The following is a 57,306-nucleotide window of genomic DNA, read 5'->3' as shown; positions in this document are numbered from 1 at the left end:
TCGACTGCGGACGGTCGGCGGACCGTCGAAGATGCCGGTGCCCGTGGCGGGCATCACCGCGGACGGACCGAACCGGGTGGTGCTCACGGTGCCCGAGCCGAACAGCCAGCTTCCACTGCTGGTCCGGCTGATGACCTTCACCGTCAAGAAGGACACCGCAGACTTCACGACGTTCGTCGGCACCGGACCATTCCAGGTGGAGTCCTACCAGGGCGGCACCGCGCGGCTGGTGCGCAACGAGCAGTGGCACGGTACGCCGGCGCTGCTGGACGCGATCGAAGTCACCATGTTCGAAAGCGTGACGGCACTGGGCAATGCGGTACTCGGCGGCCAGATCGACCTCGCCTCCAACGTCGGCGCCATCGCGGGCCGGACCGCTGAGGGGCGCGGTGACCTGACCGTGGTGCGTCGACCCAACGACACAATGGTCGGTGTCGCCATGCGCACCTCGGACGGACCCTTCGCCGATCCGCGGGTACGCACCGCGCTGCGACTCGGTGTCGACCGCGGGGCCTTGGTCACCCAGGTGCATTCCGGGTACGGCACGATCGCCAACGATATTCTCGGCACCGGCGACCCGCGCTATGACACCACCATCGCGCAACGCACCCGCGAGGTCGACCGCGCGAAAACTCTGCTGCGCGAATCGAACTTCGATACCGGGCGGACCTACCCGCTGGCGACCAAGGCGGAGGCGCCCGGCGAGGTCGAATCGGCGACGGTCATCGCGACCCAGCTCGCCGAGATCGGCCTGCGGCTCGAGGTTCGCGACCAGGAGCCGAACGCCTTCTACGACCAGACCTGGCTGAAGGCTCCGCTCTACACGGTCTCTTGGGGCACCAACGATTCCACGCTGTTCTTCGCGAGCAAGCTGATGACGAGCGGATCCGACCGTAACGAAACCGCGTTCGAGGATGCGGAGTTCGACGCAGAAACAGTGAAAGCACTTGCGGCGCAACGTAATCTGGAGACCGTCCAGGCCTGCCGCGAAGTGCAACGCATCCAGCACGACCGCGGCGGCTACCTGGTCTGGGGCATGGCCGACGGCATCGACGTCGCCGCCACTCGGGTGCGCGACCTGCCCAGGCTCGGCGGATACGCCAGGGTGCAGTTGGAACGGACCTGGTTGACGGAGTGATCTTCTTCGCGAGACTGCTGCTTCGGCGCGCCGCCCTGCTGATAATGCTGCTGGCCGCGGTGTTCGTCGCCGTGGACCTACTGCCGGGCGACACCGCCCGCGCTGTCCTCGGCCGGGAGGCAGCGCCGGAACAGATCGCGGCCAAGGAACATGAGCTCGGTCTGGATCGCGCCCTGCCGATGCGGTTCTGGCGCTGGATAGCCGGTGTCGCCACCGGCGATTTCGGCCGCACCGCGCGCGGACGTCCGGTCGACGAACTGCTGGTCGACAAGTTTCCGCCGACACTGCTGCTCGGCGGCATCGCCCTGGTGCTCACCGTTATCGTGTCGGTGCCGCTCGGCACGTGGTGGGCGGCCCGGCAGGGTGCCGCGTCGACCCGCTTGCTGCAGCCCGCGACGACGATGGCGGTGGCGATCCCGGAATTCGTGCTCGCGACCGTGCTGATCCTGGTTTTCGCGTTGGGGCTCGGCTGGCTGCCCGCGGTCACTATCACCGGCCGGGCCGGATTCCCGACCGGCCCCGACATGCTGGTCCTTCCGGTGCTCGCACTGGCGATGCCGCAGATCGGCTGGAACACGCGGGTCGTGCGGGCCGCGCTGGCCGATGCCGCGCAGGCGCCGCACGTGGAAACCGCAGTACTGGACGGGCTTTCGGCGCGTGTTGTGCTCGCGCGGCACGTCCTGCCGTTCGCGTTGCCGACGATCGTCACCAGCTTCGCCACCACGGTCGGCATGCTGCTCGGTGGTTCCTTGGTGGTGGAGACCGTGTTCAATTACCCGGGCCTCGGTGCGGTGCTGGCCGGTTCCGTCGCCGACCGTGACACATCGGTGGTCGCCGCGGTCGTGACGCTGTCCGGTGTGATCATCCTGGGTATGCTCGCCGTCGCCGACGGCATCCGGGCCTGGTCGCTGCGGGGTCGGCGATGAACAGTTCGCGACTCGTCGTGCCCGCCGTTCGTCGTCGGGGCGATGTGCGTCGCGTGGTCTGTTCTCTTCGGGGGGATGTCGCGGGAAATGGACGGCAACGAAGCGGTGCCCATCGAGTCGCCGGGTGCGGCTGGGGCAGTGATGGCGGGGCGGTGTGCGGCGAAACGCTGGAATCGGAGGCGTTCGTGCCAGTGGCGGTTGGGGAATGATCGGTCGCCGGTCGACCGACATCGCACGCCCGACGACGCGATGGCTCGGCATACCGACCGTCGCGCCCGCGGCGGTGGTCACCGTCATCGCCGTGCTCGGGCCGATGGCGGCGCCGCACGCGGCCGAGACGGCGGTCGGCATCCCGTTCGGCGATCCCGGCGCGGGCTCCCGGCTCGGTACCGACCGGCTCGGCCGGGATGTGCTGAGCCAATTGCTGTCCGGTGGCTGGGGGTTGCTGCTGCTGTCAGCGGTCATCGCGGTACTGGTCACCGCGATGTCGTGTGTGCTCGGCGCGGTCGCCGCGCTGCGTCCGCGCCTCGGTGCGGTGATCGAATCCGGCACCGATTTCGTCATTCTGCTCCCCACCGTGCTCGGGATCCTGCTCGTGCTGACCTGCTGGCCGAGCGCGGGCGTCTACGGACTGATCGGGTCGGCTCTGATGTTCGGAACTCCCTACTGTGCGCGCGTTTTCGTGGCCGCGGCGGCGGACGTCGCCGCCTCCGGGTATGTGGAAAGTGCGCAGGCAGCCGGCGAGTCGCTGCCGTATCTGGTGTTCCGGGAGGTGATCCCGAATCTGCGCGAAGTGCTGACGACTCAGCTCGGGCTGCGCTTCGTGGACGCCGTCTATCTGGTGAGCACCGCCGCATTCCTGCATCTGCCCAGCACACTGGGCCCTAGCAACTGGGCGGTCATGGTGCGCGACAACGCCTCCGGCCTGCTGCTCAATCCGTGGGCGGTTCTGGCGCCGAGCCCGGCGATCGCGACCGTCGCGATCAGCGTGAACCTGGCGGTATCGACCTTCGGGCGGGAACGACGAGGACGGAGAACGCCTTGATCGCTCCTGCGTCCGAGGTCGTTCCGAGGCGGGCGAGTAGGGACCACGCGCTCCGGTGCGGTGGTTCAAGTCCCCCTTCGCCCACAACGCGCCCCGCCTCCGAACCAACGGAGGCGGGGCGGGATTTCGCTGTAGCCGGTTACCGGTCTACTTCTCCAGCTTCTCCAACATCCAAGTGCCGACGGCGTAATTGTCGTCAGCGGGGATGCCGCGCGTGTAGTGCAAGGGTGGGGTTATCCATCGGATCCGACGCCATCCGATGGATGGACGGATCACCCAGCCGCCGTATTCGCGGCGAGAATTCCACTGGAGCTGCTTGGTGTAGCCGGGCTCGTGGGAGGCACGCCGAAACCGGTGGTAGAGGGTGACGCGCAGCCTCCACCATCGGCTCGACCATGTAGCAGGGTCGCTACTGACAAAGACCACATCCATCGAGGTCAACCTAGCATGGGATGATGGCGGCCGCGGTCTCCTTGCGGACCTCGTTTGTCCCGGTGTCCCAGGTGGCTTGCATGAGGATTTTGCCCTGCCACATGCCGGGTACGCAGTCCAGAGCCATCGTGGCGACGTGGAGGCTCGGGTTGGGGATCCGCGTGACAACGGCGGTGTCGCCCTTTGGCCGAGGGTTGCTGGTGCCCGACCGATGCCATAGCTGCAACTCGATGCGGAACCGGAGAGGGGCGGACGTGCATGTCGCTGTTCCGCCTACGACGACGGCCTTGTGCAGCAGGTATGGCTCCTTGTTGAAGGTGAAGGAGCAACCCCGGACACCGGGGTCGGCGTGCGCGACCGGTGCAGTGGTGAGCGTCTGCCCGCTGAGTAGTGCGGCGTTGAGGGCAGCTACCGTCATCAGCTTGCGAATCATGATTCCCCTCCATTACTTCCCCGGCTCCCGTACCCCACGGGAGCGTTGATCGCCGGCACGGACTGACCCTGTGGGTGCGGCGAAATAGACGCCCCGCCGCGATCGGCGGGTGTCTCCTTGTCGGTCTTCTATCTCCGATATCCCGGCTCTTGCCGGGACGTTCTGCGCGGGCCGCAGTCAGGCGGTGGCGGCTTGGTACTTGCGATAGGCGTGTCGCGGCAAGACGGCTGCCGCAGTCGGTGATCCGCCAATAGGTCGGAACCTCACCGGTGGACGCCATCCGTCGCGAGTAAGGGATGCCGCGCGGCGACCCGAGTTGTTTCTGTCGCTATGCCTGTCTGCTCGCTCAGTTGCTGGGTGGTCAGTGGCTCACCTGCGGCGAGTCGCCGAGCACCAGCGCCTGTGATTTAAGCAGCGCCATCGGGTTTCCTCGCCAGCACGCGCAGGGCGTCGCGCACCCGCTCGAGCAGTTCCGGGGAGTTACCGGCGTCGGCGGCCTGGAACAGTTCGGCGGTTTCCTCGGGGGTGAGTGGCCAGCCATCGGCGCCGATGATCGACAGGGTGCCATCGATATGGCTGTGCCTGACACCGATCGGTTCGTCGTCACTCGCCATGGTCGGCCCCGTCCCCGCAGGCAGAGATGTAGGCGGACGCCGATAGGTACTGCAGGCAGTCCGGGCCGTGTCCACCATGTACGCGGGCGACGAAATCGGCTTCGTCCAGCGAACGGTATGCGCCTTCCTGCCAGCACTTCTGGTGGAAGTGACGCCACATCTCGGTATCGGCGAGGGTTGTCAACGAACCCTCGCAGGGACGAAGTGGTTCGCCGCGATCAGAACATCCATGGCGGCGCGCTTGGCCGCACAGCTGTCGGCGTCGCAGTTGATCCGCTCCTGCATCACCTCGTGCGCCTGCTGCAGGCTGTAGATTCCCTCAGGTTCGGGGTGGCAACCGCCATAGCGGTTCAAGACGTATGGCAGGCCAACGAAGATCACCCAGCCGAGGCTGGCTACGGCTGCGACGACAACGGTTGCTGTGGCGAGATCTGCGGGCATTGGGCTACCCCCGGACGTTGTGTTGTGTTGGTGTGATGCCCGATGCCGGCCTGGTCGGGACGTCCCGACATCGGGGGCACTTTCAGCTTCAACGTCAGCAAGGCGGCAGACCACGGTACTTTGCCCATTCGCAGGCTCGAAGTACCGTGAAAATGCCCCGACACCTGCGAGGAGGACGGGGCATGGGGAGCGGATTAGTAGGCCACCTGGATAGCGTCAGCCATTTCCCGCATTTCGGCGGTGAGGGTTCGACGCTTGGAGATGATGCCGCCGAGGATGTCTCGGGCATACCTCTGCTGTTTCAGCCATTGCGGTGCCCGGTCTTGTAGGGCGTGAAGTTCGGCCATTGCTTCCGGGTATTGGCGGAGTTGCGCGTGTGCGTTGGCGACGTCGAGATGGTGTCGCAACCGGCCTGCCGCCATCGGCGCCAGCACCGTCGTGGGAATCGTCTCCGCAATAGCCAGTGTGCGACTGGGCTGCTCGGCGATAACCGCGCACTCCCCAGTGATCTGCGCGACAGTGACAGGGCCGAAGGTTCGGTTCGGGTTCGGGTCATACACCATCTCGTGGCCGATCCTGTCTGCGGCTGCGCGCGCGAGCGACAAGGCATCCTCAGTTTCCCCCGGTGCGTTGTCGCGGACTGCGGCGTTGGCGACGTACAGCCACAATCGCCCCCAGAGAGCAAGTTGCGCGACGGTAGCACGGGAGAAGCGTGGTTCGATGTCGTCGGCCCAGCGGATCGCCAAATCTCGTGCCTTACCGAGTTGGCCCTGTCGGAGGTGTGCCCAGATCAGTAGATTGACCGCTGCGACGGCGCTGCCCTGGTCGATCGCACTGTCTATTGCCCGATCGAGTGTGGCTTCGGCGATGTCGAATTGCCTGTTCTGGATGAGCATCCACCCTGTCGTGGATAGCAGCCGCGCCCGGATGGCACGCCCCTCGACGTCGGTGAGTGTGTCGGCGTCCTGGAGCAGTTGGGGCAGGATTCCAGCGATGTCGGTGTACCTGTGAGCGTCGATCAGCGGCTTCAGCGCCTCGTAAGCGCTGGCCACGCCTTCGTTGGTCGCGGGTTCGTCGGGCTGGTCGGGTTGTGCGGCGAGCGCCCGACGTACTGGGCCCCACAGGTCGTTTGTGTCGCCGTCGGCCTCCTCGGCATCACGGGTGACGCGAAGTGTCGACGTTCGCACCCTCAGTGCCACAGACAGTTTCCGCAGGGTTTCAAGTCGGACGCTCGTGCGCTGCCCTTGCTCGATTTCGCGGATAGTTGATTTGGAGACGCCGGACACGTCGGCGAGATCTTGTTGGGTCATGCCGCGCCGACGGCGCAGCGATTGAAGTTTCGCGCGATCCACACTCATGATTCGAGGGTACGTCCGCCTGTTCTGGCCGGATAGTGTTTAGCCCGGTCGCAACCGAGGTAGAATTTGCGGCGCGCCGCGACCACACTCATACGTCGCAAACGCACAAAAGAGCCGCCTCGGACTCCGGGGCGGCTCTCTTTGCGATCAGGGGTTGCCGATGATGTTTCGGCAGACGCAGTCGTCGGGCCGGGTTGGCGTGTACACGATCTCGCCGCATCCACACGGGTACGTCCGGTGCCGATTGCGCTCGTCGATCCTGCAGGGGATCCACCCCGCCGTGTATCGGCCGCGCGTCAACGGGTGGCCGTTCGGGCACTTCACCGGACGCGGCGCCGCGCGGGTAGGGAAGTAGCTCCGCGGGCTGGGCGGCGCGCCCGTCGGGGCCGACATAGTGCAGTCGGTTCACACGATCGATCGTCGCATGAGATAGCCGCTCTGGGAATCGGGGCGCTTCGGCAAGCTGTGGACGCGGTCCACAATCGGGGCTATTCTTCGCTCTACCAATCCTGACCAATCCCCATGAATCCCAGGGTCGAGTGGTGTGGCGTGGGGCGCTACGGTGGTTAAAGTCCCCCTTCGCCCACAATATCGACGCAGTTCAAGGGCAAATTCAAGGATTATGCCGCTCCTACGTCCACGGTGCGGTCCACAGGGAATCTGAGGGATTCGGCCTGAGTGGAAGGACCATGCCGCATGGTGACTACACCTCGCATCCGCGTTCGCAAAGATGGCTCTACCTACTCGCAGTTCGGGGTAGGAGATCGCCCGTGACGGGTAGCAGGCCGGCGTAGCGGACGCGGAAGAATTACTTGACACCGAACTTGTACCCGCGGCGGCTGGCGCGGGTGCCTCGTCGCTGTTTTTCGCGGTGCCGATCACCCAGAACACTACGAATAGTGCGACGACTGCGCCGCCGGTGATCCAAGCCATTCGGCTGTTGGGTTTCTTGGGCGCCTGGCGAGGCGGTCCAGGCGGCGGCGAATACGGCGGCATGTCGGACGGCGTCGACCGGTCAAGGTTCCCCTGGCGCCGTTGAGTTTTGCCGGGTGATCGCCCGACGCGGCCGACACGTTGACGCAGGCGCAACGAAACGCCCCGCTGACTGGCGGGCCGTTCATCTGTTGGCTTCTCCGGGTCGGCCTGTCCGACGAACAATGCGCCCCGCCTTCGAACCAACGGAGGCGGGGCGGGATTTCGCTGTAGCCGGCTTACCGGTCTACTTCTCCAGCTTCTCCAACATCCAAGTGCCGACGGCGTAATTATCGTCGGCGGGGATGCCGCGCGTGTAGTGCAAGGGTGGGGCTACCGCCGGACGTTGTGTTGTGTTGGTGTGATGCCCGATGCCGGCCTGGTAGGGAAGTCCTGACATCGGGGCTACGCATAGCCTCTCGCCCGGCAGCCGCGCGAAGTGGTGGCGATGTCATACCCCCACAGGTGGTGGAATTCTCCCCACTTCAATCGACGGTGGGATCTCGCCACCTGCAATTATCCTTAAGGAACCTCTTCGCGGAGGATTACCCCCGGCCGACGGGCCGGGGGTTCCGCGAGGGTGGTAATCCCGCGAAGAAGGTGAGGCGCATATGCCGAATCAAGACGAACTCGCTGGTGGATCCATAGGCGAGCGCATCCAAACAATCCGAACTCGCACAGGCAAGTCCCGCTCTGTCGTTGCAGGTCTGGTTGGCCGCTCCGAGGATTGGCTCCGTGACGTCGAGAAAGGGCGCCAGGGGGCACCCGGTCTCGAAATGCTGCTAAAACTCGGCCGCGCGCTGGGTGTTCGAGATCTGACCGAGCTGACCGGAGATCACGAATTGCTTGTCGGATTTTCCGGCCGCGCCGGGCATCCCGTAGTACCCGCAATCCGAGAAGCGATCGAATCTGTCGACCTCGCACCCTCGGCGTCGCCGATTGCCCCTGCAGAGCTCGCTGCTCGCGTCGATCGGGCATGGAGGCTGTGGCACACCTCATCTACGCCGCGCGCTGACGCCGGCGCAATGTTGCCAGCGCTGATCCGTGACGGACGCCGCGCGCTACGCACCCTCGACGGAGAGGAGCGCCGTGTGGCTGCTGCGGCCTTGGCGGGTGCGTACGCGCTGTCCGAGCAGGTACTCGCCTGGGTTGCTGATGCGCCGCTGCTGTGGATGGCCGCCGACCGGTGCTTGGCCGCGGCCGAAATTGCTGATGACCCGGTAACGCTCGCATCGGCGTCGTGGGTGCTCGGAAATGTCTGGCGGTCGACCAGCCGCGAAGAGGATGCGTACCAACTGACGCAGGACGCGGTCGCGCTCCTCCAGCCACGCCTCGATGGCGACCAGCAGGCGCAATCGCTATGGGGCGCATGCCATCTGCACAGCGCAATCACTGCGGCTCGCCTTGGCCGGGAGGGTGATGCGCTACGTGGTGTCGATCAGGCGATGGGGATGGCGCGCGCTCTGCCGTCCGGATCCGCGCACCCGTGGACACTGTTTGGTGTTGCCAACGCGGAGGTGACTGCGGTGTCTGTACAGGTGGACATGCGCCGGTCCGGTGGCGCGCTGGAGGCTGCGTCAGTGGTGGATCCGGATGCCGTGCCGAGCGTAGACCGGCGAGCTCGTCTGTGGCTCGAGCTGTCGCGCGCTTACGGGCAGCAGAAGGATTGGATCAGCACCCTTGGCGCTCTGAAAACCGCGACGGCAGCATCGGAGGAGTCTATGCGGTGTCATCCGCTCTCGCGCAGTCTCGCTGCTGAACTCGTCACCCACGGGGGAAAGATCGTAGAACGTGAGGCGCGGGCGCTTGCCGTGCGCCTCGGTGTCACTGCATAGCCACCAGCACAAAGAAGCCATACCGGAGTCCGGGGTGGCTCTACCCGCAATCAGGGGTTGCCGATGGTGTGCTGGCAGACGCAGTCGTCATCCCACGGCGGCGTGTGGACAGTGGCGCCGCGTTCACACCGGTGGGTGCGATGTCCGGTGCGGTCGGCAGTGCGGCACGGATCCACCCCGCCAATCCAAGGTCGAGTGGTGTGGTGTGGGGCGCTACGGTGCTGGAGATGAGTGAACGCGTTCTGGTGGACGGGTTGACGGTGCTCGGCGCCGACGGGCAGCGGTTGTGCGGTCCTACGACCTTCCGGATACCTGCGGGCACGGTCACCGCACTGACCGGCCCGTCCGGGTCGGGCAAGACCACAGTGATGCGCGCGCTGCTGGGGCACCTGCCGTCCGCCTCGGCCGGTGCGCGAGGTTCGGTCCGGGTCGCCGGGCACGAGGTGTTCGCGCTGGACCGGGTTGCCCTGCGGCAGTTCCGTCGTCAGCATATCGCCTACGTCGCGCAGGATCCCGGATCCGCGCTGAACCCACTACTGCGGGTGCGCGCCCTCCTGCGGGAAGTCGCTCCGCACGCTTCCAGCGCCGCGCTGGCCGAAACGCTGGAGTCGGTCGGCCTGTCGCCGGAGTACCTGCGCCGCCGCCCCGGTGAACTCTCCGGCGGTCAGCAACGCCGCGTCGCCCTGGCCAGGGCGATCATTCGTCGGACCGACGTACTGGTCCTCGACGAACCGCTGGCCGGGTTACACGGCGTGTTGCGTACCGACATCGCCGGGCAGCTCGCCGAACTCGCCCGTCGGTGCGCGGTGGCGATCCTGCTCTCGGGCCACGACACCGCCCTCGTGCACTCCATCGCCGACGATATCGTGGTGCTCGGCCCGGTCACTGCCTCCGCGTCCTTCCCGTCGCTCGCCGAGGTGGATTCCGAATACCGGGCTGCCGACGATCTATCGGAACGAATCGAGCGCGAAAAAGGCACGCCGACACGATCTTCAGGTGCGCACGCGGGATCTGCGGGGTCACCGAGCGCCGCGTCGCCCGACCGTAGCTCTCGGGTCGCAGTGGTGTTCGACCGGGGACACGCCGCCGAGTCGGTGGCGAACAGTGGGCGGTGTACGCCGGACGCCGTCCCGGACAACGGATCGACGGCTGCCGAGTTTGTTCTGCGCGCGAAAGGAATCGGTGCGTCCGTGGACGGGTGCCGAGTGCTCGCCGACATCGACTTGGATCTCGGTGTGGGCGCCGCTGTCGCGGTGCTCGGCGCGTCCGGCGCGGGCAAGACCACGTTGGCTCGCGTCATCGCGGGTCTGCACGGTGGCGCGACGGGATTTCTCGAACTGCGTGGTAAGTCTCTTTCGGCCGGTCGAGAGCGTCGAATCTTCCATGGCGCGGGTGGCATTCAGCTCGTGACGCAGAATCCGCGATCAGCGCTCAACCCGCGCCGCACGGTCGCCCAGACCCTCGGCCGCCCGCTGCGGCGCATCGGTCACGTCCCGAAGCGGGCACTGTCCGCGCGCGTCATCGATCTCCTCGCCTCGGTGGAGCTGTCCGCCGACCTGCTCTCCCACTACCCCCACGAACTCTCCGGCGGCCAACGCCAACGGGTGGCGCTGGCCCGCGCGGTCGCCGCCGAACCCGCCGTCCTGCTCTGCGACGAGATCACCTCCGCTCTCGACCACACCACCGCCGCCTCGATCATGTCCCTGCTCGATCGCATCCGCGCCGACCGCGGGACCGCCCTGGTGGTGATCAGCCATGACCTGCCCCTGGTCGCGGCGCACTGCCCCCAGGTCGTGGTCCTCGACCACGGCCGCATCGTCGAATCGGGCGACACCGCAACCGTTCTCGCCGCACCGGCGCACACCGCCACTCGCGAGCTGCTCTGTTGACCGCACCGCGGAACCGATATCCAGGTCGACACTGTGCAGTGTCGGCGTCGGAGGTCACCGCGATACCCGGCATCATCTGGATGATGGAAGGGTGGTCCTGACAAAGATCGGCGCCTCGGCCGCCGCCGTGGTGGTCCTCGCGCTCGCCGGCTGCGGGTTCGATCGCACCCCGATCCCGGCGGGCATCCCGCCCGGCCCCGGGACGCCGTTGCCCGTGATCGACCTGGACGCGTCCGGCCGCAGTGCGGTCCAGTTGCGTGAATGGGCCGACGAGCAAGCCGACCGGCTGGGTATCCCATCGGTCGCACTGGAGGCATACGGCTACGCGGCGGCAGTGATGACCAGGGCTCGCCCCGACTGCGGCATCGCGTGGACGACGCTCGCGGGCATCGCCAGCGTGGAGAGCAAGCACGGCACTCATCGAGGGGCGCAGGTCGGACCCGACGGCACGATCCATCCGCCGATCATCGGTGTCCCGCTGGACGGCTCGCCCGGCGTGGCACTGATCAAGGACAGCGATGGCGGTGCGCTCGACGGCGACCCCGCGTTCGACCGCGCCGTCGGCCCGCTGCAGTTCATTCCGGAAACCTGGCACCAGTGGGGCGTCGACGCCAACGGCGACGCGGTCGCCGACCCGCAGAATATCGACGACGCGGCGCTCACCGCGGCCCGCTACCTGTGCGCCAGCGGCGGCGATCTCACCTCCGAGCACGGCTGGCAGCAGGCATTGCTCACCTACAACCAGTCGCACCGCTACTTGCGCACGGTGCGCGAGCGCGCCGCGGTCTACAGCATCGGGCGCCGCGTCTGATCTGCCACGCGCCGGAGTGCCGGTTACCCGCCCCAGCGAGAGGACGATAGGCTCGCAGCGCACGGCCATCCCGTGAGACTTACCGTGTCAGCAGCCGAAGGAGTGTCGTTTTCGTGGCCATCATCGAACAGGTCGGAGCTCGCGAGATCCTGGATTCGCGCGGAAACCCCACGGTCGAGGTCGAGATCGCACTCGACGACGGGACCCTGACCCGCGCGGCCGTGCCCTCGGGCGCGTCCACCGGTGAGCACGAGGCCGTCGAGCTGCGTGATGGAGACGAGCGTTACGGCGGCAAGGGTGTGCGCAAGGCCGTCGAGGGTGTGCTCGACGAGATCGCGCCCGCCGTCATCGGTCTGGACGCCGTCGAGCAGCGCACCGTCGACCAGGTCTTGCTGGATCTGGACGGGACTCCGGACAAGTCCCGACTCGGCGCCAACGCCCTGCTCGGCGTTTCGCTGGCCGTGGCCCGGGCGGCCGCCGAGTCCTCCGGCCTGGAGCTGTTCCGCTACCTCGGTGGGCCGAACGCCCATGTGCTGCCCGTGCCGATGATGAACATCCTCAATGGCGGCGCCCATGCCGACACCGGCGTCGACGTCCAGGAGTTCATGGTCGCTCCGATCGGCGCCCCGACCTTCAAGGAATCGCTGCGCTGGGGTGCGGAGGTCTATCACGCGCTCAAATCGGTGCTGAAGTCCAAGGGCCTGGCCACCGGCCTCGGCGACGAGGGCGGCTTCGCTCCGGACGTGGCGGGCACCAGGGAAGCGCTGGACCTGATCAGTTCGGCGATCGCGAAGACCGGCCTGACACTGGGCAGCGACGTGACCCTCGCACTCGATGTCGCGGCCACCGAGTTCTACACCTCGGCCAGCGGCTACAAGTTCGAGGGAAGTGTGCGTTCGGCCGAGGAGATGGCACAGTTCTACGCCGAGCTGCTCACCAGCTACCCGCTGGTGTCCATCGAGGACCCGCTGTCGGAGGACGATTGGGACGGTTGGGTGGCGCTGACCGACCTGATCGGTGACAAGGTTCAGCTCGTCGGCGACGACCTGTTCGTGACCAATCCGGAGCGTCTGGAAGAGGGCATCGCCAAGGGCGCCGCCAACGCGCTGCTGGTGAAGGTGAACCAGATCGGCACGCTCACCGAGACTTTGGACGCAGTGGAACTGGCGCATCGCAACGGCTACAAGACCATGATGTCGCACCGGTCCGGCGAGACCGAAGACACCACCATCGCCGACCTCGCCGTCGCGGTCGGCAGCGGCCAGATCAAGACCGGCGCCCCGGCGCGCAGTGAGCGGGTGGCCAAGTACAACCAGCTGTTGCGCATCGAGGACGCACTCGGTGATTCGGCGCGCTACGCGGGTGACGTCGCGTTCCCCCGATTCGCGTTCGAGGGCTGACACCACGGTGCGAGCGTCGGGGTCCGGAGGCGGTAGCTGGCGTGACCACGGAAGGCCCAGCGAGTACCGCACAGTAGATACCGAGGCGTGACATGACGGAGCGACGTGCGCGTGGGACCAGTCCAGCCGGACGCGGGGACCGCCGCACGTCGCGTGCCGCCAGATCGCGTCCCGCCGACTCCGCGGCCAAGCGCGGCCGCAGGCGGGCCGAGCCTGCGCAGCAGAAGGCGGGATCGCGCCCGCGCGATCCGGGCTCGGGCGACAAACACGACCACACCATCCTCGGTCTGTCCACCGGCAAGGCGGTGATTCTGGCCGTTGTGTTGTGCGGCCTCGCGCTCACGCTCGCCATGCCGACGCGCACCTACTTCACTCAGCGCGCCGAGGGCGCCCAACTGGCGCAGCAGCGCGACGACCTCGAGGCCGATGTCGGTCGTTTGCGTGATCGCCGTGCGCAGCAACGGGATCCCGCATATATCCGCTCGGAGGCACGGGACCGGCTTCGGTTGGTGCTGCCCGGTGAGACGCCTTACATCGTGCAGGTGCCCGGCATCGAGGCGCCCGCACCGCCCGCGGCGCCTACCAAGTCCAGGGAACCCGATCCCTGGTACACCGAACTGTGGCGCAGCATGTCCGAGCCGCAGTCCACGCAGGCGGCCGCACCACCACTGTCAGGACCGGAAGGACCCAGGTGACCGCACCGAACGACCAGGATCTCGCGATCATCGCCGAGCAGTTGGGCCGCGAGCCGCGCGGCGTGCTCGCTGTCGCCTACCGCACCCCGGACGGGATCCCGGCCGTGGTGAAGACCGCGCCTCGGCTGCCGGACGGTACTCCGTTTCCGACCCTCTATTATCTGACCGATCCTCGGCTCACGGCAGAGGCGAGCAGGCAGGAATCCGCCGGTGTCATGCGCGAGATGACCGAACGGCTGGGCGTCGACCGCGAGTTGGCCGCCGGCTATCGTCGCGCACACGAGAGCTACCTGGCCGAGCGTGACGAGATCGAGTCGCTCGGCACCGAGTTCACCGGCGGCGGGATGCCCGAGCGGGTCAAATGCCTGCATGTTCTGATCGCGCATTCGCTGGCGAAGGGACCCGGGGTGAACCCACTCGGTGACGAAGCGGTGGCGCTGGCCGCCGACCACGGCCTGCGCGGCACCGCGATTGCGTCCGACTGGCCGATGTACGAGCCGACCGGTCCGCGAGACGAGGGAGTGCAGCGATGAGTGACCGGGTCGCCGCCGTGGATTGCGGCACCAACTCCATCCGGCTGTTGATCGCCGACGTGCTCGCCGACGGCGGCTTGGCCGACGTGCACCGCGAGATGCGGATCGTCCGCCTCGGCCAAGGCGTTGACGCGACCGGCTCGCTCGCGCCGGAAGCGATCGAACGGACCCGCATCGCCTTGGTCGACTACGCGGCGCTGATGCGCGAGGCCGGCGTCGGTCGGGTGCGGATGGTCGCCACCTCCGCCACCAGGGACGCCGCCAATCGCGAAGAATTCTTCGCCATGGCGCGGGCCGTGCTCGGCACGGTGGTGGCGGGCGCCGAAGCCGAGGTGATCACCGGGGACGAGGAGGCGCGGCTGTCATTCCGTGGCGCCATCGGTGAACTGGCCAGTGCGGCAGGGCCTTTCGTTGTGGTCGACCTGGGCGGCGGCTCGACCGAACTGGTGTTCGGCGACAGTGACGCGGGCGTGCGTGCCGCGTTCTCCGCTGATGTCGGCTGTGTCCGAATCACCGAGCGTTGCCTCGGCGGCAATCCGCCGACCGCCGAACAGGTCACCGCCGCCCGCGCTTTCGCCGCCGAACGGCTGGCCGAAGCGTTCGCACGTGTTCCGGTGGAGCGGGCGCACACCTGGGTCGGCGTGGCGGGCACCATGACCACCCTGGCCGCGGTCGCGCTGAACCTCCCCGAATACGACTCGCGGAAGGTGCATCTCACCCAGCTGACGCTGGACCAGGTCCGCGCCGTCTGTGACCGTCTGATCGCTATGGACCACGATCAGCGCGCGGCCCTCGGTCCGATGCACCCGGGCCGGGTCGATGTGATCGGTGGGGGCGCGGTCATTACCGAGGTGCTCGCGGAGGAATTGTCCCGCCGGGCTGGAATCGCCCACCTGGTCGTCAGCGAGCACGACATCCTCGACGGCATTGCCCTGTCCATCGCGTGAGCGCCGTCGCGGGTCCTGCCGGTCAAGGGTGCTGTTCGCGCTGGATGTAGTTTGCTGCGCTCTGTGATCTGCCGACCGCGAGGTCGGCGAGCCTGGACAGCGATTCCTTGTTGCGCGGCAGCAACAGTACTTCCTGGAACAGGTCGGGGACGAAGATGCCCGGCCCACGCTTGATGTGCTCGTACATGCGGACCTCGGTCTGGTCGAGTGCCGTCTCGGTGAGTTCCAAGCGGATCCATGCCGCGCCGAGTGGCCGGAGTTTGGCCTCCAGCTCCAGCAGATGCGGCGGGTCGACCTCGCTGACCTGCGTGGAGTCGTCGACGGTACACGGCCACATGCCGACGCTGTAGTGCAGCCGACTGCCGACCGCCGGCCAATCCGGGTCGACCGCGCGGATGTGCGAGGCGCCGACCACCCAGGCGGCGAACAGCCAGCCGTCGGACAGGACGGCGAAGATCTGTTCCGCCGATGTCGGCACGGTCATCTCGACGTGGACCATCAACACATCACTTTCTGCGCGGGCCTGCTAGGTCGCGGTGAGTTTGCCTGCTACCGGGTGGATGCCCGACCGCAGCAGGCGCAAACGTTCGGTGCCTCGAGCAGAGACAAGCGGACGCGCTGAACAGAACAAACAGAACAACCGAATGCCTCCGCATGGCTGACCGGCGTGCGATGGTCTGGGCATGGTTGAAGCGGCAACATCGCTGGAATCAGCGCAGACACGGACACTGTTGGGCCACCCGATCGGGCTGGCCAACCTGTTCGGTGTCGAACTCTGGGAGCGTTTCTCGTTCTACGGAATGGTCACCATTCTCGGGTATTACCTGTACTACTCGGCCACCGACGGCGGGATGGGACTGGCCAAGGACACCGCCGTCGGCATCGTCGGCGCATATGGCGGTCTGGTCTACCTGTCCACGGTGCTCGGGGGCTGGATCGCGGACCGGCTGCTCGGCATGGAGCGCACCCTGTTCTGGGGCGGTGTCGTAGTCATGATCGGGCATATCGCACTGGCCGTGCTGCCCGGACTGGCCGGCGTCGGGGCGGGCCTGCTGTTGGTCGCGTTCGGCAGCGGCGGGTTGAAGGCCAATGCCTCGTCGCTGCTGGGCACCCTCTATACGAAAGGGGACGCGCGCGCGCACGGCGGGTTCACATTGTTCTATCTGGGCATCAATCTCGGCGCGTTCACCGGCCCGTTGCTCACCGGGCTGCTGCAGACCCACCTCGGCTTCCATTACGGCTTCGGTGCGGCGGCGATCGGGATGGCGCTGGGTCTCACCCAGTATGTGGTGTTTCGCCGCAACCTCGGCACGCACGGCCGCGAGGTACCGAATCCGATCTCGCGCAGTGCCGTCGGGCCGTTGGTCGCCGCACTGGCCGCGGCGGCGGTGCTCGTCGCCGTGGTGTGCGTGCTCGGCCTGGTCACCTTGGACAACCTTCCCGAGGTGACGACCGGTCTCATTGTCGCCACTTCGGCCGGGTATTTCGCGGTACTGCTCACCAGCGCCAAGGTCACCCCGCTCGAACGCAGCCGGGTGCGCGCGTTCCTTCCGTTGTTTGTCGCCAACGCGGTGTTCTGGTCGCTGTTCAAGCAGATGTTCACGGTGCTGGCGGTCTACTCCGACGAACGGATGAACTGGAACATTTTCGGCTGGACCGCACCGTCGAGCTGGATCGGCGCGGTCGAGCCGACCTGGGTCATCCTGCTGTCACCGGTGTTCGCGGTCCTGTGGACCACACTGGGACAGCGCGCCCCGAGTACACCACGGAAATTCGCGCTCGGCGTGATCGGCATGGGTGTCGCGTTCTGGTTGTTCGTGCCCATGTCCGGCACCGAAGGACATGCCGTGCCGGTCCTGCTCGTGCTGGCGATCATGGCGGTGTTCGCCGTCTCCGAGCTTCTGCTGTCGCCCATCGGTCTCGCGGTGACCACCCAATTGGCGCCGGAAGCGTTCCGCGCCCAAATGATGGCGTTGTATTTTTTCTCGATAGGTATCGGGACGTCGATGTCGGGTACCTTGGCTCGGTTCTATGACCCAGGCCATGAATTCGCCTATTTCGGTATCACCGGAACGGTCGTGGTGTGTGTGGGGCTGATCGTCGCCGCTATCGCACCATGGATCAGCAGGTTCATGGCCGGCGTGCACTGATACGCCGCCGGGGTCCAGAACGAATGCACCACAGTGATGATGAAGGAGAACGCGTGACGAACCCTGGGCCACAGGCCGCGACGACGGGTGATGTCTCGTCTCGATGGGGCGGTCTGTTTCGCACCAAATCCGTCGAGCAGTCGATCCGTGATACCGACGAACCCGACTCGAAACTCCGCAAGGACTTGACCGCCTGGGACCTCACCGTTTTCGGCGTGGCGGTGGTAGTCGGCGCGGGTATCTTCACGCTCACCGCCCGCACGGCGGGCAACGTCGCGGGCCCCTCGGTCTCGCTCGCGTTCGTCTTCGCCGCGATCGCCTGCGGATTGACCGCGCTGTGCTACGCCGAGTTCGCCTCCACCGTTCCGGTGGCGGGTAGCGCGTACACGTTCTCCTACGCCACCTTCGGTGAGCTCGTCGCCTGGATCATCGGCTGGGATCTGATCCTGGAATTCGCGCTCGCCGTGGCAGTGGTGGCCAAGGGCTGGTCGCAGTACCTGGGTGAGGTGCTCGGTACCACGTCGCCGGTCGTCCACTTCGGCTCGGTGTCCTTCGATTGGGGTGCGGTGCTGCTGATCGCGGTGCTCGGTGTGCTCCTCGCGACGGGCACCAAGGTGTCGTCACGGGTATCGGCGGTGGCGGTGGCCATCAAGCTCGGCGTGATCGCGCTCGTTCTGGTCGTCGGAGCGACCTACTTCAAGACGTCCAACCTCACCCCGTACATTCCGCCGTCGCAGGCCGGCGAGGAGGGCGAGGGCCTGCGGCAGTCGCTGCTGTCCTATCTGACCGGCGCCGGGCAGAGCAACTACGGCTGGTACGGCCTGCTCGCAGCGGCCAGTCTGGTGTTCTTCGCGTTCATCGGCTTCGACGTCGTCGCCACCACCGCGGAGGAAACCAAGAACCCGCAGCGCGCGATTCCACGCGGCATTATCGGCTCGCTGCTGATCGTCACCGTCCTATACGTCGCGGTGTCGCTCGTACTCACCGGCATGGTGCCCTACACCGAACTGGCCGGCAAGGACGCCACCTTGGCGACGGCGTTCGCGATCAACGGGGCGACCTGGGTGAAGAACATCATCTCGATCGGGGCGCTCGCGGGCCTCACCACCGTCGTGATGGTGATGTTCCTCGGGCAGACGCGGGTGCTGTTCGCGATGGCCCGCGATGGCCTGGTGCCGCGTGGGCTCGCGCGCACCGGCAAGAACGGCACGCCGGTGCGCATCACCGCTCTGGTCGGCGTGGCGTGCGCGCTGCTCGCCGGGTTCGTGGACTTCGGCACGTTGGAGGAGATGGTCAACATCGGGACGCTCTTCGCGTTCGTGCTGGTCTCGGTCGGTGTGCTCATCCTGCGCCGCACCCGTCCTGAGCTGCCGCGCGGCTTTCGGGTCCCGCTTGTGCCGTACGTACCGGTCCTCGGAGTCCTGGCCTGCCTGTGGCTGATGTTGAATCTGTCGGTGGAGACCTGGCTGCGCTTCGTCGTGTGGATGGCGATCGGGTTCGTCGTCTACTTCGCCTACTCCAGGCGCCACTCAGTCCTGCGCAAAACTCCCATCCAGTAGCCCCCCGCGAGCGCGACATGGTGGGTGGGAATGCCAGCCACCATGTCCCGTTCGGCTCGTCCGGTGACGGCGGTAGCCTGGCGCGGTGTCGCAGCGTGAGTTGGTTGTTCTCGGGACCGCTAGTCAGGTGCCGACGAAACAGCGGAACCACAACGGTTACTTACTTCGGTGGGATGACGAGGAGGTCCTGTTCGACCCTGGCGAGGGGACCCAGCGACAGATGACCTATGCCGGAGTCACCGCCACCGGGCTCACTCGGATCGGCATCACCCACTTCCACGGCGACCACAGTCTCGGCCTCGCCGGAGTCGTGCAGCGGATCAATCTCGACCGCGTGCCGCATCCGGTCGATGTGTGGTTCCCGGCGTCGGGCGCCGCCTACTACGACCGGCTCGTCAACGCGACCTCCTACTATCACCGCGCCGAACTGCGGCCCCGCCCGATCGCGGGCCCCGGCGAAGTGGACCTGCCCGGGGCGCCTTTCACCATCACCGCGGCCCGGCTGTCCCATCCGGTGGATACCTTCGGATACCGACTCAGCGAGCCGCCCGGCCGGCGTATTCTGCCGGACCGTTTGGATGCCCTCGGCCTCCACGGCCCGATCATCTCCGAACTGCAAACGCGGGGCAGCGTCGAACTCGAGGGTCGCACAATCACTCTGGACGAGATCAGCGAACCACGGCCCGGCCAGAACTTCGCCTTCGTCATGGACACCCGGCTGTGCCCAGGCATCCAGGAACTCGCCGCCGACGTCGATATGCTGGTCATCGAGGCCACCTTTCTGGACGTCGACGCGCACTTGGCCACGGAATACGGCCACCTGACCGCGGGTCAAGCCGCCAAGGCCGCCGCCGACGCGGGCGTGCGCACCCTCGTGCTCGCCCATTTCTCCCAGCGCTACCGCGACCTCGACGAGCACCTCGCCGAGGCGGCGAAGTACTTCGACGGCGAAATCCATATTGCGACCGATCTCGACCGAATCGCGCTACCACCACGACGCTGACCACTTGTGCCACCTATTTCTGCCGCGGACGCTAACGCTTGGCCGCCGCCACCGATCTAGTTCTCTGGGACGCCTGCCACCACCGAGCCGAAACGACCACCGCCCCACCGAACCCAGCACCGCCCCGACCACCACCTCGGCAACGGCCACGCCCCGCCACCCGACGAACACTCGGAATTCCGGTACATCCGTACGACTCGGTACGCTGTCCGGGACGCCCCCATAGCCCAATTGGCAGAGGCAGCGGACTTAAAATCCGCAAAGTGTCGGTTCGAATCCGACTGGGGGCACGTACCCAGGTCTGTGCTGGGGCCAAATCGGGTATTCGCGTGGCCACCGTCGGGTCTCCGCGTAGCAGTACAGAGAATTTCTCATCGTGCTATCGCAATCGTTGGTGTGGTCGGCCACGGGAACGGCCCGCGGGGGTTCGCCCGCGCGACCAGAGTGGCCGTCGCCGGGCGAGCGTGGTTCTAGTCGGTGTTCACCGGAGCGGGTATCGCGCGCCGGGCAATACCGAGTTGGCCGCAACAGCGAAACGATCGACGGCTGGACCAAACCGGGGACGGTTGGAGCACGAATCTCCTGCAATGCCGTTCCAGGGCGCCGGCAGTAGCCACAGCATTCTGCACCACCATTTGCGAAAGTGCCGTCAACATGGACGCGAGAGGGCTCCCGACAGTGAAAGCACTGCGATGGACGCGTACGGCAGCACCGCGCTGGGTTTTGGTCGGCGCGCTGGCCGCTGCAAGCCTGGTAGGCGCGATGAGCACCGCCACGGCGGCGCCCGGGACTGCCCGAGTTGTCTCGGCGGAGGACCTGAACAACCGACAGCAAAATGTCCGGGTGTTCTCGCCCGCCATGGACAGAGAGATCTTGGTGCAAGTCATCCGCGCCGCGGATACGACGAAACCGCGGCCCACGATGTACTTGCTCAACGGCTCCGGGGGCGGTCCGAATCAGAGCGGGTGGGACGCACAGACCGATGTCGTGAGTTTCTTGCGCGACAAAGATGTCAACGTCGTAACCCCATTCGGCGGCAGCAACTCCTACTACACCGACTGGGTGCGTGACGACGCCGTCCTGGGACACAACAAGTGGCAGACGTTCATCAACGAGGAACTACCGCCGGTTATCGAGGCGTTTTTGGGTGCCAACGAAAACCGGACGTTGGTGGGCGTGTCGATGAGTGGTACTTCGGTACTGAACTTGGCGATCGCCAAGCCCGGTTTCTGGAAGAGTGTGGCGTCCTACAGCGGTTGCGCGCAGACCTCGGACCCGATCGGGCAGGAGTTCGTCCGGCTGACGGTGGAGAACTGGGGAGGTGGGCAAAGTGTCGAGAATATGTGGGGCCCCCGCAGTGGACCGTTGTGGCGCGCCAACGACCCACTGGTCAATGCGGACCGGCTGCGCGGCACCGCCGTCTATTTGAGTACGGGTAGCGGCATTCCGGCGGCGCCGCACGACACTCCGGCCGATCCGCGGGTGCAGGACGGTCGGGTTCCGCTGCCGGTACAGATCGTATTCGGCGGGCCGATCGAGGCGGCGACCCGTTTCTGCACGGTGAACCTGACGAATCGGTTGCGCGAACTGAATATCCCGGTGACGCTGGATGATCGGCCGGTGGGTACGCATTCCTGGGGCTACTGGGAAGATGACCTGCACCGCTCCTGGCCCTTCCTCGCGGAGTCGATCGGCAGCCGCGTGGAGTGAGTTCGATCAGCGCGAACATCCGGATCTCTGAAGGCCCGCGGAAATACTCGTTCGCATTACCACAGCCGAGCGCGCTGTCAAACGTATCCCTTTCGATGAACTCCGGGTGCGCGGAAGTCGCGATCCCACCATCGTGACTCGCTACCTGGTCGGCGCCCGCGATCCTTCCGGCGCCTTTGATGTATTCTTTGGTCTCCGTGACGTTTCATAATTCGTCCGTGTAACACTCGGAACGGTTTTGGAGGCTCTGCCGAATTTCTACTGCACTGTCGATCGCGTCGCGAGCGATTCGCAGAAACTCGGCAGCGCCTCGGCCACAGTTTTCGATGGTTGGAGTGCTGCCCCTGTATGGGTGACCTGCGGTCGCGCACCGTGATAGTCGACGACCGGCGGTGGGGTCAGTTCGTGCAAGCCTCGTCAGAGGTGCAGTACCGGTCGAATATGACGATCAGTGTGTGGTTTCGGAAGCGGGAGCGTCCGGTCCTCAGCCGGAATACGACTCGTTCAAACTGTCCAGGGACTCGAGGTCGGCGATCGCCTGCATGATCCGTTCCACGTTGGCGAGGCTGATGTCTCGGGGTTGCATGTCCGGTTGCATGCGGCCCTGGCCGAGGGTGCCGACCCAGGCGAACATGCCCTGGAAGGTTTGCTGCCGGTAGTGCAGCCATGCCTCGTTGAACCCGGGGGCGTCGCCGCCCGCGGCCTTGAGCCGATCGAGGTAGAACTCGAGCAGTTCGCGTTCCCATGCTCTGCGGTTCTCGATGGTCAAGTTGGACATCAACGCATAGGCGAAGTCGAGCGCCCAGTTCCCGCGCAAGGTGCACTGCCAGTCGTAGAGGCCCATTCGGCCGTCGGCGGTGCGGTACCAGTTTCCAGCGTGCACATCGGCGTGCACCAGCGTCTGCGGCGTGCTCGAGTGCAGTGCCATCGCGCGGAAAAGAGCAGGCCACAGCTCCTTTCGGCGCTTCAGCAGTTCCGGCGGGATCGCTGCCTCGCCGCGCGCGACGCCGTTGCGGAACATCTTGCCCGTGTTGATCATGTTGTCGATCGTGGTGTGCCAGTTCTCGCCGGTCAGCAGCCAGCCGAAATCGGTGCGCAGCCGCGGGCTGTCCCAGAATGCCCCGTGGTAACAGGCCAACTGACTCACCATGTCTTCGGCCATCGCCCGATCCAGCACCCGGGTCAGCGGATTGCCGAACGTCGCGCCCTTGGTCGTGACGACGTTCTCCAAGAGGAACAGCGACCGGAATGATCGCGGATCGAATTCGGCGTGGTAGCCGACCGGCGCTTCCATGTCGAGTTCGGGTCGAATGCTTGTGTAGAAACCGGACTCGTTCTCCAGCAGATGGCACAGGCCACAGACAATCCGCTGGGTCAGCGCCGTAGTGGATTTGGAGAACAGCTCGGTCGGGAGTCCGGCCGAGCGACCAGCCTCGTTGTACTCCACCGAGATCGCCCGGCGCGACGACGTTCCATCACTTCCGCCGGTGAGCGCGACCGACTCGACCTTCGCATCCGGATGGCCGTCGCACAGCACGGCGGTCAGCCATTCGGGGGTCAGCGATTCCGGCGCGGCGGGTACTTCGCCGAGCCGGGCCGTGGTCGCGGACCGGCTGATTCGCTCGGTCAGATAGTGTCCGGCAATCCGCGCCGTGAATGCTACGGCCCGACTCTTTTCGCGTACCGACACGCCAACCACCTTTGCCCTTCGACAACTGCCCCTACCCGCCAGCAGCCTATAGCGAATCCCGCTGGGCCGCGCGGTGCTTGGCGTCGTGTGCTGCTCCATGACGGCGGCGCAGTACATGCGTTGGCCGGACAGCGGCACGTGTTGGACCTGGCCCGGTAGCGAACGGTCAGCGCGAAAGGCCGTATGCCCGAGCGATGATGCGCTCCAGCACGGTGCGGGGAAGCAGGCGGCGCAGGGCGAACATGGCGGGGGCGTTACTGCCGACGGCATAGAGCGGACGAGGGCGCCGTGCCTCGATCGCTGTCACGATGGTGCCGGCCACCTTCTCCGGCGTAATGCCTCGCGCCTGCTGTTCGTCCAGTTTCGCCAGGAAAGTGGTGAAGTCGGCGGTGTGCGGGGAACCCTCGGCGAGATATTTCGTCCGACGATCCCGTAGCCCGGTGTCGACCTGGCCGGGTTCGACTGCGGTGATCCACACACCGAAGACCGACTCTTCGAATCGGGCGGCCACCGCGAAGCCGCGCAGTGCCGCCTTGGTCGCGACGTAGGACGAGCGATAGGGCATCGGGAAGCTCGCGAGCATCGATCCGACCATCACCACGCGGCCGTAGCCGCGCTGCCGCATCCCTGGCAGCAGCGCCTGGGTCAACGCGACCGGCCCCAGCACGTTCAAGTGGAACAATCGCTCGACCGCTTCGCTCGGCAGCTCGGCCAGCGGTCCGGCCTGGCTTTCGCCCGCGTTGTTGACCAGCACGTCGACCTGGTCGAGTCCGGCGACGAACGCCTCCACCGATGCTTTCTCGGTCAGATCGAGCGCGCGGTACTCGACCCCGGACACTGCCCCCGCGCCGATCGCGTCCGGAGCACGGCTGGTCCCGATCACCCGATATCCCCGCTCGACCAGCGCGACGGCGGTAGCCCTCCCGATCCCGGACGAGGCACCCGTAACGACCGCAACGCGGGACATGCGAATCTCCTTCCGATACGAATCGGCCGACCCTATCGCGACACCGGCGCGACGCGCCCGCGTTCGCCCGACCGCTCCCCACGGGAGTCACCTCGACCGCATCGCCAACTCGGAATATGACACGGTGGAGCACCTGCTCGAGCCGCCAAGTCCGACAACTGATCCGGGCCGCTGCTCGGTTGTGGTCCAGCGGCTCTCTTCGCGAGCCGTTTCGATGGCGGTGATCCGGGCATTCCCTGCGCATCGGATACCGGATCAGCGGCTGGAGGCAGCGCGATGACAGCGGATGACAAGCCGTGGGAAATACCCCCGCTCGACGACGCACCGGATATCGCTCGCGTCGCCGAACAGCAACCGGGGCAGACTTTGGCCGACGCCAAGAATTGGCCAGGGTACGGGCTGCTCCTGGTCGCGGCCGTCGTCGCTGTCGCCGCCGCGGCGATCGCGGGCTGGGGGTTCGCTCATGCTGCGACCGTGGCCGCGCTCATCGCCGCGGTCGCGTTGCTCACCGGTGGCTCGCTCGTCGTCGTCGAACGACTGCGCAGCAGGGCGCGGGCGCGGAAGGAGGCGGGCGAACAGATCGCACCCGCTTGGCAAACGATCGTGCCGCCGCAAGGCTGACGATTCGGCGCCGCTCAGTCTCGCGGCAGGAAGCCGGATTCGATGAACTCCCGGACGTAGGTGTCCACCACCGGACGGTCCACGGGCGGGCATTCCACGCCGGTGCCCGCCAAAGCCGCGCGGCTGTGCGCATCGGCCAAGTCGAAGCGTCCGGCGAGATCAGCGAAGGACGGAGTGAGCAGCGCGGTGCGCGCGAGCGAGTCGTCTCCGACCGCGCTGCGTCGACGGGACTCTCGAACGAGGCCGTCACGCACCGTTTCCAGCGAGGCCGTCGCCACCGGTAGCCCGTGCGCGCGCAAGCTGGCGAGGATCTCGCTCACCGCGACCGGCGTCCGATTGACCAGGTGATAGACCGTGTGCGCGCGGGGACGGCCGGAAATCTCCACGATCGCGCGTGCCACGTAGTTCACCGGGACCAGCGAGACCGTCGCGTCCGCCACGTCGGGCGCCATGCCGAGAATCGCGACGGAACGGATCATGTTCCAGAACGAATCGTCGGTGCTGTTCACGCCGACGTTCGGGTCGCCACAGATCGTGCCCGGCCGATAGATGGCGACCGGCACGCCACGTTCGCCGGCTTGGCGCACAAGTTCCTCGGCGACCCACTTGGAGGCGAGGTATCCGTTGCCGGACAGTTGGTCCGACCGCAGCCGGACCGCCTCCGCGACCACCGTGGAGGTCGGCGCCGCAGCGACCGCGGCGCGGATCGTCGAGATGAGATGGACCGGTTTGAGGCGGCCGGTCACGGCTAGCCGCAGCAGCTCACGGGTTCCCTCGACGTTGGCCGGCCGTAGCCGCGCGTACGGCGCGACCGGATTGACCCGCGCCCCGTTGTGATAGATCGCGTCGACACTGTCGGCGAGGCGGTCGTAGTCGGCGGCGTCGAGACCGAGCCGTGGTGCGGTCAGGTCACCCGCAACGACGACGATCCGCTCGGCGGCGGCATCGCCGGCCAAGCGATAGCGGCACTGGGCGCGCAGGATGCGATCGATGCCCTCCTCGGCGCTGTCCGCGCGAACCACGCACCAGACCCGGGCATCGGTGCGATTCAGCAGCTCGTGCAGCAGATGGGCGCCGAGAAAACCGGTCGCACCGGTCAGCAGGACCTCCTGAGGTGGCCCAGTGTGTGCGGGCGCGCATCCGTCGATGGCGAATTCGGGGTCGAGTACGGCATCGGCGTCCGGCGTAGGAGGGGCTTGTGGCTTGCTCGTCTCGGACAGCCACGCGGCGAGACCGGTAGCGGTCGGTGTGGTGAGGACCGCCGACATCGGCACGTCTCGTGCCAACTCGGACGACAGCCGTCGATGTAGGGCGAACGCCAGCAGCGACGATCCACCGAGTTCGAAGAAGTTGTCCTCGACACCGACCGGGGACACCGCGAGCACCTCGGCGAACACGTCGGCGACCACCTGTTCCAGCGGCGTCCCGGGCGCGACCTTTCCTGGTGTCACGAACACCGGCCGCGGTAGGGCGGCGCGGTCGAGTGTGCCGTCGGTGGTGACCGGGAGCGAGTCGAGCACCACCACTGCCGACGGCACCATATACGCGGGCAGTGACCGAGAGGCGAAGTGTCGCAACGCCTCCACGTCGAGGACAGCGCCTGGGGCAGCAACGACGTAGCCGACGAGCCGATCCCCGAGTTCGGATGGCTCGACTGTCACCACCGCCTGGCCGATGCCGGGGTCGGCCAGCAGGGCGGCCTCGATCTCGCCGGTCGCGATGCGGTGACCGTGCACCCACACCCGAGAATCCGTGCGCCCCTGATAGTCCAGCGTGCCTCCACGATTCCAGCACACCAGGTCTCCGGTCCGGTACATCCGCTCGCCCGGGCCGCCGAGCGGATTCGCGACGAACCACTGCGCGGTGTCGCCCGGCCCGCCATGGTAACCGCGGGCGAGTTGAACTCCGGCGCAATAGAGTTCGCCCACCACACCCACCGGAACGGGCCGTAGCCGTGCATCGAGGACCAAGGACTGCGAATTCCATTCCGGCACACCGATCGACCTACCGATGATCGGCGGATCCGCGGCGGGAAACGCGTGCTGTGTGATGCCGACCCCGGTCTCCGTCGGGCCGTACAGGGTGTGCACCTGCGCGGGGCTGATCAGCGCGAAACTCCGTGCCGTAGTCGGGGGCAGTGCCGCGCCGACGACGAAGACCACACGCAACGAGGCCAGGTCGGCGGCGGTCGCGTGTTCGGTGAACGCGGCGAGCATGGTGGGAACGAAATCAGTGAGTGTCACTCGATGTTCGGCGACGAGCCTGCTCAGGGAACCGGGATCGCGGTGCTCGACGGGACCTGCCAGCACCAGCCGAGCGCCCGCGCGCAACGGAAGGAAGTAGTCCCACAGCGACACGTCGAAGGTCGGGGTGTGGTGCAGATACACATCTGTGGTGTCGACGCCGTACTCGTGCTGCATCCAGGTGAGCTGGTGCACGATCGCCCGTTGGGTGAGCACCACCCCGTTCGGGCGGACGGTGGACCCGGAACCGTACAGCAAGCAGGCGGGATGATCCCCGTGCAGCAGTGTGGGACGCTCGCCGTCGGTCACCGGCGCGGAATCGTAGCCGGCCAAGTCGAGGGTATCGAGGTTGTGTGTTGCGGCGGTGCAGCCGTCGTCGGTGGTGGTCAGCACGCACCGCGGCGCTGCGGATTCGACCAGGTAACGGAGGCGTTCGGCGGGGTGATCGGGATTGATCAGCACCCAGGCCGCGCCCGCCTCGGCGATCGCGCACAGCGCGACGACCTGCTGCACCGACCGGCGCATGGCCACCGCCACAACAGTGTCCGGGGCGACGCCCTGCCCGATCAGCCAGCGGGCCAGTCGGGCGGATCGGGCGCGCAACTGCCCGTAGCTGAGGGTGTCCGGCCCGTACACCACGGCGATCGCGTCCGGGATCGACGCGGCGTGGCGCCCCAGCGCCGCCGTGAGTGGCTCGGGCGGGACGTCGTGCTCGGGCCCGCTACCCCAGGACCGAATCCGTTTGTGTTCGACCTGGTCCATGATGTCGAGGTCACCGACCGCGACGGTGGGATCGGTCGCGACCTGCAGCAGGATGCGGACGTAGCCGTCGAGGAATCGCTGCACGGTGTGCTCGTCGAAAAGATCGGTGCTGTAGTCGAACCGGATGACGATCTCGCCCGGCGCCCCGTCGCTGTCGCGGGCATCCACCACGCCGATATGCAGGTCGGTTGTCACCGTGTCGGAGTCCACGTCGAGAAACGAGACGCTCGGACCAGGCAGCTCATGGGTGGCCTTGGCGAAGTTCTGGAACGCGAAGCCGACTTGGTACAGCGGATGCCGCCCCGGCGACCGCGTCGGGTTGACCGCGTTCACGACGTGTTCGAACGGAACCTCGGAGTGGGCGAAGTTCGCCAGATCCCGTTCCCTGGAGCGGTCGAGCAGCGCGGCGAAACTCTCCCGCAGGTCGATCCTGGTTCGGGCGACGGTGGTGTTGACGAACATGCCGACGACGTCCCCGAGCGCAGGCTCGGCGCGGTTGGTCATCGGCACACCGATGGCGATGTCGACGCTGCCCGACAGCCGGGCCAGCAGCACGGCCAGCGCTGATCGCATCACCATGAACAGCGTCGCGCGTCGCGCACCCGCGACGGCGAGCAGGTCGCGGTGCAGGGTCGCCGACACCGACCGCTGGATCGATGAGCCACGTAGTGAGGCCGACGCCGGGCGCGACCGGTCGGCGGGCAAGTCGAGTTCGTCGGGCAGACCGGCCAGCTCCTCGGTCCAGTACGCCAGTTGGCGGGAGAGCATCGATGTCGGGTCGTCTGCGGCGCCGAGCAGGTCGCGCAGCCACAGGGCGTAGTCGGCGTACTGCACGAGTTGCGGCCGCCAGGTGGGTGTGTTGCCCTCGCGTCGTGCGTGGTACGCGTCGGCGATGTCGCGGGCCAACGGTGCCAGCGAGGAACCGTCGGCGCAGATGTGGTGCAGGGCGCAGACCAAGATGTACTCCTGGGGCGTGTGCAGCAACCGAACCCGCAGCGGCACTTCGGCCGATAGGTCGAAACCCTGGTGCAAGATGGTGTCGGCCTGGTCGGGCACCGCGTCGTCGAGCACATCCTCGACGGTGAGATCGCCGATCACCCGCTCGGTGTCGAGAATCAGCTGACGCGGGCCCGCGTCGTCGGCGGGGTACATCGTGCGGAGCGACTCGTGCCGCTGGACGGTGTCGGTGAGCGCCGCCCGGAACGCGGGGACGTCCAACTCCGACAGTCGCAACACGAAACCGATGTTGTCGACCGGCGACGTCGGATCGAACTGATTGCGCAGCCAGAACCGAAGCTGGGCGGGCGAGAGCGGGATTCGCGCGGGCCGCGACCGAGCCAGCAGAGCCGGGCGGGCGGTGTCGAAGTACTGCGAGCGGACCGCCGTGGCCAATCTGGCGACGGTCGGATGGTCGAATATCAGTCGGGTGGGAACCTGCACGCGCCAGCTCTCGCTCAGGAGGGCGGCGGCCTGCCCGGCCAGCAGCGAATTGCCACCGGCCGCGAAGAAATCGGCGTCGGCGCCGAAACGTTCCCGGCCGAGCACGCGGGCGAAGACCTCGGCGACCAATTCTTCCCCGAGATCGGACACCGGGCGATAGTCCAGCCGCTCGAGCGCACGTGCGCGCAGTGCCGCACGATCGGCCTTGCCGGACGGGGTCCGCGGGATCAGGTCGATGGCCGCGATGGTGTTCGGCAGCAGGTATTTCGGCAGCATGGTGGCGAGTGCGTCGGTCAGCGCGGTGGTGTCCGGCGGGTGTCCGGGTTCGGGCTGGATGAAAGAGACCAGGCTCGTCTCGCCGGTGCTGCTCGTGCGGTCGACGGTCACGGCCATCCGGACACCGGGTTGGGTCGAGAGGATCGCGTCGATCTCGCCGAGTTCGATCCGGAATCCGCGCACTTTGACCTGATCGTCGCCGCGGCCGAGATAGTCCAGTTCGCCGGCGGAGTTCCTGCGGACGATGTCGCCAGTGCGATACATCCGGGAACCGGGCGGTCCGAACGGATCCGCCAGGAATCGTTGCGAGGTCAGGTCGGGTCGTCCGAGATACCCTCTGGCCACACCGGGGCCGGCGAGGTAGAGCTCGCCGACCACGTCCACGCCGACCGGGCGTAGTCGCTGGTCGAGCACCTGGCAGCGCATACCGCGCACGGCCGATCCGATGGTGACCGGGGCGCCGGGGGTCAACGCGGAGCTGAGCGTGGCCAGGATAGTGGATTCGGTCGGTCCGTAGGCATTGTGGAACATGCGCTGGGCTGCCCAGTGCCGCACCAGCATCGGCGGGCACGGCTCGCCGCCGACCAGAACCGAGCGCAGCGTGGCAAGGCCGCTCGGCTCGATCGAGGCCAGCGTGGACGGTGTCAGGAAGGCATGGGTGATCGCGTGCCGCGCGAGCAGATCCACCAAGGCGGCGCCGCCGTAGACGGTCGGCGGGGCAAGCACCATCGTGGCCGCCGAGGTGATCGCGAGCAACAGTTCGAGTACCGCGGCGTCGAAGCTCGGTGACGCGAAATGCAGGACCCGTGCGTCCTTGTCGAGCGCGTGCCGCGCGGCCAGCTCGGCACACAGTGGGGCGAGCCCGGCGTGGGTGACCGCAACGCCTTTCGGCCGCCCGGTCGACCCGGAGGTGTAGATCACGTAGGCGACATTCGCGGCGCGCGGCCGGGTAGGCCGATCGAGGTAGGCGATCGAACTCACGGGATTCGCCGACGTCCGCGCGGCCACCTCGGGGTCGTCGAGTGCGAGCCACCGCACGTCCGTGGGCAACGTCGTCGCGTGTACGCGCCGGGTCAGCCCGAGCGTTGCGCCACAGTCGGCCAGCTGGAACTCGATGCGGGAGGCGGGGAGTCCCGGATCGATCGGTACGAACGCGGCTCCGGTCTTCGCGACCGCCCACACCGCGAGAATCGAGTCGAGCGAGCGGGGGAGCGCGACCGCCACCATGGTTTCGGGACCAGCGCCCAGGTCCAGCAGGGTCCGTGCCAGTTGGGACGAGCGGGCGTCGAGATCTCGGTAGGTGATCTCGGTCTTCGCGCTCCGCACGGCGATGCCGTCGGGATTGTGCTCCACCGCGGCGGCGAGCAAGGCGCCGAGTGTCGGCGGGCCCGGCTCGATCGACCCGCGGCGCCGTCCATTCCGGACGGGCGGACGAGGTTCCCGGATACCACTGGTCATGACTTCGTCCGTTCGGAGTGGCTGTGAACGCGGTGATGCTATAGCCGATTGCCATGGCTCTCCACGAATGAGAAGCACACCGGACGGCCGGCGAAGCGGATGACGCCGCCGGACGCTGTGGATTCGGCCGTTACGCAGGCGCTATTCGGTCGCGTGCGTCGCGATCCCGTTCAGCACGCAGCGGAGTCCGACGGCGAAGCGCGGGTCCTGTCGATCGACCGCGCATCGTCGCCCAGGATGGTGGTGGACGGGCCGCGCCGATATCGAGGTCCACGATATCGGCGCGGCCACGGGCTCAGCTCGGGCCGAGCATGGCGTGCATCTGGTCGATCTCCGCCCGCTGATTCGCGATGATCTCGCGCGCGAGCGCTTGCGCGTCGGCATTCGTGCCCGCGGTCAGCTCGGTCTCGGCCATGGCGACCGCGCCGGTGTGGTGCTCGATCATCATGTTCAGCCACTGACGGTCGAAGTCCGGACCGGATGCGGCCTGCAAGGTGGACATCTGCTCGGCGGACATCATGCCGGGCATGCCGTGGCCGGCATGGCCGTCCGCGGTGGGGGCGGGCTTGCCGAAGCTCTGTAGCAAGGTGGTGATCTGCTGCATCTCCGGCGCCTGCGCCCGTTGTATAGCTGCGGCGAGGGCGAGCAGCTGTTGGTTCTGACTGCGGCCGGGCACCAGTTGCCCCATGTCGACGGCCTGCGCGTGATGCGGGTACATCATCTGCAGAAAGGTCACGTCGGCGTCGTTGAAATCGGTGCGGGTCGGCGTGCTCGAGGTCGCCACCGCACTCGATGATGTGCCGTGGTCCATGCCTGGCATGGTGTGGGAATCGCCGCTGCCGCATCCAGCGAGGGCGAACGCGGTCGCGGCGAACGCGAGGATTGTCCGGGTACGGATGATGAACATGCTTACTCCTTGCGAATGGAACGTCTGAGAGCGGAGTCGGCAAGGCCGCGACCGCGGTTCGGACACACGGAAGCGGCGTGACTGTCAGACTCGCAGAATCGCCAATTCGGCCAAGGTGAGTACGGTCCACGGTGGTGGTCGTTCGCGCCGTGGACGCCAATGCCGCGGTAGTGCGCCGCCGTCGGGACGGTCGACCGCCATCCGGTACAGCACGATCAGCGCGAACAGTGCGGTGACGGCGACAAGGACGAACACGCAGCCATGCATCCAGCCGTGCGCGCTGCCGCACCCGTCACCAGCGCAATCCGAGTCCTCCGCGACACCGATTCCAGCGGCGCGGGCCGCCGACGTGGCATCACCGACTATCGCGGCGGCGCGCCACGGCCCACTTGCGACACGGGTAGGGGAACTCGACGCTGACATCGGGCCGAGGACGTCGTCAGTGATAGTCATCGAACCGTGCGCGCTGACGGGGCGGGTATGACAGGGAACCGTGAAAACTGCCGAGTGCATGGCGATGATCCCGGCGAGCAACACCAGCATTCCGAGCAGCCGGGTGGGCCCGGACACGCGGTCGATGCCGACCCGACCCGTAACCGAATGCGCCGGCCGCGCCGCCGCGTCGGGTCGGGGCGCGCTGATCAGCGACAACCGAGGCGTGTGGTCGACCACGACGGTGAGTCTAGTGGCCACGATTCGCGCCTACCGGATACCCCATGGCCGTATCGGTATCGGGCTACGGCGCGCCGGCGATGTCGATGACCAGCCGGGTCGGATTGGACAGGGTGGTCACGGCGAAGGCGGGCCGGTCGGCCTGCACGCCGATGAACGACTGGGTGGCGCCCTCGAACACCGTCGTCCGGTAGACGCCAGCGATGCCGGGCGTCGCCGGGTCGGTCGCGGGGTCTGGGCCGGAATACGGCGTCACGGCGCTGTCGAACGGGTATGCCGAGCCGAGGATCCGCACTTCGAGAATCGAGCGGCCGGCTACGTCGATGAGATTGCCGCTGCCGTCCTGCACCGCACGGTCGGTGTACTGGACGAGCCAGCCGGGTGCGCCGGGACCGTTGAGTTCGTAGACCACACGATCGAAGCCGGGCTGGTGGCCGAGCCGGATGTTCGTGACCGTGAGCCCGGCGTCGTCGGAGGCCGTGCCACGTTTGGGCGCCGCGTCCGCCGGCGTCGCGGGTGCCGCGTCGGCCGAGGTGGTGGGGGCGGAGGCGAGCGAGTTCCCGGGGGTGGTCCCGCCGTTGCCGCAGCCCGCCAGCAGTACTGCCGCGGCTGCGATCATCAGTACCATCCTGTTGCGCATGGGGCTGATGGTACTCAGTCGGCGGCGTCGAACGGCGTTATCGGCAAGATGGCTCGGCCAGTTCGCCGCCGGGGGGCCGAGGTGCGGACAGCGCACGGACGAGGCGTCGAATGGTCGGTGCCATGGCCGAACGGCCAGCCGGCAGTGTTGATTGCCATCCAATAACTGAAGGTCGAGATCAGCCGTAGGGCGGTAGCTACTCCGCTCACGTGACTGTCGATGTCGTGCCAGGCGAGTTCGGTCGGGGCGCACCGTCGGACCGGCCCGGCCGCGAGCTGGCGGCGTAGCCTCCTTCTCGGTAATCCACCTGCTGGGCAGTGTCTTTCGCCCACTCGGCCGAATGTTCGGCGGGGCCCGGAGTGCGAGGTCGGCTACCCGCCGTAGGGGTGTGTCGAACGGCGGCCGATACGGGCAAGTTGCTCCAGGTTGGCGGCACAGGAGATCTCAGGTTCGGCTGGCCGGGGTGGTGCGCCTCCGCATCCCGGCGGCACGGTCCGGCGTGTCGGGGCACACGACCGAGTAAACGTTTCTCCTGTCGCGGCGGGCGGCCGATCTGCTCCGTGGCGAAACTCGCCGACGCTCGGACCGCGGATGGGGCGGACGGCACAGTGGCGCCGGTCCACGTCGAATTCTCCTGTATCAGTTGAGCTATCCGCGGCAAGGGAACTGACGCGGTGCCACGAGACGTCAATTCGACGGGGTGGCCGCGACGGTTCGGCAACGATCTAGCACACTTGAGGTGTGGGACATGTCGAGGATGTGCTGAGCCGGCTGCGGCGGTATCCGGATGTGGAGGCATTGAACCTCTATGCCGTGGATGCCGCCGATCGGTTGATACTCGACGTCGCTGCCGACGCGCTCGCCACCGTGGATAGCGGAAGAGTAGCCGTAATTGGCGATGCTTACGGCGCGCTGACCCTCGGCGCCGCCGCGGGGCATGACCTGCGTGAAGTCCGGGTGCATCAGGATTTACTGACCGGGGAACTCGCTCTCGCCAACAATGCCCGTTCACTCGGCCTGTCGGATCGCTACACCGCACAGCCGCTCGGCGGCCGTTTGCTGAGCGATGTTCGGGTGGTGTTACTCCGCCTGCCACGGATGCTTGCCGGGCTGACCGAGGTCGCCGACGCCATCGCTCGCCATGCCGACCCCGACGTCGAGGTATTCGCGGGCGGTCGGGACAAGTATCTGACCAAATCGATGAACGATGTTCTCGCCCAGTCGTTCTCCGAGGTGCGCGCCAGCCGCGGGCGGCAGAAGTCGCGCAGCCTGCTCGTCGGCGGTCCAAAACCCGTTGGTGACCCGCCGTTCCCAGTGCGTGCTCGCCTCGACGAGTTGGGAATCGACGTCGTGGCGCATGGCGCCGCCTTCTCCGGTGCCCGGCTCGACATCGGAACCCGGTTCTTGCTCGAGCATCTGAAGTGGATGAAGCCGGACGCCCGCGACGCCATCGATCTCGGCTGCGGCACCGGCATCCTGGCCGTCGCGTTGGCCAAGGCGCGACCGGGCATCAAGCTGGTCGGCACCGATCAGTCGGCCGCCGCGGTGGCCTCGGCGCGGGCGACCGCCGCCGCGAACGGGCTCGCCGACCGCGTGACCGTCGTGCGCGACGATGCGATGTCCTCGGCCGCGGACAACAGTGCCGACCTCGTACTGTGTAATCCGCCGTTCCATGTCGGCGCGGCTGTGCACACCGGATCGGCGATCAAGATGTTCGCCGACACCGGCCGAGTGCTGCGTCCCGGCGGGGAGTTGTGGACGGTGTACAACTCACACCTCAACTATCGCGGCGTGGTCGAACGAATGGTGGGCCGAACCGAGGTGGTTGGGCGCAACCGGAAGTTCACGGTAACTCGCTCCGTCCGGGGCCTGCACGACCCGAGGCAGCCATAACTTCCGATGGCCCGATACGTTCGCGGTAACTGTCACCGCATCCGGATCCCCTCTGTGCTGCTCGAGTTCCGGCTCCCGCCCGGAAGAGCCTTTGAACGCAGTCGAATGGTGGTCATCGAGGGGGGAGAACAGCAGCCATGACACTGCGCTCAGCGAGCAGCTCGGACGTCGGTACCACACATCTGGACGAGGCGCTGGAACTGCTATACCGGCATTGAGGGTGAGCTGGCCGACGCACTGCCGTGGGTGCTACGAACGGTTCACCGAGATCTCCCCTTGGTCGCTGACAACCTTGACCGACACGGTGTCCGAGTGGAGGTAATCCCAGACCTGGCACTCGAACTCGTTGTCCACCTCGACCACAACGGAACCGGGGCAGGTCACTCGGCCGACCGGCTTGTCTCCCACGCCCTGCAGCATGTTCGCCACCTGCTGCTGCAATGCGGCCTGGTCCAACATCCGCGGGGGCGCGACCGGGTCGAGATCGGTGCCCATCAGTTTCACCGTCACCACCACCGCGCAGACGGCGACCACTGCCGCCGAAATCGCCATGACAGTCCGAGTGACGTTCTGTTGATCAACCACGCCGACAGTCCTATCTGCCGCACAGGGGACTTGGCAAGACCATCTCGGCACCGTGTGCATGCCGAATACACAGCTACGAAAATCATGGGGTCGGCCCGGTCGAGTAGGGCAGTGAAGTGGCGGCGGACGCCGCACTGTCCGAATCGTCGAGGTGATGGCCACCGAGTTCGGGTCTCGGCGTTGCCGTCGGGTGTCGATCGATGTCGGGAATCCATGAGTGCGACGGTGTGCGGAGCATCGACAACCGCTGCCGGTCGACAAGCACCGCTGTCCGTGCTGGGGTCGGTCTCCGAGATATATACGGCTACCGGTGCTGGTCGTCGGTATGGCCGGGCCCCGGGCCGAACCTGGAGGCCCGCACGTGGGGTCGGCCGCAAACGGAAATTTACTGTGACTCCGCCTGTGCGTGACCCTACGTGACCCGCGGCAGCGGTAGAGTCCGAATTGTCTGGCTCAGCGAGTCGTCCCGGGAACTCACCACGGGCGACAAACGTTGAACAACCAGTTGGATATCGAGTCGACCAACTCGATGAACAACGGCAACGACTCCAGAAAGGGCCGCCGTGCGTACCACGAGCAATCCGGTTTTCAGGAACCTGCCGAGGCAGGAGGGCGGTGGATATGCCGGCTTCGGTTCCGGCGTGACCACTACGGGGCAGTTCGGCAACCAGTACGGTCAGCAGCAGTACGGCCAGTACCCGCAGCCGTATCAGCAGGCGCCCGCCACCAGGGCGATGACCATCGACGATGTGGTGACCAAGACCGGTATCACCCTTGCGGTGCTCGGCCTGTCTGCGATCGTCTCCTATGGGCTCACCAGCGCCAACACGTCGATCGCGCCGCTGTTCGTGATTGTCGGCGGCTTGGTCGGCCTGGTCCTGGTGCTGGTCGCGACCTTCGCGAACAAGATGGACAACCCGGTCATCGTGCTGTCCTACGCGGTCGCCGAGGGGTTGTTCCTCGGTGCGTTGTCGTTCATGTTCACCAGTATCGAGTTCGGCGGGGTCGGTGGCAGCGCACTGATCGGGCAGGCCGTGCTCGGCACGTTCGGTGTCTTCGCGGGCATGCTCGTGGTCTACAAGACCGGTGCCATCCGGGTGACGCCGCGATTCACCAGGATCATCGTCGGTGCGATGATCGGAGTCCTGGTGCTCGTGCTGGGCAACCTGGTCGCGAGCTTCTTCATCTCCGGCGGTCTCGGCCTGCGGGATGGCGGCCCGCTGGCGATCGTCTTCAGCCTGGTGGTCATCGCGATCGCCGCGTTCAGCTTCCTGCTCGACTTCGACGCCGCCGATCAGTTGATCCGCGCACAGGCGCCGGAGCGGGCCGCGTGGGGCGTGGCACTCGGCTTGACCGTCACCCTGGTGTGGCTCTACGTCGAGATCCTGCGACTGCTGAGTTACTTCCAGAACGACTAGCGTTGAACCGAAAAGGGCGGTCGCCGGATCACGGCGACCGCCCTTTTCGTCGTCTCAGCTCAGGCGCTCGATGACCATCGCCATGCCCTGCCCGCCGCCGACACACATGGTCTCCAGACCGAACTGCTTGTCATAGGTCTGCAGGTTGTTGATCAGCGTGGTGGTGATTCGGGCGCCGGTCATGCCGAACGGGTGGCCGAGCGCAATGGCCCCGCCGGAGACGTTCAACTTGTCCTCGTCGATCTTCAATTCGCGGGCCGAGCCGAGCACCTGCACCGCGAACGCCTCATTGATCTCGACCAGGTCGATGTCGTCGATAGTTTTGCCCGCCAGCGTCAGCGCGCGCTTGCATGCCTCGATCGGGCCGAGGCCCATGATCTCCGGTGACAGGCCGGAAACGCCGGTGGACACAATGCGGGCCAGTGGGGTGAGGCCGAGTTCGGCGGCCTTGGTGTCACTCATGATGACCAGTGCGGCGGCGCCGTCGTTGAGCGGACAGCAGTTGCCCGCCGTGACGGTGCCGTCCGGACGGAACACCGGCTTCAGCGCGGCGACCGCGTCGTAGGTGACTCCGGCGCGCGGGCCGTCGTCCGTGCTGACCACCCTGCCGTCCGGCAGCGTCACCGGGGTGATCTCGCGCTCGAAGAAGCCGTTCTTGATCGCCTCCTCCGCGCGGTTCTGCGAACGCACGCCCCAGCGGTCCTGCTCCTCGCGGGTGATACCGGTGAAGCTCGCGACGTTCTCGGCTGTCTGGCCCATCGCGATGTAGGCGTCGGGGAGCAGGCCGCCCGTACGCGGGTCCTGCCAGGCGCCCGCGCCGCCCTCGGCGGTCTTCGCGGTGCGCGCCTGGGCCTCGTCGAACAACGGGTTCTGGGTGTTCGGCCAGCTGTCGGCGGAGCCGTTCACGTAGCGGGACACGGTTTCCACACCGGCGGAGATGAACACATCACCCTCGCCGGCCTTGATCGCGTGGAAGGCCATCCTGGTGGACTGTAGCGACGAGGCGCAGTAGCGGTGCACGGTGGTGCCGGGCACGAAGTCGTAGCCCAGTTGCACGGCGACGATGCGGGCGATGTTGAAGCCCTGCTCACCTCCGGGCGAACCGCAGCCGAGGATCAGGTCATCGATCTGGGTCGGGTCCAGCGCGGGCACCTTGTCGAGCGCTGCCCGCACAATCTGCGTGGTCAGATCGTCCGGCCGGATATCGACCAGCGAGCCCTTGCGGGCCCGGCCGATCGGGGATCGCGCGGTCGAAACGATGACGGCCTCAGGCATGAGGACTCCTTTGTCGAACGGTCCTGACGAACCGGTTTGTTACTCGCGGGTTCGTATCGAATCTACGTCCCGTCGCAGTGGGCGGAAAGCGGGGTCACCTCGTTCAACGCTGCGATCAGCACCGGGAGCAGTTGCGCGGCGGCCAGTTCGTAACCCGCGGCCGACGGATGGAAACCGTCCGCCGAGAAAAGGAGTTCAGGAGCGGCGCGGAACTCCGGGGCGAGCAGATGGCCCATCGGCACCGCATGCCCACCCGCGACGGTTGTCGCGACGTTCTGCGCCTTCGCCAAGCGAACGCTCCAGTTACGCACCACGGTCCGCAGCGGCTGCGGGATCGCGGTCACCGTGCCGAGGTCTGGACAGGTGCCGACGACCACCGTCACGTCGGCGCGGCGTAACCGGGCGACCGCCGCGGCGAGCCGGCGCGCCGAGGCGCGGATCGAGTGTTTTTTGGTGATGTCATTGGCGCCGACGAGGATGATCGCGGCGTCCGGTGGCAAACCCGCCACGAACATCGCGTCCACCTGGCCGGCCAATCCTTTGGAGGTTGCGCCGGAAATCGCTTTGGTGCTCAACCGGATTCGCCGGCCGGTCGCTTCGGCGAGTCCGCGGGCCAGGCGCACGCCCGGCACTTCGTCAGCGACGAGACAGCCGACGCCCGCCGCCGTGGAGTCGCCGAAGATCATCAGATGCAGGTCGGCGTATTGTCCGGTGCGCCATGGCTCCGGCGCCGCGCAGCCCGCGGTGTAGATGCCGTCCGCCTCGGGTGGTTTGGACGTATCCCGTCCGATCACGCCGCGCGCGACCCCCGCTTGGGCAATGAGCAGGCGATAGGCCATCCACCACGCGGTGCTCGCGCCCGAACCGGCAAGCACGGTCGCGGCGCTGGTCACCGCGGCAGTACGCCAGCGGAACCTAGGTGCGTTCACGGCAGGAGTCTACGAACACGGGCGGCGGCACCGAGCCCCGGAATGCCGAACGGGTCCGCATGAGGTCCGCGGCGTGTGTCGGTTGTCCACAAGCAGCTTTCGATTGTCGTGCTCCGCGGCCTGGGCAGCGGCCGGTCCGCCGATGCGGCCGTGATCGATGCCACAGTGCGGTTTCGTCGAGAAACGCGCGGCGTTGAACGGTGGCCCCGTCCGGTCGCGGGCACTGGTGGGATGTGACCGTGCCGGTCCGTCGGCGCGGGTCAGCCCGGCACCACGAACGTGCCACGGGCGGGGACGCTCGCGGCGTCGGTGGACACGGTCACCTCGACGACTCCGGGACCGGTGTCTTGGAACAGCGCGTACTGGATGCTGCCGTAAATGCCGGTAACCACCACGTTGTCGTAGCTGCCTGTCGCGCCGGTGGTGGTGTTGCGCCAGGCGACCATGGTGCGAACCTCGCACAGCGGCGCAAGCGGGTAACTGCCGGGCCCGACGCCGGAGACCGGCAGCGCGCGCACGTTGAGAATGGCGCGACCTGGCCATTCGGGGCTGGTGTCGGCCCAGGTGCGAATGCTGGTCCAGCACAGACCGCCGCGCGCGAGCGTGGGCACCTGGGGAAATTCGATGGTGGTCGCGTTCGCCTGCACGCCGGAGCCGACCAACAGGGCCACAGCTGATCCGGCCAGGATTGTGGCGCCACGGGCGATGTTCGGCTGCCTCATGGCTGCCGATCCTAAAGGTATGGGGTGCCGATTGGGGAGTAGTCGGACGCGCTCGCGCGCGGCGCGCGCGAACACACAGTTAGCGCGTCTGCAACTATGGGGGACATGCGCATCGCGGATCATGTCGTGGACCTCATCGGCAATACCCCGCTGGTCCGGTTGAACTCGGTCGTGGGGTCGAACGCCGGGCTGGTGGCGGCCAAGATCGAATACCTGAATCCCGGCGGCAGTTCCAAGGACCGAATCGCGGTGAAGATGATCGACGCCGCCGAGAAGTCCGGGGACCTGCGCGCCGGTGGCACCATCGTCGAGCCCACGTCCGGCAACACGGGCGTCGGCCTGGCGCTGGTCGCGCAGCAGCGCGGCTACAACTGCGTGTTCGTCTGCCCGGACAAGGTCAGTGAAGACAAACGCAACGTGCTGCGTGCCTACGGCGCCGAGGTCGTGGTGTGCCCGACCGCTGTGCCGCCGGACCATCCGGACAGTTACTACAGCGTCTCCGACCGCCTGGTCCGCGAGATCGACGGTGCGTGGAAACCCGACCAGTACTCCAACCCGGGCGGCCCGGACAGTCATTACGAGACGACCGGCCCGGAGATCTGGCACGACACGGACGGCAAGGTCACCCACTTCGTGGCCGGTGTCGGCACCGGGGGCACCATCACCGGCACCGGCCGCTATCTCAAGGAGGTGTCCGGCGGCAAGGTCGAGATCATCGGTGCCGACCCGGAAGGTTCGGTGTACTCCGGCGGCAGCGGACGGCCGTATCTGGTCGAGGGCGTCGGCGAGGATTTCTGGCCGTCCGCCTACGACCCCACCGTGCCGGACGAGATCATCGCGGTGTCCGACGCGGATTCCTTCGAGATGACCAGGCGGCTTGCCCGTGAGGAGGGCCTGCTTGTCGGCGGCTCGTGCGGGATGGCTGTAGTCGCCGCCATCGAGGTGGCGAGGCGGGATCCGGACGCGGTGGTCGTGGTGCTGCTGCCGGACGGTGGTCGCGGCTACCTGTCGAAGATCTTCAACGATCGGTGGATGAGTTCCTACGGCTTCCTGCGCGAGCGGTTGGACGGCACCGCCGAGCCGTTGGTCGGTGACGTGTTGCGCGGCAAGTCCGGTGAGCTGCCGGACCTGGTGCACACCCATCCCTCGGAGACGTTGCGCGACGCGATCGAGATCCTGCGCGAGTACGGGGTGTCGCAGATGCCCGTGGTCGGCGCCGAGCCGCCGGTCATGGCGGGCGAGGTCGCGGGCAGTGTGTCCGAGCGCGATCTGCTGTCGGCGGTGTTCGAAGGCCGTGCGCAGCTGACCGATTCGGTGTCCAAGCACATGAGCCCCTCGTTCCCGCTGATCGGTTCGGGCGAACCGCTTTCGGCCGCCACGAAGGCGCTGTCGGACACCGACGCGCTGATGGTGGTCGAGGAGGGCAAGCCCGTCGGCGTCATCACCCGACACGATCTGCTCGGTTTCCTCAGTACCGGGACCATCGGAAAGTAGCGAGCACAGCGGATCCGATCACCTGATCGCGCGGCGCGGGGCCACCGTCAGGTGAAAATTCTGGTCAGCGAAAAGCATTCGCGTCGGTCAGCGCCCGACCGAGCACCAGCTGGTGCACTTCCGCCGTGCCCTCGTAGGTGAGCACCGACTCCAGATTGTTCGCATGGCGAAGCACCGGGTAGTCGAGTGTGATGCCGTTGGCGCCGAGGATGGTGCGACACTCACGGGCGATCGCGATGGACTCGCGCGTGCTGTTCAGTTTGCCCGCACTCACCTGTTCCGGGGTGACCTCGCCGCGGTCCTTCAGGCGCCCGATATGCAGCGCGAGCAATTGGCCCTTGCCGAACTCCAGCGCCATATCGGCGAGCTTGGCCTGGGTCAGCTGGTAGGCGGCCAGCGGTTTGTCGAAGACTTCCCGGGTCCTGGCGTATTCGATGGTCGTGGCGAGGCAGTCGCGGGCCGCGCCGAGCGCGCCGAAGACGATGCCGAACCGTGCTTCGCTCAAGCAGGCCAGCGGCGCGGCGAGGCCGCGTGATTGCGGAAGCGCCGCGTCGGCAGGAAGGCGAACGTCGTCGAAGTCCAGCTCCGCGGTGACCGATGCGCGCAGGGACAACTTGCGGTGCATTTCCCGTGTGGTGAAGCCGGGCGTGTCGGCCGGAACCAGAAACCCGCGGATCACCTGCTTGCCCTCGTCCTCGGTCTGCGCCCAGACCACCGCGACATCGGCCACCGATCCGTTGGTGATCCACATCTTCGAGCCGCTGAGTACCCAGTCGGCGCCGTCGCGCTTGGCTTTGGTGCGCATGCCGCCGGGGTTGGAGCCGAAGTCCGGCTCGGTGAGCCCGAAACAGCCGAGCGCCCGGCCCGCGGCCAGCTCTGGCAGCCACTGCTGCTTCTGTTCCTCGGAGCCGTATCGGTGGATCGCGGTCATCGCCAGCGAGCCCTGCACCGACACCATGCTGCGCACGCCGGAGTCGACCGCTTCCAGCTCCTGGCAGGCCAGTCCGTAGCTGGTCGCCGACATCCCGGCGCACCCGTAACCCTCCAGATGCATACCGAGTAGTCCGAGTTCGCCGAGTTCCGGTGCGATCTCGCGGACCGGGAACGTGCCCGCCTCGAACCAGTCCGCGACGTGCGGTCGCAGCCGCCGGGCCGCGAAGGCCGCGACAGTATCCCGGATTTCACGCTCATCCTGAGACAACAAGGTATCGGTGGCGAACAGCTCTTCGACAGTGACCATGGCCTCAGCCTAAACGGCTACCCGATCGTTGCGACCGGGCTCACTTGGTCGATCTGTGCTGGGGACTTCGACCTGGTCGCGCTCGTCCTGCCGTGCCATCGGCCGCAGCGGCGATACCGCTGTGTCGACACCGATCCGGCGCTGTGAGCGGTGCGTGGTCCCGAGAGGCCCACCGGGGAGTTGCCCGGGAATCGCCCCGATTAGGCTGAGGCTATGAGCGAGCTGGGATTCTCCACACGGGCCGTGCACGCCGGGTTCGATCCTGACCCCCAGACCGGCGCGGTGAACGTGCCCATTTACGCGAGTTCGACGTTCGCCCAGGACGGTGTGGGTGGTTTGCGTGGCGGTTTCGAGTACGCCCGAACCGGTAACCCGACGCGCTCGGTGCTCGAGGCGAATCTCGCCGCGCTCGAATCGGGTCGCTACGGCCGGGCATTCGCTTCGGGCATGGCCGCGACCGATTGCGCGCTGCGTGCCACGCTGCGGCCTGGTGACCACATCGTTATCCCCGACGACGCCTACGGCGGCACTTTCCGGCTGATCGACAAGGTGTTCAGCCAGTGGGGCATCGAACACTCGCCCGCGCACGTGTCCAACGTGGACGAGATGCGTGCCGCGATTCGGCCGAACACCAAGCTGGTCTGGGTCGAGACCCCGACCAACCCGTTGCTGAGTATCGGTGACATCCCCGCACTGGCCGACGTCGCGCACGCCGCCGGAGCCAAACTGGTGGTGGACAACACCTTCGCGACCCCCTACTTGCAGCAGCCGCTGCTGCTCGGCGCGGACATCGTGGTGCACTCCACCACCAAGTACCTGGGTGGCCACTCCGACGTGATCGGTGGCGCGCTGATCACCGATGATCCGGAGCTGGACGCGGCATTCGCGTTTCTGCAGAACGGTGCGGGGGCGGTGCCCGGTCCGTTCGACGCTTTCCTCACTCTGCGCGGCACCAAGACGCTCGCATTGCGGATGGACCGGCACTGCGACAACGCCGAAACCCTCGCGGAATTCCTGTCCGGACATCCGGCGATCTCCCAGGTGATCTACCCGGGACTGCCCGAGCACCCCGGACATGGCGTCGCAGACAAGCAGATGCGCCGGTTCGGCGGGATGATCTCGGTGCGCTTGCATGGCGACGTCGAGGCTGCCCGCAAGTTCTGCGCGCGTACCGAGGTGTTCACCCTGGCCGAATCGCTGGGCGGCGTCGAGTCGCTGATCGAGCATCCGGCCGCGATGACGCACGCGTCCACCGAGGGCTCGCAGCTCGAGGTGCCCGCGGACCTGGTGCGGCTTTCGGTCGGTATCGAGGATGTCAGCGACCTGCTCGCGGACATCGAGCAGGCGTTGAGCTAGGTTCGCGGATATGAGCAAGCGGCCGCACCCGATGATCGGGCGCGGCCGCTCGTGTCCACGGGGGAGAGGTCGACCGGGCGCAGCGCCACGGCCGAGAGCGTCAGCTGTGGTAGGGCTCGGCGCTGAGCAAGGTGACCTTCATGGTGTTGCCGTTGGGCAACGTATACTCCCGGGTCTCGCCCACCTTGGCGTTGATCAACGCGCCACCCAGCGGGGAACTCGGCGAGTAGGTCTCCAGCTTGGAATCGCTGAGCCCCTCTTCGCGGGTGGCGATGAGGAAGGTTTCGGTGTCGGACTCGTCGCCGTCGTAGTAGACCTTGACGACCGAGCCGGGGAGTGCGACGCCGGACTTGGTGGGTGCGACGCCGACCTTGGCGTTGTTCAGCAGCTCCTGCAGTTGGCGGATTCGCGCCTCCTGCTGGCCCTGTTCCTCGCGCGCGGCGTGGTAACCACCGTTCTCCTTGAGATCGCCTTCTTCACGGCGTTCGTTGATTTCGGCGGCGATGATCGGACGATTGGCGATGAGCGCGTCGAGTTCGCCTTTGAGCCTGTCGTGCGACTCCGGGGTCAGCCAGGTCACTTGCGTCTCAGTCATCTCGATCACTCCCTAGTAGTTGTTCCCGGCAGGCCGGGATTCCCTGAGCACTACTGCAGTACCCACCGGGGGCGGGCATGCACCAGTCGACGGCTAGAGCGATCCTGGGAAGTTCATCGAACCCCGACAGGCCCCGGTCACGGGCAAACGCGCAAGCCCGAACCGTCAGCGCTGGCCGCCAATGCAGCAAACACGGCTCCGAACCCCGGAACCGTGTATCAAGCCATTTTAGCATGAATCACAAACGTGCAGGTCGGAGTTAATTTCGAGGACCCCGCGCACGAAAAGTGCCGTCAGCCCGCTCGAAGATAGCTGGGCACCTGGTCACTGCACGCGTAGATGCTGCCCGACACCGGGCGAGCCGAGGAACGGACGATAGTGGTCAGCTCGACCGTGCCGCTCGTCGAGGGTTCGACCAGGACTTCTCGGCGGCCCAGTTCGGAGCCGTCGCGCGCCATCGCACGAACGAAACACACCGCGGGTTGCGCGGGATCGGCACGAGTGACCTTGAGCCGGATCGACATGGTCGAATCGTCCACGACGGTATAGCCGAGCTGTTCCGCCTCGATGGGCTCCGGGCCGTACTTCAGGTAGCCGAGATAAGCGACGCCGAGCCCCGCCAGCACCACCAGCAGCCCGAGGACCAGCGGAATCCATCGGCGGCGTACCGGCGGTTTCGTGCCGTACCGGTCGGCGGGGCGCTGACTCGGCGCCGCGGACGCGATCGTCGCGTCACCGCCGGGTTCCGGCGCGGGCTCGGTCATGGGCGGTCACTCCCGGGGGTACGTTCGGAACAAATGGTGGTCGAATGGAACTATAGGGAACGACGACCTGACACCCGCGACCGAGAGCGATGAGGTGAACGAGAACGTGAGTGGCCTTCGCCTCATGGCGGTGCATGCCCACCCCGACGACGAATCGAGCAAGGGCGCGGCGACGACCGCCCGGTACGCCGATGAAGGACACGATGTCCTCGTTGTCACGCTGACCGGCGGAGAACGCGGAAGCATCCTCAACCCGGCCATGGACACGCCGGGTGTTCTGGAGCGGATCGACGAGATCCGCCGCGCGGAGATGGCCGCCGCCGCTCGTGCGCTCGGCGTGCGCCAACATTGGCTTGGTTTCGTCGACTCGGGCCTGCCGGAGGGTGACCCGCTGCCGCCGCTGCCGGAGGGCAGCTTCGCGTTGATTCCGCTGGAAGAAGCCACCGAGGCGCTGGTGCGGGTGGTGCGCGAGTTCAAACCGCACGTGATGACGACCTACGACGAGACCGGCGGCTACCCGCATCCGGATCACATCCGCTGCCATGAGGTGTCGATCGCCGCCTTCGAGGCCGCGGGCGACCCGGAGCGCTTCCCGGACGCCGGTGCGCCGTGGGCGCCGTTGAAGCTGTATTACGACCACGGGTTCAGCATGCGGCGCATGGAGGTGTTCGCCGAGGAGTTCGAGCGCATCGGCGAGCCGTTCCCGTTGCAGGAGTGGCTCGACCGGATGCGCAAGTATCAGGCCGAGCGTGGCGATGTGCCCTCGCGAATCACCACCCAGATCGAGTGCGCCAAGTACTTCCCACAGCGGGACGACGCGTTGCGCGCGCACGCGACGCAGATCGACCCGAACGGCGCCTTCTTCGCCATTCCGATGGACGTGCAGCAGCGCCTGTGGCCGACGGAGGAATTCGAGCTGGCACGGAGCAGGGTGGACACCGACCTCCCGGAGACCGACCTGTTCGCGGGCATTCAGGACGAGCAGCGGTGATGCTGGTTCTGCTCGCCCAGACGCCCGGCACCCCGACCGGGCCCGAGTTCGGCAAGGCATCGCCGCTCGGGCTGGTCATCATCCTGATTCTGCTCGCGGGCACCATCTTGCTGGTCAGGTCGATGAACCGGCACATCAAAGGCCTGCCCGCCACGTTCGAGCCCGAGCATCCCGAACCGGACCAGGAGGCCGACGAGGGAACCGAGCACGGCATTACCCGCCGTACCGGTGCGGAGTCGAGCGACGCGGATGCCGAGGGACGCGCCGAGTCGAGCTGACCTGCGCGAGCCTGCTGAACTGCGCTATGGCTTTCGCGCCTCTCACCTTCTCCGCGGTCGCTTGGAAGCACACCGCTGGCAACCATTTCGGCGCAAAGTGGTGTTCGCAATGTCGCGCGCTGGTCGGTGTCCTGTGTTACCAATTCAGCGATACCGCTCGACCGAAGGAAGCTCATGGACAACGTGATCGGACAGATCGACCGCGCGCTGGACGCGACCGGAGCGATCGTCGCCGCTGTGGGAGACGCGGGCCTCGCCGCGCCGACGCCGTGCCTGGATTGGGACGTGCGGACCGTCCTCAACCACACCGTGGGTGGCATACATTTGTTCGCGGCCGCTCTGAGCGGCACGGATGCGGGAGCTGACCACGAATCCGATTGGTTGGGCAGCGATCCGCAGGGCGCGTTCGCCGCGGCGGCGGAGGTGGATCGCGCGGTGTGGCATCGGCCGGACGCGCTCGACGCCACCGTGGACATTTCGCTGGGCGAACTGCCGGGGCCCGCGGCGGCGCTGGTGCATCTCACCGAGGTTCTCGTGCACGGCGTCGATATCGCGGTGGCCATCGACCGGCCGGATCTGGCTGACGATGGGTTGTGCGGCGAATTGCTCGCCACCATGCAGGCGATGGGCGGTATCGATTCCTTCCGCGCGCCCGGCATTTTCGGGCCGGAAGTCGCCGTCCTCGGGGAGGTACCGGCACACCGCCGACTCTTGGCCTATGTCGGACGCGAGGTGTCGACCCGGACTCCGTAGCCGGCACATCGCTGCGGTGCGGTCGGATCTCGGCGGTCGAACAGCCTGCTCGAGGATGCGGTAGCACGTCGCGTCGTTCCGCGCGCCAACGCTATCTGCCGCACGGCGATCGACTGTGCCACCTGCCTCGCGGTGGTGACGCAAGGTCCACGTCGAGTGCTCCGCGCTGGCGGCCCGGGCAGGGTCGAGGTTGCCGGTGCGGCAGTGCTCGCGTCGAGTGGACAGCCAGCTGCCGAGGTAGCAGCAGTCGGTGGTGAGGTACGTCGGCGGGCCATCGGCAGCGTGTAGGCAATGGGTTCGATTGCCCGCCACAGCCCAACTCGCCTATTCGGCAGAGACCAGGTCTGGTCGCTCAATAGGCGGTATTCGCACCATCGGGGTTGCCTCGGCTTCTCGTCGGGTGTCCAATCGGTGGTATCTGGATCGCCGAGTGAGCTCAGTAGATGAATCGGCAACGGATATACCGACAATGACAACGCATGTCCGATGTGGAAGGTGCTCGTCATGATCGAAACCGGAAGTACCGCAGTCGTGACAGGGGCCAGCAGCGGCATTGGGGAGCAGTTCGCCCGTCAATTGGCGGCGCGAGGAGTGAACCTTGTGCTGATTGCCCGTAACGAGGTTCGGCTGCAGTCGTTGACTGATCAATTGAAAACGGCACATCGGGATCTAGGCGTCACCGTTATGACAGCGGATCTCTCGGTCCCCACGGCCGCGGCCGAGCTGACAGAAAAGCTCACCGCGACAGGGGTGACTGTGGATATGTTGGTGAACAATGCCGGATTCGGATCGCATAATCTGTTCGTCGATGAAGATCCGGACAATGTCGCGCGGGAGATTCAACTCAACTGTGGTTCACTGGTCGCGTTGACCGCTCGGTTGCTACCGGGCATGCTCGCCCGCGGCCGCGGCGGCGTGCTGAACGTGGCCTCGACGGCGGCATTTCAGCCGATACCGACGATGGCCGTCTACGCGGCGTCGAAGGCGTTCGTACTGTCGTTCACCGAAGCGCTGTGGGGGGAGACAAGGGGATCCGGCGTGCGAGTCTTGGCCCTGTGTCCTGGAGCCACCGAGACCCGCTTCTTCGAAGTTACGGGTAAGGAGTTCATGACCCACGGACGCCAAACCCCCGAACTCGTGGCTGGAGTCGGGTTGCGCGCCTTCGATTCCGGCCACGGTCCTTCAGTCGTCTCCGGCCTGGCGAACCGGATGCTTGCCAATGGCTACCGGTTCCTACCACGTGGTGCCATGATGCGGTTCGCGCGAACGAATGTGCGCGCTGCGCGCACACAGCCGGCGTGAGTCGATTGGAGTCGCTGCATGTCCAGCGCAGGACGAGTGCCTGGCAGTACGTGTCCGCTCTGGCCCCACAGTGCGGTGCACGGGGGCCGGCCTACGCGAGTTCGTCTTCTATCATCCGAACTACTTCTGCGACGCAAACATTGATCGTCTCTGTCAACCGCTTGGTGTCGACGCCATAGGCGGTCGGAGGGTTGCCTGGAGGGATCGCGTACCGGCCGTCATCGATGATATCCCGCCACGCAATGGTGTGTTCGGTGATGCCACGTGGGCCGTACAGCGATCGACCTTGTACGACGGCGATTGTGCCAATGCTCGACGCAGGTTCTCGGAGAAACGTATCGGACCGACTGTCCGATGTGTCGTCGATCGACCTGACTACGGAGGAACGACCGTATCGATAGTCCATGTCTTCGCACGGAACCGGAAGTACTATGTCTCCTCGCCGGCCTGCGCCGACGTCAGGAAGACAATTCACGACGGCAGCGGACAAACCCAACACGTCACACTCGGTGACGGTGAACCCTGCGCTGTGCCAGATCGTTTCCCCGGGAATCTGTCGCGTGACGTAGCCGCGCTGTCCCTGCAGAGTTCCTAGTACCCGAACGCACCTCTTCGGATTCTCCGGATCCAGGCCGTCCCAGCCTTGAGCGCAGATGCGGATGTCCGGCTGCGAAATCGCGTGTAGTGCGATATCGAAATTCGGATCCAGCGTTGTCCGAAGCTGTTTTCGCGTCTCGAACATCTCGCGTACGTAGTCGTCGTATCTCGGCGTTAGACTCGAAAAGGTCAGCGGCGGCGGCAGAAATTCCTTCGTGACCCCCTCCCAGAGTGAAACGAATTCTACGTCACTGAAGGTCCAGGTTCGGCTCATTCGTCGACCAGCGGGTTCGACACTATTTGCGGCTTTCCGATGGCCTCGTCGAGATGGCTTGTGGAATTCAGCTGGCGAAGGCGCTTGTGCCCCTGCTCTTGCCCCTGTTTCCCGGCCTGGGCCGGAGCCCCCGCCGGACCCGGCGCGCCTGCTGTCGACGCCGGTCCTGCTAGAGCGGCTGTCCCTGAGGCGGCGACCACCGCACGCGGAAACAACTGCCTTGGTGCTGCGTTCGCTAGTGCCTTCGGAACCGCGCCATTCGGCCCTTTTGCGCCCCCGCCCGGGCCACCCCCCACACCGCCGCGTGCCGCTGTCGACAACCGGTCCGGTATCCCCGACGGGGTGGCAGGCACGGGCGTGGATTGCGTCGCATGCTGCGCGCGTTCGAGTGCCTGCTCGGCCGCTTGCTGAACACCTTGGAGCGCTTGCTGGCCAGCCGACTGGTTCGCTGCCTGTTGTGCCTGTGCCTGTTGTTGCGCTCCTTGGTCCAGCGCCGCCCGTTGCGCGGCTTCCTGCAACTGCGCCGCACGCTGCGGCTGCGTTTGCTGCCCGAAAGCCCGCGTCGCAGCAACCCCATATGGTGCGCCGCCGCCGCCGACGACCTCGGCCGGCCGAGTCGGGTCGGGGATGTCCGGTGTGGATGCGACTGGAGTGACCGGGATCTGGAATACGGGTATACCTTTGCTCGACGCTTCCACGCCCTTGTTGTATGTGTGTTCGACTATTGGGAAAAAATTAGTGCGGATATCGGTAGTGGGATTATCGGGGCTCTTCGATGCTGAAATGGCGGTCAGCATTTGGTCGCGGGTGCTGCGCAGCCAATCCGAGGTGCTGTGGAGGTTCGCGCCGATATGCGCGGTGTTCAGACTCAGCGCATCGATCATTCCACCATATTTCCGCGATGCACCTATCGCCTTCGTCTTCCCCTCGCCTTCCCACTCATTCTCGAGATCGTTCAGGCGCTGATGAAAGAAATCGAAGGCATCTCCCAATCCCAGAGTTAGCCAATCCCATGTGTGCGCCACATAGCTGATGTAGTCCGGTCGGACCTGATGCGGCAGCTCGATGTAGGCGTCGCGTGATATAGCGTATGCGTTTTCGCCGCTGATATTCCAGTCGTCGACCTGGACGCCGAATTTCGCAAGGTCAGGAAGTTCGGAGAGGGGATAGCGTGCGCTTGGGTAATGGAGCTTGTCACGGAACATCGGCGAAACCGGATTCGTCAGGTCGGGGGGAGTCGGAGCATCAGCGCTCAGGGCAACAGGCTTGGTAGGCATAGTGAGCTTGTAGAACTCGTTCTTCGAAGCATTCTCGGTTCCCTCATATGCCCTCGAGGCCGCCTTGAACGCGTCCGCCAGGTCTTGGAGGATTGTCAGGTGCACCGCCAAGATGCGACCCAGGTCGACGGCTTTACCGGAGAACTTGCTGGCTAGTTCTGCGCCGGTTGCCAGATTACTGAAGGGGCGCAGACTGGAAATATCGCCGATCTTACTTTGCAGGGCAAGCACTTTAGCGGTGGCGTCTTGACACAGGGCGACGCCCTCCCGACCTAGCGTGGGCTTGATCTTGATGAGACCTTCGTTCCCCATTCGGGCAAGGTCACGCGCTGGGTTGGCGATGTTTGCTTCAGGTTCCGCTTTTCGGCTCACACCCCACCATCTCTTTCTGGAAATTATCCGCTCGCAGCGGCCTGCGCCGAGCGACCCCGGAATCGTCCGAGACGATTTCTCTTGATGTTACCGGCGCACAGGAAGTTTCGGTTCGGCCAACTGTCCTATACCTCTCTCGACTGTCGTGTACGGATATCCAGCCTTCTCAGGCCAGTCGCCTCACCACGACGTGCCGGTGGCACCACGGCGCCGACGCGGTCGTTCGTCATAGTCCCCACCTTCGCTGGATACCGTTGCTGTGCCGTCGAATTCGTGGTTCGCGGATCCTGGTGGCACCAAAGTGGCCGGCGGCGCGTCCGGTAACTCCACGCTTACGCCCGTGAGGCCCTCGAGCATCTGTTGCAGCGTGGGCGTCGTGCGCCGCTGCGCGGCCAGCGGCTCGGTCAGCAGGTGAACTTTGCGTGCCACGTCGGCGATCGCGGCCTGGGCTGCGGCAGTGACCGCTTCGGCGATCTCCTCGAAGTCCAGTTCACCGATGTCGGGCGAAAATTGCGTCTGGATCACTGCGTTGTCGGCGTTGACCGTGATGGTGACGTAGTCGTTGGGTACCGTCCCAGTGCCGGTGAGACCAGCGCGCCGCTGCTGCATCTCCGCGACCAGCTGCACCTGTTGCTGCAAGCTGTCCAACGCATCCGCCAGGTCGGCCTTGCGATGCTCGTTGGTCATCGTCGGATACGGCTTCCGTCGTTCGCATCCATTCCTGCGCCGATGCGTAGCGAGCTCACGAGACCCACTCTTGTCCTACTCATTCTGTTGACTCCTCCTGATCAACATTCGATGCCGTGCTGGTCGTGCCCGGTATGGTCTCGTCGACTCGGGTGGCGCCGAACCGCATGGAGATATCCCGATAAGCGCCGAGCACGGCTTCCAGCCGCGGTTTCGAGAACCGTCCCGGCTCGGCCGCGTAAACGCTATGCCCGCGCTCGCTGACGAACGCGCTGTCGGGCACGGCGTCGGCGCCCTCCGGGACGAACTTGAGCACTTCCGCTATGGCAGCCACGGCCACCGCGAGAAAGTACCGCTGTCGAGTTGTTTCCTCCGGCGACAGCCCTGACGGGTCGGCGGGACCCTGGCCGCTCGCCGAGTCCGCCACCCACAGCCACTCGCCTGGGTCGAGCAGCTCCGACGGCCGCGCGTCTCCGTACTGCACCGCGTCACCGGACGGGGCGTGGGTCTGCTCGGGGATGCGGAAGACGAACTCGCGCTCCGTACCGCAGGACGGGCATGTGCCGTGGTATCGGCTTCCCAGATCGTGCACGATCATGACCACGGAACTGCGGGGATGAAAGTCGCTCGCACCGCAGGCGTCGCACGGATGAAGATCCATGTATAGATGTGCCTCGGCATTGGTGCGGGCCAACCGGAGGGAAATGTGCGGGTCATCGCCGTGCCGGGCCGGAGGGTCAGACATCTGTGTCGGCCTCGAGGATCGTGGACGCATACCGGTCACCGAACAGCAGCCGGTGCCGCCCGACTTCCCTGCGGCGCAACCGCTCCGGGGGCGCGACGACATCGACAAGGCGGAACATTCATCTATCTTGGCGTTCGGCGTGCTCGTCGTCCACAGGGAGCAGTGACTTGTCGCGTCTAGCGCTCACTGGCTTCGGCAATTCATCCCGGCTGAGCAGATACTGACCGGAGCCACCCAATGCCGCCCACCCGTCACTGATCAGCGACCAGAAACCAATCCGAACCCGCCCGAGCCACGACAGGCACCCCGAGAAAGATCGAGGCCAATGCGCCGATCCCCACCCAGAACCAGCCATCGATCCAGGTCACAGCCCCAGAGGCCGAAAAGCCGGCCCAGTATGTCCTAACTCAGGTCTGGGTTTCCAGCCCACCCCATGCCACAGTTGCCACCTTGGGAATGGGAGCGGTTTGGCATCGGCGGCCCGAACTTGTTCGAACCGCCCCGGATGATATTCGTCCATGTCGCTCATGTACGCATCCCGCTCGGAACGGAAATGACTGACAATCACTGGTAATGAGTCCAGTCCCATCATATGAGAGACTCCATCGTACAAAAATAGTTTGGATGTAGGAATGAGCAATGCATTGGTATAACTGTGCTGGACCGGCGAAAATTGGTCGACGGTGCCGTGTACAAGATCGACAGGAACCCGGTAATCATCGAACTCGATCCCCCAGGGTTGGGCAGCTTGGATGACATCGTCCACCCATGCTTCACGATCTTCCCGCAGCCCGCGCTGATAGCTTTTGGCCAGAAGGTCGGAGTTCCATCCCGCCCACTTGTAATCCAGCTCCGTGAAGTAATCTTCGTTGAGCGCGAGAAGCCATTCGCCGCGCTCACCAGTTCTCTGCGCCATTTTCATGATCGCGCCATCGAAAAACGCCGCTTTATTCGCCTCACCCATCCCTGCGGACCAGTCACCACTTTCCTCGAGTTTAGGAGCCAGGCCAACAAGGGAGACGACACGTTCGACCCGCCCAGGGTCCAACGCGCCGACGGAAATGGCTGTCGAACCACCGCCCGACCGACCCAGCACCGAATATCGGTCCAGTGCGAACAGATCAGCTACATACATGATGTCGCGGGCGCAGTCTGCGACTTCACGATCCGGAAGTCGGGTGGAATCGCCATACCCCGGCCGCTCCACAGTGATCAGAGCGAATCCTCGGTCGGTCAGTTCCTTCAGGTCGGGCAGCGGGCCGTCGACGCCGACCGGCGAACCCGGCGACATCAAAATCGGATACCCGTGCGGATCGCCCGCCACACGGAAATGTAGGACTCTGCTGCCGCCCGGCACACGGTCATCCGGTATTCGCGTGGCATACAGCGGGGCCTTTTCGAAGCGCGTCGCCATCGCGTCTTCGGCAGCCCACACCACGTCGTCCGGCAGCGCCGTGAGCGCGGCCTCGTGACCGAACCGACGCCCCAGTTCGCGTCGCTGGTCCCGATCGTGCGGCGATTCGAGCAATGCGTCCGTGTGGGTGGATTCCGGTTCGCCCTGGGCCGGAACGACGTGTTCGCCGGAATCGAGTGATTGCGTGTCATCCCCCACGGGGTTCTCGACCCGAGCCGCGGGACCTGAACTATCGCCGCGGGCGAGCACCTCATCCGGCCAGCCCAACGTGACCCGAGGGTCGATTTCAGGATTATTCGGGTCGAGGACTCCGGCTTCGACCAATGCGCGCACCGCTTCGGGTTCGCTGACCGGCACCTGATCCTTCCACCCCGACACTATCGACAAACTTCTATAATTCCGCAGATCCAGCGCGACTGGCCCAGGAATCCTATAGGCATCGAGAGGATACTCTTTCGAATGAGGAAGTGCCGCCATCTCGGCTGCAGCTTTCCGAAATTCGACGCCCTTGGCAACCGACACCTCGGCTGAATCAGACCCATTAAAAATTCCATCCCGGTAGAGTTCGAATGCGCACTTGACTTTAAATTTTGCGTATCCATATGCTAGCGGGTATGCATACCCTAGCCGATAATTAGCACCTCTAGGCATCTCATCGCTAGTCCAGAATTTGCCATAGCTGAAATGCGCTGGCCCGGACTGCCTCCACTTCTCGTATGCCTCGACATCGCCTGTTCCCGACCAAATACCCTCGGTCATGTCCCCATCGCTGAACGACATGCTTCGGTTGTCGTCACCGCCTTCCCGAACGGGCGGATGGTTCGATTCCGAAGTGCCGAACAGGTTGTCGTGCGGCGGAGGGTTTGCCGCAGGGAGATCCTCGGCGGAGATCGCCGAATCCGGGGGTCCATTGACGGAGGTGAGATCTTGCTGCTCGGGTCCGGCCGGGTCCGTCGAGTCGGGCCGACCGAATACCGCGCCCGACATGGCACTCGCCTGCGGAGCCAGTCGCTCAACAGCGATTTTTGTTTCCAAGTCGACCGTACCGTGTATCAGTTCGGTTGCGATAGGCTCGGAAACGGAACCGCCCCGGATGGTTTTCGGCCGGGGCTCGCGATCCTCCGCTGATATGTCGGTCCGGAGGCCCCTGTGCGACCCAGGGCCTTCGACCTCCGCGCCGAACAGAATGCGACTCGCCTGAGCCTCGGTATCCTGCAACTGTTCTGCTACTGCTTGTCTGTATAGCTCGGCCAAGGACCAGAGTTGGTCGAGGTCCGCTTGCTCCAGCGTCTCACGCGCGGTCTTTCGCGATGCGCTATCACGCGCAGCGTGTCCGAGCGGCGAATTGGGCAACTGTTCTGCGACAAGTTCCCAGAAGAACTCGAGGCCTTGTCCGGGGTCGTCTACCAGCCGCGCGTCGAGTCGAAGTTGCAGGGCCGACAACTCCGCCAACTCCTGCTCCATTTCTCGGTGCTGTCGATGCAGGTCTTCGAGTTGTGTGCGCTCGGCATCGGTCAATGGGTCCAGCGCTGTACCGTTGGGCCCGGCAAAGACAAACCCCCATATTGTCACTCGATCATGTCGATGTTCCGGCAAGAACTCTTTGACCAGCACGCCATTCCAGTCGATAGTCCACCAGCGACCGCGCCAGGATGTCACCACATATGCATGCCCCCCGGTGCGGCCATCGAATTCGGACACTACGACCGTGACGTGATGGGCCGAGTCGCCATCGCCGCCGCTCGGCTCGCCGATCCTGGCGGCCCCAGCGGGCAAGAGGCTCCTGATGTCACTGTGCGACGCGATCACATGCGGCCGTCCCCCGAGAGCGGAGGCGATCTCGAATAGCGATGTGCCGTCCAGGCTCACATTCCGCTCGATCCACTGGATCCTTTCGTTGCCGGTCACGGCTTGTGCCGCCATGACGGCCAGTGGAGCGCAGTGATCGCTCAGCGCATTCGGATCTATCCGCTCGAGCAGCGGCGCCATGTCCTCGAGCGCAGCTTCCAGTTCCGTATCCCGGCGCCGTACCTCCTCATCCATCAGGCCGATGCGAACCTCGAGTTGTTCGGCCGAATCGGCTGATGCGGGTCGGCTCCTCGCGTGGTGCAGCTCGGCAGCGAAATGGTGCCGGTCCAGCGTCGCCGCCCATCGCATCGCGAGGACGGCACGCAGTTGGGCGAGTCCATTGCTGATTCGCTGACGCGCTAGGGGATCATCGGCGGCCAGTCCGTGCGCAATCGAGGCGGCGTAGAGCAGTCGGTTCTCGTACTCTCGATGCTCCGACAGGTCGGACTGCAGCGGGACATAATGGTTGTCGCCGATAAAGTCTGCCTGCAGGCGGTTTGCGGCTCGGGTAGATGGGGCAGGCGGCTGCGCAGGCGTGGTCCCGTCCGCCTCCGGATGTGTCGGCCGATCCGGCCGGACGCGCATCGCTGCCTCGGCCCGTTCGCCGACGGCACCGTTATAGGTCCAGTAATATTGTTGCGCAACCGCTTTCGTCTCACCAGATTCCCCCGACGGCAGGGTGTTCACGGGTTCCGTAGCGGCTGCGCCGGCACCGACGGATACAATCTTTTGCTCTGGTCGGTGCAATGGTCTGTCGGTCTCGGTGGCCTTTCCCGCTGCGGTATCGGCGATCTCATCGGCTTCATCGCGGCCGCCGGCGTCGAAGTGGCCGGTATTTGGTGGTTGATGTGGTGTGGGGTTGTTTGGGTGGGGGTTGGTGGTGATTTGGGTTTGGTGTGGTGGTGGGTTGGTGGAGTGGTTGGGGGGTAT

51 protein-coding genes, 1 tRNA gene and 1 pseudogene (1 of these 53 only partly in view) are annotated in these 57,306 nt (G+C 66.1%); 26 read left to right on the top strand and 27 right to left on the bottom strand.

Annotated elements, in window-relative coordinates; genetic code table 11:
- From AB0C34_RS15735 to AB0C34_RS15725, 3 genes are all read left to right on the top strand, one after another.
- On the top strand, positions 1-1,138 hold the 3' portion of the coding sequence (locus AB0C34_RS15735; RefSeq protein WP_357072401.1) for an ABC transporter substrate-binding protein. It extends 380 nt beyond the left edge of the window; 1,138 of the gene's 1,518 nt are visible here — the last part of the coding sequence; its start codon lies beyond the left edge, outside the window; the stop codon is at positions 1,136-1,138.
- The gene (locus AB0C34_RS15730; RefSeq protein WP_357072398.1) at positions 1,135-2,064 is read left to right on the top strand and encodes an ABC transporter permease; all 930 of its coding nucleotides are present in this window, start codon (positions 1,135-1,137) and stop codon (positions 2,062-2,064) included. Before AB0C34_RS15735 ends, AB0C34_RS15730 begins: the two co-directional genes overlap by 4 nt.
- A 205-nt stretch (positions 2,065-2,269) precedes the next feature.
- Positions 2,270-3,109 carry an ABC transporter permease subunit gene (locus tag AB0C34_RS15725; protein WP_357072395.1) on the top strand — a complete coding sequence of 280 codons (840 nt, stop codon included), beginning with the start codon at positions 2,270-2,272 and terminating at the stop codon, positions 3,107-3,109.
- A 147-nt stretch (positions 3,110-3,256) separates the two neighbouring features.
- On the opposite strand, the gene AB0C34_RS15720 is transcribed toward AB0C34_RS15725, so the two are convergent.
- The 7 genes from AB0C34_RS15720 to AB0C34_RS15690 form a co-directional block, all read right to left on the bottom strand.
- On the bottom strand, positions 3,257-3,541 hold the full coding sequence (locus AB0C34_RS15720) for a hypothetical protein (protein WP_357072392.1): 285 nt from the start codon (positions 3,539-3,541) through the stop codon (positions 3,257-3,259).
- Positions 3,542-3,551: 10 nt separating this feature from the next.
- Positions 3,552-3,974 carry a hypothetical protein gene (locus AB0C34_RS15715; protein WP_357072389.1) on the bottom strand — a complete coding sequence of 141 codons (423 nt, stop codon included), beginning with the start codon at positions 3,972-3,974 and terminating at the stop codon, positions 3,552-3,554.
- 407 nt (positions 3,975-4,381) lie between these two features.
- Positions 4,382-4,588, bottom strand: coding sequence for a hypothetical protein (locus AB0C34_RS15710; protein WP_357072386.1), 207 nt, complete (start codon positions 4,586-4,588; stop codon positions 4,382-4,384).
- Positions 4,578-4,772 carry a hypothetical protein gene (locus tag AB0C34_RS15705; RefSeq protein WP_357072383.1) on the bottom strand — a complete coding sequence of 65 codons (195 nt, stop codon included), beginning with the start codon at positions 4,770-4,772 and terminating at the stop codon, positions 4,578-4,580. Before AB0C34_RS15705 ends, AB0C34_RS15710 begins: the two co-directional genes overlap by 11 nt.
- Positions 4,769-5,029, bottom strand: a complete 261-nt coding sequence (locus AB0C34_RS15700; RefSeq protein WP_357072380.1) for a hypothetical protein — start codon at positions 5,027-5,029, stop codon at positions 4,769-4,771. The genes AB0C34_RS15705 and AB0C34_RS15700 overlap by 4 nt, the downstream gene beginning before the upstream one ends.
- A gap of 194 nt (positions 5,030-5,223) precedes the next feature.
- Positions 5,224-6,387 (bottom strand): helix-turn-helix transcriptional regulator, encoded by a 1,164-nt coding sequence (locus AB0C34_RS15695; protein WP_357072377.1) that lies wholly within the window; start codon positions 6,385-6,387, stop codon positions 5,224-5,226.
- Positions 6,388-7,606: 1,219 nt separating this feature from the next.
- A complete protein-coding gene (locus AB0C34_RS15690) occupies positions 7,607-7,759 on the bottom strand; it encodes a hypothetical protein (RefSeq protein WP_357072374.1) in 153 nt (50 codons plus the stop codon).
- Positions 7,760-7,970: 211 nt separating this feature from the next.
- Between AB0C34_RS15690 and AB0C34_RS15685 the strand changes: the two are divergent.
- From AB0C34_RS15685 to AB0C34_RS15650, 8 genes and pseudogenes are all read left to right on the top strand, one after another.
- Positions 7,971-8,162 (top strand): annotated as a pseudogene (locus AB0C34_RS15685) (helix-turn-helix transcriptional regulator); the annotation flags it as partial.
- Positions 8,163-8,450: 288 nt separating this feature from the next.
- Positions 8,451-9,194 (top strand): hypothetical protein, encoded by a 744-nt coding sequence (locus tag AB0C34_RS15680; RefSeq protein WP_357073057.1) that lies wholly within the window; start codon positions 8,451-8,453, stop codon positions 9,192-9,194.
- A 227-nt stretch (positions 9,195-9,421) separates the two neighbouring features.
- Positions 9,422-11,083, top strand: coding sequence for an ATP-binding cassette domain-containing protein (locus AB0C34_RS15675; protein WP_357072371.1), 1,662 nt, complete (start codon positions 9,422-9,424; stop codon positions 11,081-11,083).
- Between the two features lie 127 nt (positions 11,084-11,210).
- The gene (locus AB0C34_RS15670) at positions 11,211-11,894 is read left to right on the top strand and encodes a lytic murein transglycosylase (protein WP_357072994.1); all 684 of its coding nucleotides are present in this window, start codon (positions 11,211-11,213) and stop codon (positions 11,892-11,894) included.
- Positions 11,895-12,007: 113 nt separating this feature from the next.
- The gene (gene eno / locus AB0C34_RS15665) at positions 12,008-13,294 is read left to right on the top strand and encodes a phosphopyruvate hydratase (protein ID WP_357072368.1); all 1,287 of its coding nucleotides are present in this window, start codon (positions 12,008-12,010) and stop codon (positions 13,292-13,294) included.
- A gap of 92 nt (positions 13,295-13,386) precedes the next feature.
- Positions 13,387-13,989: a septum formation initiator family protein gene (locus tag AB0C34_RS15660; protein ID WP_357072365.1), complete on the top strand. Its 603-nt coding sequence runs from the start codon at positions 13,387-13,389 to the stop codon at positions 13,987-13,989.
- The gene (locus AB0C34_RS15655) at positions 13,986-14,522 is read left to right on the top strand and encodes a DUF501 domain-containing protein (protein WP_357072362.1); all 537 of its coding nucleotides are present in this window, start codon (positions 13,986-13,988) and stop codon (positions 14,520-14,522) included. The genes AB0C34_RS15660 and AB0C34_RS15655 overlap by 4 nt, the downstream gene beginning before the upstream one ends.
- Entirely contained in the window at positions 14,519-15,469 is a 951-nt protein-coding gene (locus AB0C34_RS15650) for a Ppx/GppA phosphatase family protein (RefSeq protein WP_357072359.1), read from the top strand. Before AB0C34_RS15655 ends, AB0C34_RS15650 begins: the two co-directional genes overlap by 4 nt.
- 22 nt (positions 15,470-15,491) lie before the next feature.
- On the opposite strand, the gene AB0C34_RS15645 is transcribed toward AB0C34_RS15650, so the two are convergent.
- Positions 15,492-15,968 (bottom strand): SRPBCC family protein, encoded by a 477-nt coding sequence (locus AB0C34_RS15645; RefSeq protein ID WP_357072356.1) that lies wholly within the window; start codon positions 15,966-15,968, stop codon positions 15,492-15,494.
- A 184-nt stretch (positions 15,969-16,152) separates the two neighbouring features.
- On the opposite strand from AB0C34_RS15645, the gene AB0C34_RS15640 reads away from it, so the two are divergent.
- From AB0C34_RS15640 to AB0C34_RS15620, 5 genes are all read left to right on the top strand, one after another.
- On the top strand, positions 16,153-17,619 hold the full coding sequence (locus AB0C34_RS15640; RefSeq protein WP_357072353.1) for an oligopeptide:H+ symporter: 1,467 nt from the start codon (positions 16,153-16,155) through the stop codon (positions 17,617-17,619).
- A gap of 53 nt (positions 17,620-17,672) precedes the next feature.
- Entirely contained in the window at positions 17,673-19,178 is a 1,506-nt protein-coding gene (locus AB0C34_RS15635) for an amino acid permease (protein WP_357072350.1), read from the top strand.
- 85 nt (positions 19,179-19,263) lie between these two features.
- Positions 19,264-20,181 carry a ribonuclease Z gene (locus AB0C34_RS15630; RefSeq protein ID WP_357072347.1) on the top strand — a complete coding sequence of 306 codons (918 nt, stop codon included), beginning with the start codon at positions 19,264-19,266 and terminating at the stop codon, positions 20,179-20,181.
- Between the two features lie 216 nt (positions 20,182-20,397).
- Positions 20,398-20,471: transfer RNA gene (locus AB0C34_RS15625), tRNA-Leu, on the top strand.
- Positions 20,472-20,943: 472 nt separating this feature from the next.
- The gene (locus AB0C34_RS15620; protein WP_357072344.1) at positions 20,944-21,891 is read left to right on the top strand and encodes an alpha/beta hydrolase family protein; all 948 of its coding nucleotides are present in this window, start codon (positions 20,944-20,946) and stop codon (positions 21,889-21,891) included.
- Between the two features lie 484 nt (positions 21,892-22,375).
- Here the strand turns inward: AB0C34_RS15620 and AB0C34_RS15615 are convergent, their stop codons facing one another.
- Both AB0C34_RS15615 and AB0C34_RS15610 read right to left on the bottom strand, forming a co-directional pair.
- Complete coding sequence (locus tag AB0C34_RS15615) at positions 22,376-23,581, bottom strand: aminoglycoside phosphotransferase family protein (RefSeq protein ID WP_357072342.1); 1,206 nt, start codon at positions 23,579-23,581, stop codon at positions 22,376-22,378.
- 166 nt (positions 23,582-23,747) lie between these two features.
- Positions 23,748-24,548, bottom strand: coding sequence for an SDR family NAD(P)-dependent oxidoreductase (locus tag AB0C34_RS15610; RefSeq protein ID WP_357072338.1), 801 nt, complete (start codon positions 24,546-24,548; stop codon positions 23,748-23,750).
- Between the two features lie 276 nt (positions 24,549-24,824).
- Here AB0C34_RS15610 and AB0C34_RS15605 point away from each other — a divergent pair, with 276 nt between their 5' ends.
- A complete protein-coding gene (locus tag AB0C34_RS15605) occupies positions 24,825-25,169 on the top strand; it encodes a hypothetical protein (RefSeq protein ID WP_357072335.1) in 345 nt (114 codons plus the stop codon).
- Positions 25,170-25,183: 14 nt separating this feature from the next.
- Here the strand turns inward: AB0C34_RS15605 and AB0C34_RS15600 are convergent, their stop codons facing one another.
- From AB0C34_RS15600 to AB0C34_RS15585, 4 genes are all read right to left on the bottom strand, one after another.
- Positions 25,184-31,348, bottom strand: a complete 6,165-nt coding sequence (locus tag AB0C34_RS15600) for an amino acid adenylation domain-containing protein (RefSeq protein WP_357072332.1) — start codon at positions 31,346-31,348, stop codon at positions 25,184-25,186.
- Positions 31,349-31,643: 295 nt separating this feature from the next.
- Positions 31,644-32,255 (bottom strand): DUF305 domain-containing protein, encoded by a 612-nt coding sequence (locus tag AB0C34_RS15595; protein ID WP_357072329.1) that lies wholly within the window; start codon positions 32,253-32,255, stop codon positions 31,644-31,646.
- 84 nt (positions 32,256-32,339) lie between these two features.
- A complete protein-coding gene (locus AB0C34_RS15590) occupies positions 32,340-32,948 on the bottom strand; it encodes a DUF6153 family protein (protein ID WP_357072326.1) in 609 nt (202 codons plus the stop codon).
- A 43-nt stretch (positions 32,949-32,991) separates the two neighbouring features.
- On the bottom strand, positions 32,992-33,567 hold the full coding sequence (locus AB0C34_RS15585; RefSeq protein WP_357072323.1) for a hypothetical protein: 576 nt from the start codon (positions 33,565-33,567) through the stop codon (positions 32,992-32,994).
- A gap of 741 nt (positions 33,568-34,308) precedes the next feature.
- Between AB0C34_RS15585 and AB0C34_RS15580 the strand changes: the two genes are divergently transcribed.
- Positions 34,309-35,460: a methyltransferase gene (locus tag AB0C34_RS15580; protein ID WP_357072319.1), complete on the top strand. Its 1,152-nt coding sequence runs from the start codon at positions 34,309-34,311 to the stop codon at positions 35,458-35,460.
- A gap of 249 nt (positions 35,461-35,709) precedes the next feature.
- On the opposite strand, the gene AB0C34_RS15575 is transcribed toward AB0C34_RS15580, so the two are convergent.
- Positions 35,710-36,045: a DUF4333 domain-containing protein gene (locus AB0C34_RS15575; RefSeq protein WP_357072316.1), complete on the bottom strand. Its 336-nt coding sequence runs from the start codon at positions 36,043-36,045 to the stop codon at positions 35,710-35,712.
- 563 nt (positions 36,046-36,608) lie between these two features.
- On the opposite strand from AB0C34_RS15575, the gene AB0C34_RS15570 reads away from it, so the two are divergent.
- On the top strand, positions 36,609-37,463 hold the full coding sequence (locus AB0C34_RS15570; RefSeq protein ID WP_357072313.1) for a Bax inhibitor-1/YccA family protein: 855 nt from the start codon (positions 36,609-36,611) through the stop codon (positions 37,461-37,463).
- Positions 37,464-37,517: 54 nt separating this feature from the next.
- Here the strand turns inward: AB0C34_RS15570 and AB0C34_RS15565 are convergent, their stop codons facing one another.
- From AB0C34_RS15565 to AB0C34_RS15555, 3 genes are all read right to left on the bottom strand, one after another.
- On the bottom strand, positions 37,518-38,738 hold the full coding sequence (locus tag AB0C34_RS15565) for an acetyl-CoA C-acetyltransferase (RefSeq protein ID WP_357072310.1): 1,221 nt from the start codon (positions 38,736-38,738) through the stop codon (positions 37,518-37,520).
- Positions 38,739-38,800: 62 nt separating this feature from the next.
- Positions 38,801-39,667: an SGNH/GDSL hydrolase family protein gene (locus AB0C34_RS15560; protein WP_357072307.1), complete on the bottom strand. Its 867-nt coding sequence runs from the start codon at positions 39,665-39,667 to the stop codon at positions 38,801-38,803.
- A gap of 260 nt (positions 39,668-39,927) precedes the next feature.
- Complete coding sequence (locus tag AB0C34_RS15555; protein ID WP_357072305.1) at positions 39,928-40,389, bottom strand: hypothetical protein; 462 nt, start codon at positions 40,387-40,389, stop codon at positions 39,928-39,930.
- Between the two features lie 105 nt (positions 40,390-40,494).
- On the opposite strand from AB0C34_RS15555, the gene AB0C34_RS15550 reads away from it, so the two are divergent.
- A complete protein-coding gene (locus AB0C34_RS15550) occupies positions 40,495-41,883 on the top strand; it encodes a cystathionine beta-synthase (RefSeq protein WP_357072302.1) in 1,389 nt (462 codons plus the stop codon).
- 64 nt (positions 41,884-41,947) lie between these two features.
- Here the strand turns inward: AB0C34_RS15550 and AB0C34_RS15545 are convergent, their stop codons facing one another.
- Entirely contained in the window at positions 41,948-43,123 is a 1,176-nt protein-coding gene (locus AB0C34_RS15545) for an acyl-CoA dehydrogenase family protein (protein ID WP_357072298.1), read from the bottom strand.
- A 213-nt stretch (positions 43,124-43,336) separates the two neighbouring features.
- Here AB0C34_RS15545 and AB0C34_RS15540 point away from each other — a divergent pair, with 213 nt between their 5' ends.
- The gene (locus AB0C34_RS15540) at positions 43,337-44,479 is read left to right on the top strand and encodes a cystathionine gamma-synthase (protein WP_357072295.1); all 1,143 of its coding nucleotides are present in this window, start codon (positions 43,337-43,339) and stop codon (positions 44,477-44,479) included.
- 100 nt (positions 44,480-44,579) lie between these two features.
- Here AB0C34_RS15540 and greA read toward each other — a convergent pair whose 3' ends face one another.
- The gene (greA, locus tag AB0C34_RS15535; protein ID WP_357072292.1) at positions 44,580-45,074 is read right to left on the bottom strand and encodes a transcription elongation factor GreA; all 495 of its coding nucleotides are present in this window, start codon (positions 45,072-45,074) and stop codon (positions 44,580-44,582) included.
- Between the two features lie 293 nt (positions 45,075-45,367).
- Entirely contained in the window at positions 45,368-45,838 is a 471-nt protein-coding gene (locus tag AB0C34_RS15530) for a DUF4307 domain-containing protein (RefSeq protein ID WP_357072289.1), read from the bottom strand.
- Between the two features lie 124 nt (positions 45,839-45,962).
- Here AB0C34_RS15530 and mca point away from each other — a divergent pair, with 124 nt between their 5' ends.
- From mca to AB0C34_RS15510, 4 genes are all read left to right on the top strand, one after another.
- Positions 45,963-46,829, top strand: a complete 867-nt coding sequence (gene mca, locus AB0C34_RS15525; RefSeq protein ID WP_357072991.1) for a mycothiol conjugate amidase Mca — start codon at positions 45,963-45,965, stop codon at positions 46,827-46,829.
- Positions 46,829-47,107 (top strand): hypothetical protein, encoded by a 279-nt coding sequence (locus AB0C34_RS15520; protein ID WP_357072286.1) that lies wholly within the window; start codon positions 46,829-46,831, stop codon positions 47,105-47,107. The genes mca and AB0C34_RS15520 overlap by 1 nt, the downstream gene beginning before the upstream one ends.
- A 174-nt stretch (positions 47,108-47,281) precedes the next feature.
- Entirely contained in the window at positions 47,282-47,860 is a 579-nt protein-coding gene (locus AB0C34_RS15515) for a TIGR03086 family metal-binding protein (protein ID WP_357072283.1), read from the top strand.
- Positions 47,861-48,364: 504 nt separating this feature from the next.
- On the top strand, positions 48,365-49,162 hold the full coding sequence (locus tag AB0C34_RS15510) for an SDR family oxidoreductase (RefSeq protein ID WP_357072280.1): 798 nt from the start codon (positions 48,365-48,367) through the stop codon (positions 49,160-49,162).
- Positions 49,163-49,253: 91 nt separating this feature from the next.
- Here AB0C34_RS15510 and AB0C34_RS15505 read toward each other — a convergent pair whose 3' ends face one another.
- From AB0C34_RS15505 to AB0C34_RS15480, 6 genes are all read right to left on the bottom strand, one after another.
- Positions 49,254-50,033: an ESX secretion-associated protein EspG gene (locus AB0C34_RS15505; RefSeq protein ID WP_357072277.1), complete on the bottom strand. Its 780-nt coding sequence runs from the start codon at positions 50,031-50,033 to the stop codon at positions 49,254-49,256.
- The gene (locus AB0C34_RS15500) at positions 50,030-51,622 is read right to left on the bottom strand and encodes a hypothetical protein (RefSeq protein WP_357072274.1); all 1,593 of its coding nucleotides are present in this window, start codon (positions 51,620-51,622) and stop codon (positions 50,030-50,032) included. Before AB0C34_RS15500 ends, AB0C34_RS15505 begins: the two co-directional genes overlap by 4 nt.
- Positions 51,623-51,862: 240 nt before the next feature.
- A complete protein-coding gene (locus tag AB0C34_RS15495) occupies positions 51,863-52,369 on the bottom strand; it encodes a YbaB/EbfC family nucleoid-associated protein (protein WP_357072271.1) in 507 nt (168 codons plus the stop codon).
- A gap of 79 nt (positions 52,370-52,448) precedes the next feature.
- Positions 52,449-53,114: a hypothetical protein gene (locus AB0C34_RS15490; RefSeq protein WP_357072268.1), complete on the bottom strand. Its 666-nt coding sequence runs from the start codon at positions 53,112-53,114 to the stop codon at positions 52,449-52,451.
- On the bottom strand, positions 53,107-53,232 hold the full coding sequence (locus tag AB0C34_RS15485; RefSeq protein WP_357072265.1) for a hypothetical protein: 126 nt from the start codon (positions 53,230-53,232) through the stop codon (positions 53,107-53,109). The genes AB0C34_RS15490 and AB0C34_RS15485 overlap by 8 nt, the downstream gene beginning before the upstream one ends.
- A gap of 246 nt (positions 53,233-53,478) precedes the next feature.
- Entirely contained in the window at positions 53,479-57,063 is a 3,585-nt protein-coding gene (locus AB0C34_RS15480; protein ID WP_357072262.1) for an alpha/beta fold hydrolase, read from the bottom strand.
- A 54-nt stretch (positions 57,064-57,117) separates the two neighbouring features.
- Here AB0C34_RS15480 and AB0C34_RS15475 point away from each other — a divergent pair.
- The coding region (locus AB0C34_RS15475; RefSeq protein ID WP_357072259.1) for a hypothetical protein at positions 57,118-57,306 on the top strand (189 nt) is incomplete at its 3' end.

Origin of the sequence: Nocardia sp. NPDC049220, assembly GCF_040647855.1 — a bacterium.
Lineage (GTDB): Bacteria > Actinomycetota > Actinomycetes > Mycobacteriales > Mycobacteriaceae > Nocardia.
This window is presented reverse-complemented; position numbering and strand designations above follow the sequence as displayed.

Excerpts from the sequence above, each read along its gene's own strand:
- AB0C34_RS15710 (WP_357072386.1), bottom strand. The coding sequence starts at position 4,588 with ATGGCGAGTGACGACGAACCGATCGGTGTCAGGCACAGCCATATCGAT.
- AB0C34_RS15500 (WP_357072274.1), bottom strand. The coding sequence starts at position 51,622 with ATGGGGAACGAAGGTCTCATCAAGATCAAGCCCACGCTAGGTCGGGAG.
- AB0C34_RS15595 (WP_357072329.1), bottom strand. The coding sequence starts at position 32,255 with ATGTTCATCATCCGTACCCGGACAATCCTCGCGTTCGCCGCGACCGCG.
- AB0C34_RS15695 (WP_357072377.1), bottom strand. The coding sequence starts at position 6,387 with ATGAGTGTGGATCGCGCGAAACTTCAATCGCTGCGCCGTCGGCGCGGC.
- AB0C34_RS15675 (WP_357072371.1), top strand. The coding sequence starts at position 9,422 with ATGAGTGAACGCGTTCTGGTGGACGGGTTGACGGTGCTCGGCGCCGAC.
- greA (WP_357072292.1), bottom strand. The coding sequence starts at position 45,074 with ATGACTGAGACGCAAGTGACCTGGCTGACCCCGGAGTCGCACGACAGG.
- AB0C34_RS15715 (WP_357072389.1), bottom strand. The coding sequence starts at position 3,974 with ATGATTCGCAAGCTGATGACGGTAGCTGCCCTCAACGCCGCACTACTC.
- AB0C34_RS15555 (WP_357072305.1), bottom strand. The coding sequence starts at position 40,389 with ATGAGGCAGCCGAACATCGCCCGTGGCGCCACAATCCTGGCCGGATCA.
- AB0C34_RS15585 (WP_357072323.1), bottom strand. The coding sequence starts at position 33,567 with ATGCGCAACAGGATGGTACTGATGATCGCAGCCGCGGCAGTACTGCTG.
- AB0C34_RS15540 (WP_357072295.1), top strand. The coding sequence starts at position 43,337 with ATGAGCGAGCTGGGATTCTCCACACGGGCCGTGCACGCCGGGTTCGAT.
- AB0C34_RS15545 (WP_357072298.1), bottom strand. The coding sequence starts at position 43,123 with ATGGTCACTGTCGAAGAGCTGTTCGCCACCGATACCTTGTTGTCTCAG.
- AB0C34_RS15650 (WP_357072359.1), top strand. The coding sequence starts at position 14,519 with ATGAGTGACCGGGTCGCCGCCGTGGATTGCGGCACCAACTCCATCCGG.
- AB0C34_RS15640 (WP_357072353.1), top strand. The coding sequence starts at position 16,153 with ATGGTTGAAGCGGCAACATCGCTGGAATCAGCGCAGACACGGACACTG.
- AB0C34_RS15725 (WP_357072395.1), top strand. The coding sequence starts at position 2,270 with ATGATCGGTCGCCGGTCGACCGACATCGCACGCCCGACGACGCGATGG.
- AB0C34_RS15600 (WP_357072332.1), bottom strand. The coding sequence starts at position 31,348 with ATGACCAGTGGTATCCGGGAACCTCGTCCGCCCGTCCGGAATGGACGG.
- AB0C34_RS15495 (WP_357072271.1), bottom strand. The coding sequence starts at position 52,369 with ATGACCAACGAGCATCGCAAGGCCGACCTGGCGGATGCGTTGGACAGC.
- AB0C34_RS15610 (WP_357072338.1), bottom strand. The coding sequence starts at position 24,548 with ATGTCCCGCGTTGCGGTCGTTACGGGTGCCTCGTCCGGGATCGGGAGG.
- AB0C34_RS15565 (WP_357072310.1), bottom strand. The coding sequence starts at position 38,738 with ATGCCTGAGGCCGTCATCGTTTCGACCGCGCGATCCCCGATCGGCCGG.
- AB0C34_RS15700 (WP_357072380.1), bottom strand. The coding sequence starts at position 5,029 with ATGCCCGCAGATCTCGCCACAGCAACCGTTGTCGTCGCAGCCGTAGCC.
- mca (WP_357072991.1), top strand. The coding sequence starts at position 45,963 with ATGGCGGTGCATGCCCACCCCGACGACGAATCGAGCAAGGGCGCGGCG.
- AB0C34_RS15515 (WP_357072283.1), top strand. The coding sequence starts at position 47,282 with ATGGACAACGTGATCGGACAGATCGACCGCGCGCTGGACGCGACCGGA.
- AB0C34_RS15510 (WP_357072280.1), top strand. The coding sequence starts at position 48,365 with ATGATCGAAACCGGAAGTACCGCAGTCGTGACAGGGGCCAGCAGCGGC.
- AB0C34_RS15720 (WP_357072392.1), bottom strand. The coding sequence starts at position 3,541 with ATGGATGTGGTCTTTGTCAGTAGCGACCCTGCTACATGGTCGAGCCGA.
- AB0C34_RS15620 (WP_357072344.1), top strand. The coding sequence starts at position 20,944 with ATGAGCACCGCCACGGCGGCGCCCGGGACTGCCCGAGTTGTCTCGGCG.
- AB0C34_RS15660 (WP_357072365.1), top strand. The coding sequence starts at position 13,387 with ATGACGGAGCGACGTGCGCGTGGGACCAGTCCAGCCGGACGCGGGGAC.
- AB0C34_RS15485 (WP_357072265.1), bottom strand. The coding sequence starts at position 53,232 with ATGTTCCGCCTTGTCGATGTCGTCGCGCCCCCGGAGCGGTTGCGCCGC.
- AB0C34_RS15530 (WP_357072289.1), bottom strand. The coding sequence starts at position 45,838 with ATGACCGAGCCCGCGCCGGAACCCGGCGGTGACGCGACGATCGCGTCC.
- AB0C34_RS15690 (WP_357072374.1), bottom strand. The coding sequence starts at position 7,759 with ATGTCAGGACTTCCCTACCAGGCCGGCATCGGGCATCACACCAACACA.
- AB0C34_RS15505 (WP_357072277.1), bottom strand. The coding sequence starts at position 50,033 with ATGAGCCGAACCTGGACCTTCAGTGACGTAGAATTCGTTTCACTCTGG.
- AB0C34_RS15605 (WP_357072335.1), top strand. The coding sequence starts at position 24,825 with ATGACAGCGGATGACAAGCCGTGGGAAATACCCCCGCTCGACGACGCA.
- AB0C34_RS15550 (WP_357072302.1), top strand. The coding sequence starts at position 40,495 with ATGCGCATCGCGGATCATGTCGTGGACCTCATCGGCAATACCCCGCTG.
- AB0C34_RS15490 (WP_357072268.1), bottom strand. The coding sequence starts at position 53,114 with ATGTCTGACCCTCCGGCCCGGCACGGCGATGACCCGCACATTTCCCTC.
- AB0C34_RS15520 (WP_357072286.1), top strand. The coding sequence starts at position 46,829 with ATGCTGGTTCTGCTCGCCCAGACGCCCGGCACCCCGACCGGGCCCGAG.
- AB0C34_RS15645 (WP_357072356.1), bottom strand. The coding sequence starts at position 15,968 with ATGGTCCACGTCGAGATGACCGTGCCGACATCGGCGGAACAGATCTTC.